45 protein-coding genes (2 of these 45 only partly in view) are annotated in these 57671 nt (G+C 54.1%); 37 read left to right on the top strand and 8 right to left on the bottom strand.

Going from position 1 to position 57671, the window contains the following annotated elements; translation table 11 throughout:
* Together LBW89_RS16170 and LBW89_RS16165 are read right to left on the bottom strand one after the other, a co-directional pair.
* Positions 1-681 carry the 5' portion of a DMT family transporter gene (locus LBW89_RS16170; protein WP_148457911.1) on the bottom strand. It extends 210 nt beyond the left edge of the window, so only the first 681 of its 891 coding nucleotides appear in the window; its start codon is at positions 679-681; its stop codon lies beyond the left edge, outside the window.
* Positions 682-1470: 789 nt separating this feature from the next.
* The gene (locus LBW89_RS16165; protein ID WP_148457910.1) at positions 1471-2406 is read right to left on the bottom strand and encodes an ArsR/SmtB family transcription factor; all 936 of its coding nucleotides are present in this window, start codon (positions 2404-2406) and stop codon (positions 1471-1473) included.
* Between the two features lie 148 nt (positions 2407-2554).
* Here LBW89_RS16165 and LBW89_RS16160 point away from each other — a divergent pair, with 148 nt between their 5' ends.
* From LBW89_RS16160 to hflX, 10 genes are all read left to right on the top strand, one after another.
* Positions 2555-5308 (top strand): glycoside hydrolase family 2 protein, encoded by a 2754-nt coding sequence (locus LBW89_RS16160; protein WP_225039540.1) that lies wholly within the window; start codon positions 2555-2557, stop codon positions 5306-5308.
* A gap of 36 nt (positions 5309-5344) precedes the next feature.
* Positions 5345-6313, top strand: coding sequence for a family 43 glycosylhydrolase (locus LBW89_RS16155; protein WP_225039539.1), 969 nt, complete (start codon positions 5345-5347; stop codon positions 6311-6313).
* Positions 6314-6883: 570 nt separating this feature from the next.
* Complete coding sequence (locus tag LBW89_RS16150; protein WP_148457907.1) at positions 6884-7822, top strand: ArsR/SmtB family transcription factor; 939 nt, start codon at positions 6884-6886, stop codon at positions 7820-7822.
* Between the two features lie 286 nt (positions 7823-8108).
* The gene (locus LBW89_RS16145) at positions 8109-9449 is read left to right on the top strand and encodes an ABC transporter substrate-binding protein (RefSeq protein ID WP_148457906.1); all 1341 of its coding nucleotides are present in this window, start codon (positions 8109-8111) and stop codon (positions 9447-9449) included.
* A gap of 79 nt (positions 9450-9528) precedes the next feature.
* Entirely contained in the window at positions 9529-10416 is an 888-nt protein-coding gene (locus LBW89_RS16140; protein ID WP_148457905.1) for a carbohydrate ABC transporter permease, read from the top strand.
* Between the two features lie 2 nt (positions 10417-10418).
* Positions 10419-11225 (top strand): carbohydrate ABC transporter permease, encoded by an 807-nt coding sequence (locus tag LBW89_RS16135; RefSeq protein WP_148457904.1) that lies wholly within the window; start codon positions 10419-10421, stop codon positions 11223-11225.
* 65 nt (positions 11226-11290) lie between these two features.
* Positions 11291-13051: a glycoside hydrolase family 2 protein gene (locus tag LBW89_RS16130; RefSeq protein ID WP_148457903.1), complete on the top strand. Its 1761-nt coding sequence runs from the start codon at positions 11291-11293 to the stop codon at positions 13049-13051.
* 103 nt (positions 13052-13154) lie between these two features.
* Complete coding sequence (locus tag LBW89_RS16125; protein ID WP_225039538.1) at positions 13155-14942, top strand: glycoside hydrolase family 43 protein; 1788 nt, start codon at positions 13155-13157, stop codon at positions 14940-14942.
* On the top strand, positions 14939-15760 hold the full coding sequence (locus LBW89_RS16120; protein ID WP_148457901.1) for a family 16 glycoside hydrolase: 822 nt from the start codon (positions 14939-14941) through the stop codon (positions 15758-15760). The genes LBW89_RS16125 and LBW89_RS16120 overlap by 4 nt, the downstream gene beginning before the upstream one ends.
* A 368-nt stretch (positions 15761-16128) precedes the next feature.
* Complete coding sequence (gene hflX / locus LBW89_RS16115; protein ID WP_148457900.1) at positions 16129-17412, top strand: GTPase HflX; 1284 nt, start codon at positions 16129-16131, stop codon at positions 17410-17412.
* 626 nt (positions 17413-18038) lie between these two features.
* On the opposite strand, the gene LBW89_RS16110 is transcribed toward hflX, so the two are convergent.
* Complete coding sequence (locus tag LBW89_RS16110; RefSeq protein WP_148457899.1) at positions 18039-19559, bottom strand: sensor histidine kinase; 1521 nt, start codon at positions 19557-19559, stop codon at positions 18039-18041.
* Positions 19556-20242, bottom strand: a complete 687-nt coding sequence (locus LBW89_RS16105; protein ID WP_148457898.1) for a response regulator transcription factor — start codon at positions 20240-20242, stop codon at positions 19556-19558. Before LBW89_RS16105 ends, LBW89_RS16110 begins: the two co-directional genes overlap by 4 nt.
* A gap of 191 nt (positions 20243-20433) precedes the next feature.
* Here LBW89_RS16105 and LBW89_RS16100 point away from each other — a divergent pair, with 191 nt between their 5' ends.
* A complete protein-coding gene (locus tag LBW89_RS16100; protein WP_148457897.1) occupies positions 20434-21366 on the top strand; it encodes a manganese-dependent inorganic pyrophosphatase in 933 nt (310 codons plus the stop codon).
* Between the two features lie 92 nt (positions 21367-21458).
* On the opposite strand, the gene LBW89_RS16095 is transcribed toward LBW89_RS16100, so the two are convergent.
* Positions 21459-22733 carry an MFS transporter gene (locus LBW89_RS16095; protein WP_148457896.1) on the bottom strand — a complete coding sequence of 425 codons (1275 nt, stop codon included), beginning with the start codon at positions 22731-22733 and terminating at the stop codon, positions 21459-21461.
* 261 nt (positions 22734-22994) lie between these two features.
* Between LBW89_RS16095 and LBW89_RS16090 the strand changes: the two genes are divergently transcribed.
* On the top strand, positions 22995-25289 hold the full coding sequence (locus tag LBW89_RS16090; protein ID WP_148457895.1) for a PAS domain S-box protein: 2295 nt from the start codon (positions 22995-22997) through the stop codon (positions 25287-25289).
* 168 nt (positions 25290-25457) lie between these two features.
* Positions 25458-26894: a SulP family inorganic anion transporter gene (locus LBW89_RS16085; RefSeq protein ID WP_211373377.1), complete on the top strand. Its 1437-nt coding sequence runs from the start codon at positions 25458-25460 to the stop codon at positions 26892-26894.
* Between the two features lie 80 nt (positions 26895-26974).
* Here LBW89_RS16085 and LBW89_RS16080 read toward each other — a convergent pair whose 3' ends face one another.
* Entirely contained in the window at positions 26975-27277 is a 303-nt protein-coding gene (locus tag LBW89_RS16080; RefSeq protein ID WP_148457894.1) for a hypothetical protein, read from the bottom strand.
* Positions 27278-27564: 287 nt separating this feature from the next.
* Between LBW89_RS16080 and LBW89_RS16075 the strand changes: the two genes are divergently transcribed.
* Positions 27565-28950 carry an amino acid permease gene (locus tag LBW89_RS16075; protein WP_148457893.1) on the top strand — a complete coding sequence of 462 codons (1386 nt, stop codon included), beginning with the start codon at positions 27565-27567 and terminating at the stop codon, positions 28948-28950.
* Positions 28951-28963: 13 nt separating this feature from the next.
* Here LBW89_RS16075 and LBW89_RS16070 read toward each other — a convergent pair whose 3' ends face one another.
* On the bottom strand, positions 28964-29596 hold the full coding sequence (locus LBW89_RS16070; RefSeq protein ID WP_148457892.1) for a LysE family translocator: 633 nt from the start codon (positions 29594-29596) through the stop codon (positions 28964-28966).
* A 152-nt stretch (positions 29597-29748) separates the two neighbouring features.
* Between LBW89_RS16070 and LBW89_RS16065 the strand changes: the two genes are divergently transcribed.
* Both LBW89_RS16065 and LBW89_RS16060 read left to right on the top strand, forming a co-directional pair.
* The gene (locus LBW89_RS16065) at positions 29749-30504 is read left to right on the top strand and encodes an MBL fold metallo-hydrolase (protein ID WP_148457891.1); all 756 of its coding nucleotides are present in this window, start codon (positions 29749-29751) and stop codon (positions 30502-30504) included.
* The gene (locus LBW89_RS16060; RefSeq protein ID WP_148457890.1) at positions 30482-31051 is read left to right on the top strand and encodes a TetR/AcrR family transcriptional regulator; all 570 of its coding nucleotides are present in this window, start codon (positions 30482-30484) and stop codon (positions 31049-31051) included. Before LBW89_RS16065 ends, LBW89_RS16060 begins: the two co-directional genes overlap by 23 nt.
* A gap of 346 nt (positions 31052-31397) precedes the next feature.
* Here the strand turns inward: LBW89_RS16060 and LBW89_RS16055 are convergent, their stop codons facing one another.
* Positions 31398-31967 carry a type II toxin-antitoxin system PemK/MazF family toxin gene (locus LBW89_RS16055; protein ID WP_148457889.1) on the bottom strand — a complete coding sequence of 190 codons (570 nt, stop codon included), beginning with the start codon at positions 31965-31967 and terminating at the stop codon, positions 31398-31400.
* 134 nt (positions 31968-32101) lie between these two features.
* Here LBW89_RS16055 and LBW89_RS16050 point away from each other — a divergent pair, with 134 nt between their 5' ends.
* From LBW89_RS16050 to LBW89_RS15950, 21 genes are all read left to right on the top strand, one after another.
* Positions 32102-32359: a YqkE family protein gene (locus tag LBW89_RS16050; protein WP_148457888.1), complete on the top strand. Its 258-nt coding sequence runs from the start codon at positions 32102-32104 to the stop codon at positions 32357-32359.
* A 129-nt stretch (positions 32360-32488) separates the two neighbouring features.
* Positions 32489-34219, top strand: coding sequence for a sensor histidine kinase (locus LBW89_RS16045; RefSeq protein ID WP_148457887.1), 1731 nt, complete (start codon positions 32489-32491; stop codon positions 34217-34219).
* Positions 34220-34318: 99 nt separating this feature from the next.
* Complete coding sequence (locus tag LBW89_RS16040) at positions 34319-35908, top strand: response regulator (protein ID WP_148457886.1); 1590 nt, start codon at positions 34319-34321, stop codon at positions 35906-35908.
* A 132-nt stretch (positions 35909-36040) separates the two neighbouring features.
* Complete coding sequence (locus tag LBW89_RS16035; RefSeq protein WP_148457885.1) at positions 36041-36961, top strand: ABC transporter permease; 921 nt, start codon at positions 36041-36043, stop codon at positions 36959-36961.
* 18 nt (positions 36962-36979) lie between these two features.
* Complete coding sequence (locus tag LBW89_RS16030) at positions 36980-37924, top strand: carbohydrate ABC transporter permease (protein ID WP_225039537.1); 945 nt, start codon at positions 36980-36982, stop codon at positions 37922-37924.
* Between the two features lie 73 nt (positions 37925-37997).
* On the top strand, positions 37998-39569 hold the full coding sequence (locus tag LBW89_RS16025; protein WP_225039536.1) for an extracellular solute-binding protein: 1572 nt from the start codon (positions 37998-38000) through the stop codon (positions 39567-39569).
* A gap of 466 nt (positions 39570-40035) precedes the next feature.
* Positions 40036-42108 (top strand): beta-galactosidase, encoded by a 2073-nt coding sequence (locus tag LBW89_RS16020; protein ID WP_225039535.1) that lies wholly within the window; start codon positions 40036-40038, stop codon positions 42106-42108.
* 559 nt (positions 42109-42667) lie between these two features.
* Positions 42668-42973, top strand: a complete 306-nt coding sequence (locus LBW89_RS16015; protein WP_170287205.1) for a TSUP family transporter — start codon at positions 42668-42670, stop codon at positions 42971-42973.
* Between the two features lie 144 nt (positions 42974-43117).
* Entirely contained in the window at positions 43118-43477 is a 360-nt protein-coding gene (locus LBW89_RS16010) for a hypothetical protein (protein ID WP_148457880.1), read from the top strand.
* 91 nt (positions 43478-43568) lie between these two features.
* Positions 43569-44150, top strand: coding sequence for a peptide deformylase (gene def, locus LBW89_RS16005; RefSeq protein WP_148457879.1), 582 nt, complete (start codon positions 43569-43571; stop codon positions 44148-44150).
* Positions 44151-44168: 18 nt separating this feature from the next.
* Positions 44169-44846: a deoxyribose-phosphate aldolase gene (deoC, locus tag LBW89_RS16000; protein WP_148457878.1), complete on the top strand. Its 678-nt coding sequence runs from the start codon at positions 44169-44171 to the stop codon at positions 44844-44846.
* Between the two features lie 835 nt (positions 44847-45681).
* Complete coding sequence (locus LBW89_RS15995; RefSeq protein WP_148457877.1) at positions 45682-46572, top strand: ABC transporter ATP-binding protein; 891 nt, start codon at positions 45682-45684, stop codon at positions 46570-46572.
* Positions 46565-48721: an ABC transporter permease gene (locus tag LBW89_RS15990; RefSeq protein ID WP_148457876.1), complete on the top strand. Its 2157-nt coding sequence runs from the start codon at positions 46565-46567 to the stop codon at positions 48719-48721. Before LBW89_RS15995 ends, LBW89_RS15990 begins: the two co-directional genes overlap by 8 nt.
* On the top strand, positions 48718-49440 hold the full coding sequence (locus tag LBW89_RS15985; protein ID WP_148457875.1) for a hypothetical protein: 723 nt from the start codon (positions 48718-48720) through the stop codon (positions 49438-49440). Before LBW89_RS15990 ends, LBW89_RS15985 begins: the two co-directional genes overlap by 4 nt.
* A gap of 66 nt (positions 49441-49506) precedes the next feature.
* The gene (locus tag LBW89_RS15980) at positions 49507-50127 is read left to right on the top strand and encodes an RNA polymerase sigma factor (protein WP_148457874.1); all 621 of its coding nucleotides are present in this window, start codon (positions 49507-49509) and stop codon (positions 50125-50127) included.
* Positions 50111-50965 (top strand): hypothetical protein, encoded by an 855-nt coding sequence (locus LBW89_RS15975; RefSeq protein ID WP_148457873.1) that lies wholly within the window; start codon positions 50111-50113, stop codon positions 50963-50965. The genes LBW89_RS15980 and LBW89_RS15975 overlap by 17 nt, the downstream gene beginning before the upstream one ends.
* Positions 50962-51822, top strand: coding sequence for an ATP-binding cassette domain-containing protein (locus LBW89_RS15970; protein ID WP_148457872.1), 861 nt, complete (start codon positions 50962-50964; stop codon positions 51820-51822). The genes LBW89_RS15975 and LBW89_RS15970 overlap by 4 nt, the downstream gene beginning before the upstream one ends.
* A 735-nt stretch (positions 51823-52557) precedes the next feature.
* Positions 52558-53370 (top strand): MerR family transcriptional regulator, encoded by an 813-nt coding sequence (locus LBW89_RS15965; RefSeq protein WP_225039534.1) that lies wholly within the window; start codon positions 52558-52560, stop codon positions 53368-53370.
* A 175-nt stretch (positions 53371-53545) separates the two neighbouring features.
* On the top strand, positions 53546-55468 hold the full coding sequence (locus LBW89_RS15960; protein ID WP_148457871.1) for an FAD-binding protein: 1923 nt from the start codon (positions 53546-53548) through the stop codon (positions 55466-55468).
* A gap of 280 nt (positions 55469-55748) precedes the next feature.
* Entirely contained in the window at positions 55749-57041 is a 1293-nt protein-coding gene (locus LBW89_RS15955) for a homocysteine synthase (RefSeq protein ID WP_148457870.1), read from the top strand.
* A 198-nt stretch (positions 57042-57239) separates the two neighbouring features.
* Positions 57240-57671 carry the 5' end (the start) of a hypothetical protein gene (locus tag LBW89_RS15950; protein ID WP_225039533.1) on the top strand. 945 nt of this gene lie beyond the right edge of the window, so 432 of the gene's 1377 nt are visible here — the first part of the coding sequence; its start codon is at positions 57240-57242; its stop codon lies off the right edge, out of view.

Below are 57671 nucleotides of genomic sequence, written 5' to 3'. Positions count from 1 at the left end.
GATAACGAAGATCGAGATAAACAGCGTGTCGTAAATAAACGCTCCGGTCCACCGAATCTTCGACCAGTCTTCGACGGCCGAGCCGTACGCCGTCATGACCGTGCCGCCGATCAGGATCTGCATGGCGGTCATCCACAACGAATCGACCTTGGCCGCCTGCCGCTTGATATAGACGGTTCCGAGCGCCCAACTGAGCGCGGAAGCCAAGGCAAGCAGGATGCCGATCAGGGAGATCCCGCCTTCCAAGCCGCCTACGCTCATGACGGCCACCCCGGCAAAGCCGAGCAGCAGGCCGATCATTTTCCGGGCGTACATCCGCTCTCCGAGCCACATCCAGGCAAATAAGCCGAGCAGCACCGGCTGCAGGAACACGATGGCCGAGAACAAGCCGGCGGGCATATATTGAAGGCCTACGGTCTGGAAGCCGTAGTAGAAGACGATGCTCAAGAAGGCCGAGAACAAATAGTAAGGCCAGGTCTCCCGCAGCCGAAGCTTCCTCCAGCGCGGCAGCGCGACGACGATAAGCAGAGCCCCGCCGATCAGCGTCCGAAGGCCCGCGAACAATAGCGGCGGCGTGAATTCCAGGGCATATTTGGATAAAGGCCAGTTGATCCCCCACATCAGAATGAGGAAGGATAAATAAAATAGAGTTTGCTTGCGCGTTAGTGCGGTTTCCGACATAAGAGGTCTCTCCTTGTTCAAAAAGGGTCAACCCGAATGATACACTATTTTTTAATATGATGAAAATGAATGATTAATATAAAATGGGAATTCTTGCTTTATTTGAGAAATGAGCACCGGCGTGCTTCAAACCTGACATGGGCGCTAACCTTGCCGGCCTTAATAAGACTTATTCGCCGATTTTAGCGGCGGTGCGTGGCGAACGAGGGCTGGTACCCGCAGCCTTTCTTGTCGCCCACCGAATAACGGCCTTTTGGGCTGTTATTTTGGCCCGATTCGGCTCAACGGGCATACTAATGTCTCTTCAGACATCGGACCCTTCCTATTCCAAAAAGATGCAAATCTGCAGGTATTTTAAGCTAATCCCCGATGGATTTCGAAAAAAGATGCAAATCTGCAGGTATTTCTAACGGTTTTAGAGAAAGGAGCCAGTTTCGTCGGAAATTCCTGCAGATTTGCAGGAATTTTGAAATTTGGGGTCAGAACAAGAAAAAAACATGCAGATATGCAGGAATTTTATGTTATCAAGGTTGCCGGATGGGGCACAAGAGGTCAAACAGCCCCAAAGACCTCTATTTCACACCAAACAGCCAAATTCGACAAAATCGCGCCGCAAACGACCCTTATTTGTCTATCCCTTATTCGCCCATCCCTAATTTATCCCCTCTTAAAAACTTACGGATGAAGGAGCGTACCAGTACGAATCGCAAAGGCACACCGCCTGCGATAACGCTTGTGGCGATAACGCTTGTATTGATTCGTTTCACAATAATAAGACTCCTCCGGAATTTACGAATCCCCGCCACGCCGTATGAACTCCAGAACGATATCCTGCGGGTGATCCCCAAAATGGGAACCGAACAAATTAAGTCCCCGTTTGTTGACCGCATCCTCTTTAACTTCAAACCGGACGGAAATAGGTTGATTATACGCCAGCTGAAGCATTTCGATCGAGGTCCCGCCGGCAGGGACTCCGTTCACGAAACTCCCTTGATGACCGATGCGCCATTCCGTCAGCATGCCGTATTCGGTTCCGCTTTTCCAGCGTTCGGGGGTCAGCTTGCCTTTCCGGTCTCCGAAATCGGACGGACAAGTCCAGGTGCCGGCGTCCAGCCCGTTTACCGTGACCGTGATATCCGAAGCCCAATCCGATCGGAAGGAAGGAGCCTCGGAACACAGCTCGGCGCGAATGCGCAATTCATCGAGTTCGACGCCGGGAGGCAGCGGATTGGCGAAATAGTATTCGATATAACCGGCCTCGGCAAACCATAGCAGCGAAGCGTCGATTCGTTCGGGCATATAGAATACCCGGGGATCGTCCTGCGAGCCGATCAAGGTTCCGTCTTTGCCGGCCATGCCGCAGGAGGGCTTCACGGAACAATGCGAGTACATCCCGATTGGCATATGAATGCTCTCGACGGGATGAAGGCCGTCGCCAGGCTTGGACGGAAGCTCCAACTGGATGGAACGGCAGGTGACGGAGCATATTTTTTCCCGGTTGGCTCCCTGGGTGGAGACGATCAGTTCGGCTTGCTCGAGGGTCTGCACATTGATAGAAATCGTCGGCTGTGCCACGCCAAGAGCTTCGGCCAGCTGGCTGACGCTCATAGGCTTCTCCCCAAGCGCTTCCAGAATGCGGACGCGAAGATCTCCGGACAACGCCTTGGCCACGTCAAGAATTCGGGAAGCCGGGTAGCGGATCATTTCTTGCAAAGGTTCATTCATCTCAAAGTTCCTCTTCTTATACAAAGATTGAATTGAGCTAATTGTACACTGAAGCAGGTGTATTGTAAAACTATAATAAACATTGTAAAAATTATATACTGGTGCTAAAATGGGCGCATAAACCTCTTGCGAAAGGTCGTGCATACTCATGAGTACCTCTTTATTGAACGCGGAGAACTTGTACATTCCTCGCCCGGAGTTTCCTCATCCGCATTGGCAGCGGCAGCATTGGCTGAATTTGAACGGTCCATGGTCGTTTCGTTTTGACCCGGACGATGAGGGCGTCCAGAATCACTGGAGCACGGACCAGGCAGTTCCTTTTGACGAGGAGATTCAGGTGCCCTTTTCCTGGGCCAGTCCCTTGTCCGGAATCGGTAAGGATGTCAAAGGAATCGGGTGGTACCGGCGCGTGGTAACCTGGAGTCCCGCCGTCAGCGGGTCACGCCTGTTTTTACGCTTTGGAGCGGTGGATTATGTATGCGATGTCTGGATTAACGGCTGCCATGTCGGCTCCCATCAAGGCGGCTATGGTTCGTTTGAGTTTGAGGTAACCGGGGTCTGGCAAATGGACGGGAGCAATACGATCCTGGTGAGGGCGGAAGATCAGGATCACAGCTACCAGGCGCGCGGAAAGCAGGGGTACGGCGAAATTCGCGGCATCTGGCAGCCGGTTTGGCTGGAAGCCCGCCCGCAGACGTATATTAAGGACGCCAAGTTCAGGACCTATATGGATGGGCGGATCGAGGTGTCCGCAACGATCATGGCGGACCAAGCCGGAACAGCCGAGTTTACTATGGATTTCGCGGATCATACGGTTCGGCATACCTTAACGGCTGAACTTTCGGCCGGCGAGAATCAACTGAACACCTGCTTTATCGTGAACGATCCTCAACTATGGAGTCCGGATACCCCTCATTTGTATGAGGGGGTTCTAAAGCTTGGCGGTTCCTTTGGCCTGGATCAAGTCGCCACTTATTTCGGCATCCGGGAAGTCGGGACGGCCGCTTTCGGCGACCGCGGTTACCGCTGGATTACGCTGAACGGCAAGCCGGTTTATTTGAACGGAACACTGGATCAGTCGTATCACAAGACCGGTTACTTTACCTATCCGTCCGATGAGGAAATGCATGATGAAATTTATCTGATGAAGCGGCTGGGACTCAACTTCGTACGGATTCACATAAAGCCGGAAGAGCCGCGCAAGCTGTACTGGGCCGATAAGCTGGGGATTCTCGTGATGGAGGATATGCCTTGTTTCTGGGGGAACCCGGACGAAAAGGCGCGCCAAGCTTACGAGCAAGAGGCGCTTGAGGTGATCGAGCGGGATTACAATCATCCGTCGATTTTCTCCTGGGTGATGTTCAATGAGACATGGGGGCTCAAGACAGATCCCAAAGAGGCGGGGGTGACCGGAGATATCGGACGGCAGAGCAGCTATTTGCCGGAAACCCAGGAATGGGTGCGCGAAAAATACCGCTGGGCCAAGCGGCTCGATCCGACCCGGATCGTCGAGGATAATTCGCCTTGCAATTATGACCATGTCGAGACCGATATCAATACATGGCATTTCTATATCAACGGTTATGAACAGGTCCGCGCCCATTTGGACGACGTCGTCAGCAAAACCTATCCGGGCTCGCCCTTCAATTGCATCGGCGGAAACGTCCAATCCGATGCTCCGCTGATGAACAGTGAGTGCGGCAATGTATGGGGCATCGAAGGCGGTGCGGGCGACAGCGACCTGGCCTGGCATTACCGCTACATGATGAATGAGTTCCGCAAGCACGACAAGCTGTGCGGGTTCGTGTTCACCGAGTTCCGCGACGTAATCAATGAATTCAACGGGTATTATCGTTTGGACGGAACGGGAAAAGACTTTGGCTACGATGCTTTTGTACCCGGCATGACGTTGGCCGATCTGCATTCTCCGGATTTCATCGTGCTCGACGCGCCTCCGTGCCGAACGATTTCCGCAGGTGAACAGGCCGTTGTTCCCATGCTGCGTTCGAGCTTCAGCGACCGGTATCATGGACAAAGGCTGACGTTGAAATGGGAGTTGTGGCAAGATGATTTGGGTGTTCGCACCGTGGGCGACAGCGGTCTTTTACAGGTCGATTGGGCGGGTTACGGCGTTGCGCCGCTTTCCGCGCTGTCTCTGACCATGCCCGACCGGGATGCGGTAGCCGTGCTTGCGGTGTCTCTGATAGATGCGGCGGGACAAACGATTACGCGGAACTTTATTACGTTCGATGTAAGAAGCGGCGAGTCTGGCAGATCTGCAGCGGAAGGCGGAGGGATGCAAATTCCGGTAAGCTCTTACGCGGAGCAGACATTTGAGCATCACTGGACTTCGATTCAAGGCGCGAAAGTAAGCGGTGCGGGGAAGGGCCGTTTTATTTATGACGTAGCATTGCCCGGTATAGCGGAGCAGAACGCCGTTTACGATATCGAAATTTTGTTCGAAGCCGGCGCGAAGCGGGTGTTGGCCCGGAATATCGAAGGCTCGATAGACACCGACATGGGAATCGGCGCGATGCATGGCGCCGACGCAAAGGTGGAATATAACCCCAACACCTATTACATGACCGACGAGGAAAAGCATCCTTCCCGCCTAAACGTGCTGATCGACGGCGAAAAGATCGGCTCCTTCGTTCTGCCGGACGATCCGGCGGACAGCCGCGGCGTATTGTCCTGGCATTATCAGCCGGTCGCGAACAAACTGGATGAAGCAGGATCGTACGGTTATTTGTGCAGACTGAGCGTACCCGTACAAATGACGGCGAGACTGAACCGCAGCCGTACTTTCCGCTTGGAACTGGAGGCGGAGGAGGGCGGCCTGGCCTTATACGGGCGCAATGCCGGACGTTATCCGCTCGATCTGCTGATCCGGTACAACTGGTAGGAAGGTTCATCGCATGGGGGAAAAAGGAGGCTGGACATGAGCCGAAATTCATTCAGGAACGCGATTTTGCCGAACGGGGCCGATCCATGGATTATTAAGCGGGAAGACGGTATTTATTATATGACGGTTACCTTGGGGGACCGTATCGCGCTTTGGCATGGAACCACCATGACGGAATTGGGAAACTCAGCTCCAAAAACCATTTGGATGCCTGAGGCCCCGGGGCCTTATTCCCATCACTTGTGGGCGCCGGAATTACATTGTATCGAAGGCAACTGGTATATCTACTATACGGCGAACGACGGCGGCGGGGGAGACGAGACCAGAAGAGTATGCGTGCTTCAGCTTATAGGCGACGATCCTCTGAACGACGAGTGGGTGTTTAAAGGAGCCGTCAATACGGAATATCCGGGCCTGGATGGAACGGTATTGCCGCATCGGGGCGAGTTGTATTTCTTTTATTCCGGCTATGGCCATTTTCCGGATTACGGATCGGCCATTTATGCCGCCCGCATGGCCAATCCCTGGACTTTAACGGGACCTAACGTGCTTATAACGGCACCGACGGAACCGTGGGAGAAGCAAGGCGGGATGGCCATTAACGAAGGGCCGTCGTTTTTGCGGAGAAACGGGCGGATCTATCTCGTGTTTTCGGCAAGCGCCACCTGGTCCGACGATTACTGTCTGGGTATGGCGATGATTCCGGAGTCCGAGGATCTTATGGATCCCCGGGCCTGGACCAAGCATAACGGCCCGGTCTTCGCCAAGAACCCGGAGGCGCGGGTTTACGCACCCGGTCACAACAGTTTTACCGTCTCGCCGGATGGTTCGGAAGATTGGCTGGTTTACCATGCCTATTCCTATTCGGAGGCGGAACGGGATCGTTCGGCGGGCAGCACGCGCAGTACGCGGATCCAAAAAATCGGCTGGAAAGAAAACGGGGAGCCCGATTTTGGCGTTCCGCTGGCGACGGAGACGCCCCAGCCGTTGCCCTCGGGGGAATGAATACAATTTCCTTAAAAAAACCGGCATATGACTATGCCGGTTTTGTGCTTCCAAGCTTCCAACTCCAAAAAGATGCAAATCTGCAGGTATTTAAGCCGATTCCCGAGGGACTGCGAAGAAAGATGCAAATCTGCAGGCATTTCCAGTGATTTTAGAGAAACGAGCCGGTTTCGTCGAAAATTCCTGCAGAATTGCAGGGATTTTGAAATTTTTGGCCCCAAACAAGAAAAAACATGCACATATGGCAGGAATTCTAGGTTATCACAAGGTTTGTCTGAAGGAGTACGAGTAATAATTGCCCCCCTTCCGGGGTAGGCAAAAGCGGCAACGGCATAGTAGCTTGAACATAGTGAAAGCTAGCGCCTTTAGACGCGAGCCGGTAATAATGGTTTATAGCCTTAGAGCAAACCACCCGTTCACACGGGTGGTTTTGATTTTCCATGGTTAGAGCGCGCATGCCGCGGATTCTTCATAATAATTAATATTATTGCTTTAATACAGCTTTTTGTAGTAAAGTACATTAGAGATTGTTTATTGTAAAATTCTTGGAAAAGCTGCGGGAGGATTCTTATGTTGGAAGTCGGTATCCACGAACCGGATAAATTGGTTCAGGTCGCTCATGCCTTGTCTACGCGGTCCCGGGTCGACATTCTTCGCCTGCTGAATACGCGGAGCATGAATGTGATTGAACTTGCCGAGGCGCTGCAACTCCCGGTTTCCACGGTCGCCAACAATGTGAAGGTGCTCGAAGCGGCCAAGCTGATCAATACGGAACTGCTTCCGGCCGTACGCGGGGCGATGAAGGTGTGCAGCCGGAATTATGATGATATTCTGATATCGCTTAACTCAAGCGTCCGTTCCACCAAGGACGGAATGAAGTTTTATGAGGTGGAGATGCCGATCGGGCATTATAGCGATTGTGAAGTCCACCCGACATGCGGCATGGCTACCCATGAGGGAATGCTGGTCAGAGAGGACGAACCGGCCAGCTTTTATCATCCGAAGCATGTGGCCGCGCAAATTATCTGGTTCCGCAAAGGGTATGTGGAATACCTGCTCCCCTTGGAAATTCCCCAAAATGCGACGATTCAATCGATCGAGCTTTCTATGGAGATGTGTTCGGAAGCGCCGAATTATGACAACGATTGGCCTTCGGACATTTCGGTATGGGTCAACGGAGTCGAAATCGGCATGTGGACCAGTCCCGGCGATTTCGGTGACCGGCGGGGCCTGCTGAATCCGGCATGGTGGCTGGATTGGACCACGCAATACGGACTGTTGAAAACCTGGCGTATCGACCATGAACGAACGACGCTGGATATGCAGAAAGTGTCCGATGTGAAGCTCAAGGATCTGCAGTTGAATCAGCGCCCCAACCTGCGGTTGAGGATCGGAGTTCATCCGGACGCGGTTCATAAGGGCGGCGTCAATCTCTTCGGCAAACAATTCGGTGATCACGCTCAGGATATCGTCATGCGGGTAACCTATACGCAGGAAGAGGCTGAATAATAGGAACCATCATTTCGAGACGGAATGGTGGTTTTTATTTTTGCGGCGAATGAGAAACTTGGGGGAGCAATTTGTCCAAATAGGACATGAAGAGGTAACGAGACAAGTTTATTGTTACAATAAATATGTAACAAAGGCCATAATCGATAAAATATTACAATAAATTAGTTTGAAACCGTTGACAATTGGGGAAACGAGCATTATATTAACTTCAAAGGTACAAAAAATGTGTAATAAAACAATAATAATGCCTTGTACCTCATTAATCGTTAAAGGGGAGGTCAACATGAAAAAAAGTTTTGGAATGGTGCTTGCCTTCATGCTCTCATTGTCTTTGGTGTTAAGCGCATGCGGCGGCGGCAATTCGGGCAGTAACGCAGGGGCGGGAACCACGAATGAGGGATCTGCCGATCAAGGTAATGGAAGCGCTTCAAACGGAGGTGAGAAAGTCACGTTATCGTTCTGGACGCTATTCTCCGGCGGCGATGGTGACAATATGCAGGCGATGATCGACGCCTTCAACAAGGAGCATCCGGACATTCAAGTCAAGAATACGAAACTGGAATGGGCGGAGTATTACACGAAGCTGATTACCGCCGTCGGCAACGGGAACGGTCCCGACATCGGCATTTCGCATATTTCCCGCTTGCCCGACCTGATTAACCAGGGGGTGGTATCGGAGCTGGACGATGTGGCCGAAGAGGCCGGCGTGGACTGGGCAAGCTTTAACCAGAACATTCTGAATGCTTCGGTTGTGGACGGCGTGCATTACGCGGTGCCGATCGATACGCATCCGTTCATCATGTACTACAACAAGAAACTGCTGAAGGATGCGGGACTGCTCGACGACGAAGGTAAGCCGAAGCTGGAACAGTCGGCCGAAGGGTTTATCACTTTCCTGACTACGCTTAAAGAGAAGCTGCCGCCAAAGGTGACGCCTTTTGCCCTTTCGAACACGAATGACGATCCGTTCCGCTTATGGTGGGCGCTCTATTCCCAACTGGGCGGCAATGACGTGGTCTCGGATGATCTGAATTCGGCGCAGATCGATACGGACAAAGCGGTTCAAGCCGCCCAGTATATCCAGGACTTGTATCATAAATATAAAGTGATTAAATTGAACGACCCCGACTTCTACAAGAACTTCCAAAGCGGCACGGCAGCGATTATGATGACCGGGGTTTGGGCGACAGGAACCTGGGAGTCGACGCAAGGTCTTGAATTCGGTGCGATGCCGATTCCGAAAGTGTTCGATCAAGAAGCCACCTGGGGCGATTCGCACACCGTAATCCTCCCGGTCACGAAGCAGGAAGATCCGGCGAAGCGGAAGGCGGCGATCACCTTCGCCAACTGGCTGGCCGACAACGGTCAAGTATGGGCGAAGGCGGGACATATCCCATCCAAGCCGTCCGTTTTTGAAAAACAGGAATTCAAAGATCTTCCTTATCGCAGCGACTATGTCTCCGTAGCTTCCACCGTCAAATTCAGCAAGCCGTCTACGAAGAACTGGCAAATCCGCGACTTGGCCATGTTTAAATATTTGAACGAGGTATGGGCGAATAAACTAAGCCCGGCGGACGGTATCGCCAAAATGTCGGATGAAGTGCAGAAGGTGTTAAACGAATAGGAGATCAAAGCGATGAAATCGGCGGACTTTGCGGCATGGGCCGTAGAGTCTGCCGGTCCTACGGGGAGGTAAGGCGCTTATGAAAATGAATAAATTGAGAGCAGACGTGCAGGCACTCCTGTTCCTGCTCCCCTTCTTGGTCGTTTATTTCCTGTTTACCATCTGGCCGATGATCAAAGGCGTGGAGATGAGCTTCTATAAATGGACGCTGATCAAGAAGATGAAACACGTTGGATTCGGCAACTACGAGCGGATGTTTCAAGATCACGATTTTTGGGCATCCATTTGGCACTCCACGATTTTCGTAATCATCACAACACCGTTAATGATCGTTTTGGCCATCATTCTGGCGCTCATCGCCAACCGTAATTCCAGGCTGCAAAGGTTTTACCGCAGCGTGTTTTTTATCCCGAGCATTCTTTCCGTGGCGGTCGCCTCCTTTCTGGGATTGTTCTTGTTTCAGCCTTATACGGGGCTTGTCAACTCTTTGCTCCATTTAGTGAAGCTGCTTCCCGAAGGTTCGGAGATCTTTTGGCTGACGGAAACGAATTTGGCCTGGATCGCCATCTCGCTCTTAACGTTATGGTGGACGGTCGGCTTTAACTTTATTTTGTATTTATCGGCGATGCAGGATGTGCCGGACGAGGTCTATGAAGCGGCCCGTTTGGACGGAGCGACCGATGCCCAGCTGTTCTGGAAGATCACGCTGCCGCTGCTGAGCCCGATTACGAAAACGATCACGATGCTGCAAATCATCGCTTCATTTAAAGTGTTCATGCAAATCTATGTTATGACCGGCGGGGGGCCGTTGGATCAGACGCGTCCCGTCATCCAGCTGATCTGGCAAACGGGCTTCCGCAAAAACGATCTGGGGTACGCGGCCGCCATGTCCTATATGCTGTTCGCTATTCTTCTTGTGCTGTCCGGGCTGCAATACTGGGTCAATAACCGGAAGGAGGCGAACTGATCGTGAAATGGTTCTACCGGATTTTTTCCTTGTTCATGGCCGTGTTGTTTGCTTTTCCGCTCGTCTGGATGCTTGTGGTTTCGGTGAAAAAAGAAGGCATGAAAATCACCTCCGTCGTGGATTGGTTTACGCCCCCTTATTCCTTCGCGGTCTATCATGAAATTATCACCGGCACCAAACTGATCCACTGGTCCTGGAACAGTTTTTTTATCGCCGTATGCGTGACTTTGTTGACGCTGGTCATCGCCGCGATGGCGGGGTTTGCGATGTCTAAGGTTCCGTTCCGCTACAGGACGTTTATGTTTTTCTTTATTTTGGCCGGGCTGCTTATTCCGGGGGAAGCGATTCTTATTCCGTTGTATCAGGTCGCCAAAGAGATGGGGATTTTGAATTCATACCTGGGCTTGATCTTCCCGGTTCTGGCATCGCCCTTCGCGATCATCGTGTTGAAGAGCTTTTTCGACGGAATCCCGAACGACCTGCTGGAAAGCGTTCAGATCGACGGCGGGGGCATTTGGCGGATTTTCGTAAACATTATGCTTCCGCTCACCCGTCCCGCGCTGGTTTCGATCGCGATTCTGACATTTATCGGCTCATGGAACAATTTCCTCTGGCCGTTCCTGTCGGTGACCGACGACAACCTGTTCACGCTGCCGATGGGGATCCCTACTTTAATGAATCAGTACACGGAAGATTACGTGAAGCCGATGGTTATTAACACCGTAGCTTCGCTGCCGATCATGCTGTTGTTCCTGATTTTCGAGCGTCAAATTATTAAGGGAGTCAGCCTTTCGGGAATTAAAGGATAAGGAACAGCGCTAGGATACGGAACAACACTGAGATATAACTACTGGATAAAGAAGGAGTAGAAACAATGGCTGATCAATGGGTACGCAATGAATATCCCCGGCCGCAATTTGTGCGCGAGGCTTGGATGAGTCTGAACGGGGAATGGGAATTCGACTTCGACGATAAAGGAATGGGCGAGCGGGAAAAGTGGTACGAAAATCATGATTTCGGCGGTAAAATCATCGTGCCGTTCTGTTACCAAAGCCGGTTAAGCGGGATAGGGGATACCGGGTTCCATGATACCGTCTGGTATCGGAAGGTGTTTTCCCTACCCGATGCTTACAGGAAAGGCAGACTTCTTCTTCATTTCGGCGCCGTCGATTATGAGGCGAAGGTCTGGGTGAACGGAAAACTGGTAGCGCTGCATGAGGGCGGGCATACTCCGTTTCACGCCGACATTACGGATGTTCTTGCCGAGGGCGACAACACCGTCGTTGTGAAAGCGACCGATTACAGTCGGGATGTAACGCTGCCGCGGGGCAAACAGTTCTGGGAAGAACAATCCGCGGGGATTTTCTATACGCGCACGACCGGCATCTGGCAAACCGTATGGCTTGAACCGGTGCCGGAAACGTATATCCGGCGAATTCGCCTGACTCCCGACATCGACGGGAACAACATAGCGCTGGACGTCTTTCTGTCCGGCTATCGTCCGGGCGCGCTGGTAAACGTGAAAGCCACGATTACGTTCAAAGGCGAATTTGTGGCGGAAGATGTATTCTCGCTGAAGCATGAGTCGGCGAGCCGGTATATCCATTTGGAGGATTTCAATGACCATGGGCTGGGGCGCTGGTGGACGCCGGAAAAACCGAATCTATACGATTTGGAATTGTCCTTAAGCGTGGACGGAGTGGTTGCCGATCAGGTGAAAAGCTATTTTGGCATGCGGAAAATATCCATTGAGGACGGGAAGCTGCTCCTGAATAACCGCTCTTATTTCATGAAAATGGTGCTGGACCAAGGTTATTTCCCGGAAGGCCTATTGACCGCCCCGAGTGACGACGATCTGCGCAGGGACGTGGAATTGACGAAGGCCATGGGCTTTAACGGCGCGCGCAAGCATCAAAAAATCGAAGATCCGCGCTATTTGTATTGGGCGGATCGGCTGGGTCTGCTGGTTTGGGGGGAAATGGCGAACGCGTACCAGTTCTCCGAGACCTATGTGGCACGGATGACGCAGGAGTGGATGCAGGCTGTAGAGCGGGATTACAACCATCCGTGCATCGTAGCCTGGGTACCGCTCAATGAGAGCTGGGGCGTGCCCAATATTCTGGTCGACAAGCAACAGCAGCAGCACGCATTGTCAATCTATCATTTGACGAAATCCCTTGATCCGACGCGCCCCGTTATCTCGAATGACGGCTGGGAGCTGGTCCATACGGATTTGGTGACCATCCATGATTACGAATGGCGCCGCGAGGTGCTGACGGAGCGATATGCAGCCAAGGAAGCGACGTTGAGTGCGCAGCCGGGGAACCGTTGGATTCTGGTCCCCGGGTTCCCTTATGCGGGACAGCCGATTCTTGTCACGGAGTTTGGCGGGATTTCCTTCAAGAAAAATGAGTGGGAAGGATGGGGATATTCCGGAGCGGAGAATGAAGAGGACTTCACGGAGCGGTTGAGAAATGTCGTGGAGCCGATGCGGCGATCCCCGATCATCCAAGGATTCTGTTACACGCAATTCAGCGATGTCGAGCAGGAGATCAACGGCTTGCTGACGTATGACCGGAAGCCGAAGCTTCCGCTGGAGACGATCCGCGAGATCGTCGAGGGAACCCGAAAATAATGGGAAAACGGCAGATGACGCGATCCGACGATTCTGCCGTTTTTTCTTGAAAAAATAAGGTTTATCGGATTTACCGGATGATTTCCGAAAGGGGAGAGGGGTCGTGCGTTTTGGAAAATGGCTGGCGATCGCTATGCTGCTGTTGTCGGCGGGGGCTTGCTCGTCCGCGGAGCCGAAGCCGGAGTCGGTCCGGACATGGAGCAATCCCGTGACCTTACCGGATGAATGGGAAGAGTACGGATTGGGGGATCCCTTTATTTTTGCGTTCAACGGGTATTATTACTTGTACGTAAGCACGCGGGATACGGACGCGGGCATCAAAGTGTGGAGTTCGCCGGATTTGGTGGACTGGACTTACCGCGGGCTATGCACGGAGGACCCGGTTACAACCGCCGCGTATGCGCCCGAAGTCCGGTACTGGAACGGCAGATTTTATATGTACACCTCTCCCGCAGGAAACGGCCACTATGTGCTGGAGAGCGAGTCGCCTGTCGGGCCTTTCCGTGTGGCGACGGACAATTTCGGAAGGACGATCGATGCTTCGACTTTTGTGGACGATGACGGGACCTGGTACTTCTATTACGCCGGAACCGGCGGTATCGAAGCCGCCCGGATGAATTCCCCGCTGTCCGTAACGGCTCCCGGCTCGCCCACCGGAGCTTACATGGACGGCTGGACCGAAGGGCCGACGGTATTTAAAAGGAACGAACGGTACTATATGACCTATACCGGAAATCACGTTTTCAGCAACGGTTACCGGATCGATGCGGCGGTCAGCGAATCGCCTCTGGGTCCATTCGAGCCGTTCGAAGGGAACCCCGTGCTGATTCGAACGGAAGGAGAGACGGTCGGTTTGGGCCATAACTCGCTCGTTACCGGCCCGGATCTCGATTCCATGTACATGATCTACCACAACCTGGAGGGGCCGGGCATAGTCGGGCCACTGCGCCATATGAACATGGACCGGCTCTTCTGGAATGGGGAGACCTTCACGGTAGCCGGACCGACAGACACGCCGCAACCGGCGCCAGCCTTGCCCGTGTTTGCGGACCGCTTTGAGCGGGATAGCCTCGGAAAGTCGTGGATTACATCCGGGACAGGCGAATGGTCGGTCGATCCCGGAAAAGGCGCCGGCGTCCGCGCACCGGATTCGCCGGACATAGCCCTGCTGCGGACGAAGTCCAAGACGGAGCCAGGGTATACGGCCGAGTTTTACGTCCGCTCGGAGAGCGAAGCGCAGGCGGAATCCCGGGTCGGAGCCGTCTTCTCGTATCGGGATGAACAAAACTACGGAACGGTATGGTTGATTCCCGAGTCGGGACGTATGGAGCTTACTGAACGTTCGGACGGGAGGGAGCGTCTGCTCGGCTCGGCGGCTTTGCCCGCCGACTTCGATTACAGTCAGTGGCATAAAATCCGGATCGAGCATACCGCCGCCGGGAGCACTGGGAATGCCAGGGGTGTCGGGAATGCGGGGAATGACGGGAGAGCCGGGAAAGCTGGGGAAGCCGAGAAAGCCGGGGATGCAGGGAGTGCAGGGAGTGCAGGGAGTGCCGAAATCCGGGTGTACATTGACGAGATGCGGAAGTTCGCCGGTCCGGCTTCCACAGGCGGGGGTGCCATTGGGTACGCTGCTGCGGGTCTGGATGGGCGGTTCGGTTATATCGCATACAGCAATGATGTCAACGGAAGCAGTGACGGGCGTGTTTATCGGCCGCTCCCGGGGCAGGTACAGGCTGTCCACTATGAGAACGGCAAGGAGGGGAAAGCCTACCATGCCGTGAGCAAAGCGACGGCCGACGGGAAGCTCCCTTACCGTCCCGGAGCATTGAGCCTGAAGAGCAGGGAGGACGGCGGCTATGTATTATCCGTGCAAGAGGGGATTTGGTGAACCCCGGCGAATCCGGGCGATATTCGATTCACTTCCGCATCCGGCCTCTGTCGGAGAACGCAAGCTTTAGATTACGCGATCAGAAAAAACGGAAAGTCGCGGAGTTCTCCGCAGTTCAAGAGTCTGCCGGAGAATGGCAGACGGCCTCCGCACAAGGCATAGAATTGCCGGTCGGCCCGCAGCGCTGGAAACTGGAGGTAATGTCAGGGATTTTGGAAGTTGACCGGTTTTGGGTGGAGCGATACCAGCCTGTAGAGAAATGGGAGGATGACTTTGATGACGGTAACGATTTCGGATGGACCCGGTTTGAAGGGATGTGGTCCGTGAAGGACGGAGAATTGCGGGCTTCTTCGGTGTCACCGGCCAAATCGTTGACCGGCGAGCACGATTGGTCCGACTATAGGGTGGAGGCCGATCTGCAGCGGATGGACAACACGGGCCGCGCCGGGATACTCGTTCGTGCCTCGGAGCCCGCCAACGGCTTGGAACAGCATCAAAACCGGAATGACTTTGTCCGCGGTTACTACATTTATGCCGATTCTGAAGGATTGCACCTCGACAAGATCAATTACGGAACAACGCGCTTGAAAAGCGTCCCGTTCCCGGCAGAGGCCGATTCCGTTTCCGCGGACGGCAAGCTTCAACTTAAGGTGTCCGTGCGAGGCGCGACCATTGAGGTATACACGGGGAGTTCAAGTGATCCCGTTCTTTCTTATACCGATCGCAGCGCTAACCCGCTTCTTCGGGGAAGGATCGGAGTGCAAAGTGCGGATGTTGCGGTCCGTTTTGACCGGGTGAAGGTTCAGCCGATACAGTAATAGGAGGGCGGGGCGTCATTTTATTTTTGATTAACCCCTGAGCAAATTGTTTTACGAATAATAATATGTTAAAATATAGATAATCTTAAACGAACGGAGGGTTCCCTGTGATTAATATCAAATTCCGTTTTACCACTTTGCGCGGCTAATTGAATAGTGCCAAAGGCTCTGCCCCTGTGCAGGGCAAACGGAATGGGTATGCTAGGATAAAGGGAACCTACTTTTGAATAGAATATGCCGGCTTTACGTGCGCCAATTTTCGGGAGACGTTTATTTCCCCGTATAGGTGCGTGCGTTCTCGTTTGAACATGACACAGGGGATGCCTGTGTCTTTTTTTGTTTAAGTTTTAGATAAGGGAGGAATTTACATGACGGAACCGTTGCAGCAAAAAGCAATCCTCGTCGGGGTTAATTTGAACCAGCAGGAGGATTTTGAGTATTCCATGGAGGAATTGGCCAATTTGGCGGAGGCGTGCGACATTGAAGTCGTGGCCGTGGTGACGCAAAATTTGCCGAAAGTCAACACTTCTCACTATATCGGCACCGGCAAACTGCAGGAGGTGACGGCCTTGCTGGAGGCGAACGACGGCAACCTCGTCATCTTCAACGACGAGCTGTCCCCGTCGCAAATCCGCAATCTGGAGGCCGACCTGCAATGCAAAGTGATCGACCGGACCGTGCTGATTCTCGACATTTTTGACCAGCGGGCCAAGACGAGGGAAGCGCAGCTTCAGGTGGAAATCGCCCAACTGAAATACATGCTTCCCCGTTTGATCGGTCTCCGTGAATCGCTCGGCCGCCAAAGCGGCGGGGTCGGCACAAAGAACCGCGGCGCCGGGGAAACCCGGCTGGAGCTGGACCGCCGCCGGATTGAAGAGAAGATCAACGCGCTGAGCAAGGAGCTCGACACCCTGGTGGCCCACCGCCAGACCCAGCGGAAACAGCGGAAGAAGAACGACGTTCCCGTTGTCTCGCTCGTCGGCTATACCAACGCCGGCAAATCGACGATCATGAACGCGATGATGGAACTTTTTCATCCCGAACAAGAGAAGCAGGTCTTCGAGAAAGATATGCTGTTCGCCACCCTGGAAACCTCGGTGCGCAGCATCCCTCTGGAAGACAACAAAACCTTCCTGCTCACGGACACGGTCGGCTTTGTCAGCAAACTTCCGCATCACCTGATCAAGGCGTTCCGCTCCACTTTAGAGGAAGTCGCGGAAGCCGATCTGCTCATCCACGTGGTAGATTACTCCAACCCGGAGTACGAGCGTTTGATCGAGATCACCAACCAAACGTTGAAAGAGATCGGCATTACGGATATCCCGGTCATTTACGCCTACAACAAATCCGATTTGGCGGAGCGCCCGATTCCCGAAATTCAGGGAGACAAAGTGTTTATGGCGGCCAAACCGCGCATCGGGCTGCAGGAGCTCGTCCAAATGATCCGGGAGCGGGTGTTCAAGGATTATATCCGCTGCGAAATGCTGATCCCTTACGATCAAGGTGCGGTCGTGTCCTATTTTAATGAGCGCGCCAACATTTTCGCGACCAGCTATGAAGAGGACGGCACCCGGCTTTCGATGGAATGCAGGCTGAGCGACTACGGCAAGTATAAGCAGTACGCTGTAGAGAGTGCCGGGGAGCAAGAGTAGGGAATAGGGGAAAGGTGAAATAGGTGAAAAAGGCGAAAAAACCTGCGATTATGCAGGTTTTTTTGCTTATGTTTAATTGTGGGCTGCCAATAAGGCTAATAACGGCCTTTTGAGCCGCTATTTTGTCGAATTTGCGGCAATGGCAAGAAATAGCGGCCTTTTGGGCACTTATTTTTGGAAAAACGGGCCCGAAACCTAATTTTGGGACCCGCATCAGTGAAATAAGGCCTTTTTTGGCCGCTATTTTCCCCAAAAACGCGAATCGGGGCGAAATAACGGCCCAAAACGCCGCTATTATAACAGGCGGCAAAAAAGATTGCGGATAGGCAGCACCATGTCAGGTTAAATGCAACGCCAGTGTCTTTTGGACCGCTATTTACCCCGCGAAGCCGATTCGGGCCGAAATAGCTCCCCAAAAGGCCGTTAACCCGAGCGGCTAAGGAAATCATAGGGCCGCCAGTCCTGGTGCCAAAGGCCGCCGCCTGCGCCTGGCCGCTACCCGCGCGTGGCGCTGCCTGCGCGACGGCTGCCCGCCCGCGCCTGCCCGCTGCCCGCGCGTAGCCGCTCGCCCGCGCCTGCCCGCTGCCCGCGCGTAGCCGCTCGCCCGCGCACAGCCGCCCGCGCTCCTAGCGCGCGGCCGCGTCTGCTGCGGCGGCGGGCAGCCGCACCTCAAAGGCGGCGCCGCCCCCCGGCGCGCTGTGCGCCGAGATGCGGCCGCCGTGGGCCGCGACGATCGCCTGCGAGATCGCCAGGCCCAGGCCGGCGCCTCCCTGCTTGCGCGTGCGCGAGGCGTCGCTGCGGTAGAAGCGCTCGAACACGTGCGGCAGATGCTCGGCCGGAATACCCGGGCCGTTGTCCTGTACGCACAGCAGCGCTTCGTGCTCCGTCACCCTGGACAAGGTGACGGTGATGCGGCCCTTGGCCGGGTCGGTGTGCTGGACGGCGTTGTGGAACAAATTCAGCACGACCTGCTTGATTTTGTCGCTGTCCGCCGTCACCGTCATCTCCGGTGCCAAGCGGAACACCACGGACCGGCCATCCGCCAGCATGCGCAGATGGGGCTCCATTTCCGCCACCAGCGCGTCGAGCCTGATCTCGCTCCGGCTCAAGACCGGGGCCCGGTCCAGCTTGGCGAGCGTAAGCAGGTCCTCGACCAGCTTCTTCATCCGCCGGGCTTCGCCCAGCATGCTGCTTAGCGCCGCGTTCAGCTGCTCCGGCTTGTCGGCGGCCCCGCGAAGCAGCACCTCGAGAAAGCCGTGGATCGAGGTCAGCGGCGTCCGCAGCTCGTGCGAAGCGTCGGCGATGAAGCGGCGCATCTGTTCCTTCGCCTCGCGCTCCGTCGCGAAGGAGGTTTGCAGCCGCTCGAGCATGCCGTTGAAGGAAACGGCGAGGCGGTCGATTTCGCTTTGGCCGAGGGAAGCCGGGAAGCGCCGGTCAAGGTTGCCGGCGTCAAGCTCCCGCACGGTGCCGATCATTTGATGGAGCGGCTTCAGCGTTTTGCGCAGCACCGACAAATACAGCATCAGGCCGCCCCCCAGGGCGATCAGGGACAAGACCATGAAGATGGTCAACTGGCGGAGCGCAATAGCCTTCAAATGGGCGGTGGCGATACCCATTTGGATCAAGGTGCCGCGTCTTTGGGGCCCATCCGCCGGCCGAAACACCACCAGTTGCTCCATCCCGTTCGGATCCCGAACCACTTTATACGCGTCTTTACGCAGATTGCGGGGTTGGTTGCGAACGGCGGCATACTCCGCTTCCGAAAGGCGGGGGGCGGGAAGGCCGGACCCGTCGGACCGGCTGATCACTTCGGACGAGCTGCTGATCAGCGCCAGGGAAGTATCCGGCAGAAACAGCACCGGCCTCCGTTCGCCCTCCTTCGGGGAGGCGGGGACGCCGCCGATCCGTTCCGCCCAGGCAGGCAGTTCCCCGCCGAACAAAAAGAAGTCGGGGATCCCGCGGATTTGCGACATTAAGGTTTCCGCCTGATTGCGGTACAGAAAATTTTTGACCACCACGTACTGAACGCTGCCGATGAGCGCCAGCAGCAGAGCCAGAACAAGCAAAGACCTGGACAGGAGCTGGGAGCGGAGAGAACGGGGGGATAACGTCCCGCGGCCAACCGGGAAGAACCGATTCCGCCTCATGGCAGATCGACGCGGTACCCCGCGCCCCGCAGCGTCCGGATGAGACGGTGCTCTTTGTCGTTCAGCTTTTCGCGCAGAAACCGGATGTACACCTCGACGATATTTTCGTCGCCGCCGAAGTCGTATCCCCAGACTTGATCGAGAATCGTGCTTTTGCTGAGAACAATCCCGTGATTGATGACCAGATATTTCAGCAGCTCATATTCCGTGGGAGACAGTTCCAGAACTTCGTCCCGATACCGGATCTCTTTCCTGCGGTCATCGAGCCGGAACGGGCCGAAAGAGACCTCGCCGTATAAGGCGGGGAACTGGTTCCGCAAGCGGGCGCCGATCCGGGCGAGCAGTTCCTCGAAGCTGAAGGGCTTGACCACATAATCGTCCGCCCCCGTCGTCAAGCCCTTCACCCGGTCTTCGACTTCATCTTTGGCGGTCAGCATAATAATCGCCACATTGCTCAGGTTCTTTTTCAGCAGCCGGCACACTTCCCAACCGTCCATACCAGGCATCATGACGTCCAGGATGACGACATGCGGCTGAAATTCCAACGCCAGGTTGACGGCGGTCATGCCGTCCGGCGCCGTACGGGTGTCGAACCCTTCGTTGAGCAGGCCGAACTCCAGAAACTGGGTGATATGAGGCTCGTCGTCCACCAGCATCACTCTGACCCCTTTTAGATTTTTCATGATGCGAAGACCTCCAATTATGTCTTAATGGTTCTATTATCGGAAACTTACCTGAGAATTTGCTGAATTTTCCCTGAGAGGGACCTTAATACGAAGCTGAAAATTGCCGGTCCGGCCCCGGTCCGCCCTTGATTGTGGTTCCGGTTCGGGATATACTTTTCTAAGCGAATAACGAAAAGGAGAGTAAACGAATGGACAAAGTATTGATTTTCGGACACAAAAATCCGGACACAGATACCATCTGCTCCGCGATCGCTTATGCCGATTTGAAAACCAAGCTGGGCTGGAACGTGGAACCCGTCGCCTTGGGCGAAGTTAACGGGGAAACGAAGTTTGCCCTCGACCGTTTCGGATTTCAGGCTCCACGCGTGATCGAAAGCGCGGCGGGGGAAGTGAAGGACGTTATTTTGGTCGACCATAACGAACGTCAGCAAAGCGTCTCCGACATCGATCAGGTTCGTGTCGCCGAGGTCATCGACCATCACCGGATCGCGAATTTTGAAACGAGCGGCCCGCTTTACTATCGTGCCGAGCCTGTAGGGTGTACCGCTACGATCCTTAACAAGATGTACAAAGAGAACGGCATCGCGGTACCCGCCAACATCGCCGGGTTGATGCTGTCCGCAATCATTTCGGATTCCCTTCTGTTTAAATCTCCGACCTGTACGGAGCAGGATGTGGCCGCGGCCCGCGAGCTTGCGGACATCGCCGGCGTGAACCCGGAAGAATACGGGCTGGACATGCTTAAGGCGGGGGCCGACCTTAGCGATAAATCGATCGAGCAGTTGATCTCCCTGGACGCCAAGGAGTTCTCCATGGGCAGCGCGAAGGTGGAAATCGCTCAGGTGAACGCGGTCGACGTTAATGATGTGCTCGTACGCCAGGCTGAACTGGAAGCCGCGCTGAACGGCATTGTGGACCGCAAAGGACTGGACTTGTTCCTGTTCGTGGTGACCGACATTCTGAACAACGATTCCATCGGGCTCGCGTTGGGCAAAGCCGCCGACGCGGTGGAAGCGGCTTACGGCGTGAAGCTGGAGAACAACAAGGCGCTGCTGAAAGGCGTAGTCTCCCGCAAATCGCAAATCGTTCCGGTATTGACCGACATCTTTAACAGCCGGTAAAACCGAACCGTCATCAACTTTACATCAAAGCAAAAGGGTCCCGAAACCGCCATTCAACGCGGCTGGGACCCTTTTTTATGTTATGGTTAAAGCTAGGTTGTTCCGGTTCCGGGTTCTTTCATGTTCACGTCGGGTACCGGAATCGGCGCCGGTTTGACCTTGAAGATCGGGATGAGAATCAGCGCGCCGATCAGCATGGCGATGCCGGAAAACGTGTAGATGCCGACCAGCGGGAACACTTTCTTGAGCAATCCGGACACCGACATCATAATGACCATCATCCCCATAAACATCGGGCTCAGCACGCCGTTGACCCTGCCGACGTAAGATTGCTCGGTGGACTGAAGGATCATGGTGTTGATCCCGATCTGGATGCAAGGGAAGGTAAGCCCGTTAATAAACTGCAGGACCAGCGTCAGCGGAACGCTTGTCGAGAATCCCATGCCGGCGATACAAACCGCGCTGACGGCCATCCCGAAGGCAAGCAGCATTTGCGGCGGGATTTTTTTGGACAGCGTCATGATGATACCGCCTCCGATCAGCATCGCCACGCCGTTAACCATCAGAAGGAACTGCAGGAATTCCTTGGTTTTCCCTAAGTTCTCGATTACAACATACAGGCCAAGCGTCTGGATGGTCCCAACGGCAAAACCGGCGATGGCGAAGGTGGCGCCAAGAACTTTCAGAATCGGACTGCGCCATACATAGCGGAAGCCGTCCGCCAGCTCGCGGGTCAGCTTCGTGGTCCGTTCGGCTTTTTCCTCCGTGTGCTCATCGGCCGGAAGCCGGAACAGAACGAGAGCGGAAATCAAGAAGGCGACCCCCATCACTCCGATCGAAATATAAATGCCGAATTGATGGTACGAGAAAATCCCGAGCGTCGGCCCCAGCACCATAAAGATCGCGACCAGGGATTGAAACAAGGCCATGCCTTGCTGCAGCTTATCCGGATGAACATGCTGCTTGAACAGCTTCATAACGGACGGCTGTGAAAATTGGGAGAGGATCGCCGAAATAAATGTGGCGAAATAGACGGCTTCCCAAGAGCCGTACATCAGCGTGAACAGCACCGCGAACACGGAAGCGGCGGACAAAAAGTCGCACCAGATCATCGTTCGCTTGGGTTTCCAACGGTCGGCGAAAGCTCCGCCGATGAAGGAGAACACGAAGATCGGAGCGAATTCGACCACGGAGATGAGCGAAACCGCCACCGGGTCGTTGTTCGTCATATCGGTAACGAACATAAGGATCGCGAAGTTGCGAACCCAAATCCCGATTTGCAGAAAGATGTTGGAAATCAGGATCGTCTGGTAAAACCGGTTCCGAAACAAACTGGTGTTCGGAGGTAAAGCGGATTGCGTTGTCATAGGACCACCTCAATATAATTTCTCTCCACAGCGAGTATTTTCCACCCTATACAATAAGGGATCGGCTTAGCAATGAAAAGGGAAATTTTGAATATACTTAATTTTTCTTTTGGGCCGGACAGTCGTTTAGTTGCTTTGTAAATTGACATTTAAATTAATGTCTGATATTTAAGAAGAAAACAAGTCATAGTCAAACCAATAGATCAAAAGATCCTTCCGGTTACTTGCCGATATGAACGATCCTGGAACGGAGGCTTGGTAATGAACGGGCACGAAGGACAGCAGTCTCTTGGGATAGACGAAACGAGAGAACTTTGGAGTCGCCAAGAGGTGGAAGCGGAGGAATGGAGCCGTTATATTCTTACCAATATGAATGATCTTGTGTATTGCTGTGATTTGAATGGGATCGGATTGTTTTGCTCCCCATCCGTCACGGAATGGCTCGGTTATCGTCCCGAAGAAGTGGTTGGCGTAAAGTACACGGCCTGGTGTCAACCGGATCCGGAGGAGCTCGGGAAGCTGAGCCGTCAATTGCTAAGACATCGGCGGGCGACCGTGGAATGGAGGCTCCGAAGCAAAGCGGGCGAGGAAGTATGGTTTGAATTTGCGGTTCGTTTGAACAAGGATGCTCCGAAAGGCCCTATGCTTTTGGCGGTCGGCAGGGAGACGACCAAGCGGAGGCAGGAGGCCTCCATTCTGGCCGAGACGATGCGGATGACCCGGGTCGGCAGTTGGGAATGGAATGTGCGAGAAGGAGACATCGAGCTGTTCGATCAGCTCTATGCGATATTTGGACTTGAGAAGCAGACGGACCCGCCTTCCGGTGCGGACATCCTGTCCAAAGTGCATCCGGTAGATCGGAAACGTATGGTGGAAGCCGTAAATGCCGCTTTGCGCTCGGGGCAATTTGATTTTGAATGCCGGTTCGAAATCAGGAGGGAGGAGTACCTGTACCTTCATTTGCGCGGAATCGTTACCTATGACGAAGAAATGAATCCGGTCAAAATGAGCGGCACGGTACAGGATATCACGGACCGAAAGCGGGTGGAACGCGAACTGCAGGAGACGGTCGAACGTTATAACTCGCTCAAAAAATACAATCATGACGCCGTATTTTCCCTGGATTTGGACGGACGGATTATCAATGCCAATGCGGTAGCTGAGAGGTTGACCGGGTATAAAATTTCCGATATGGCGGGAAAGCCCTTTTCCGAGTTTATCGGAGAACAGCCCTTGTCCCAGATCCTGTCCGAATCGATGCAAGACGCCTCCGTCGCCAAAGGCATCGACAAGATCCATACCAAGTACGGCCATACGTCCGAGGTGCTGACTACGGTGGCGCCGATCATGATCAACAAGAAGAATGTAGGCTTCTACATTATTGCCAAAGACATCACCGAGCAGAAGCAGCTATTGATCGCCAAAGAAGCGGCGGAGAGCACCAACCGGGCGAAGAGCGAATTTCTGGCGATGATGAGTCATGAGATCCGCACGCCCATGAACGGAGTCATCGGGATGACGGATTTGATGCTGGAGACGACCGAATTGACGGAAACCCAAACAGAGTATCTGGAGATTATCCGCAAGAGCGGAGATACGCTGCTGGCCATCATTAACGACATTCTGGATTTCGCAAAAATCGAATCGGGCAAGTCCGAGCTGCATGAGGAGATGTTCGACCTGCGGAAACTGATTTCCGAAACGCTGGACATCGTTATGGTCCGTGCCATGGAAAAAGGGTTGTCCATGGACTTCAACGTTTCCCCGGACGTTCCCGACCGGTTGTTCGGCGATGCGGACCGCCTCAGGCAAGTCCTGCTCAATCTGATCGGAAACGCCGTAAAGTTCACCTATACCGGCGGCGTTACGGTAACCGTCCGGCGTATGGAGCAAGGGCCGGACGTGAAGCTTTGCTTCACCGTTCAAGATACGGGAATCGGGATTCCGAAAGAAAAAATCCCGCTATTGTTCCAGCCCTTTTCCCAGTTGGATCATTTCATGACGCGCCGGTTCGAAGGAACGGGGCTGGGTCTGGCAATTACCAAAAAACTGGTGGATCTTATGGGCGGGGATATTTGGGTCGAACCTCACGATGGACCCGGAGCGACCTTTGTTTTTTGCTTAGCCCTCAAGCAAACCGAAGATCAAGCCGGAGGGGTCACGGGGACCTTGGAGGAAGTACCCTCCGGCAAGAAGCTGAATATTCTTATTGCCGAGGATAATGAAATCAACCGCATTGTCTTGAAGAAAATGCTGGAGCGGCTGGGGCATGCCACCCGAGAGGCCGCAAACGGCCTGGAAGTGCTTCAGGCGGTAGCTTATGAATCTTTCGATATGATTTTTATGGACGTACATATGCCGGAAATGAACGGGCTGGAGGCGACCCGGGTCATCAAGAGCAAGCTTCTTCCGGAGAAGTGCCCCGTCATTGTGGCGGTGACGGCGAATGCGCTCGCCGGGGATCGCGAGAATTGCCTTAGCGCCGGAATGGACGATTATATGAGCAAGCCGATTAAACCCGCGGTCGTGGCGAAAATCATCCGCAAATTTTTTTAAATTTGAAAGAATAGAAGAGCATTCCGCCGCCAACGGCTGAATGGTTTGGATAAAAGCGCTTTATCGGGCCGGTGACCTTTTTGAGAGGGAGCGGCCTTTTTTCATATAATCGAAAGCGTTGGCGTTGCATCGGACCTATTCTGTAATCCTAAGGGGGATTTTTTCGATTTGGAAAAAACAATAAAATACGGCGGTTGGTTCTCGAACGCGAAAAACGATATCCTTTCGGGATTAACGGTGGCCTTTGCGTTGATTCCGGAAGCGATCGCGTTTTCCATCCTGGCGGGCGTAAGTCCGATGGTCGGGCTGTACGCCTCGTTTTGTATCGCGGTTGTTATCTCCTTTGCCGGCGGGCGTCCGGGGATGATTTCCGCGGCCACAGGGGCGATGGCGCTGCTGATGGGGGGCCTGGTACGGGATCACGGGATAGAGTATCTGTTCGCCGCAACGATTCTGGCCGGGGTGCTGCAAATCATCATGGGCCAACTGAAGCTCGGGAAGTGGATTAGCTTTCTGCCGCATTCCGTGATGACCGGCTTTGTCAATGCGCTCGCCATTCTGATTTTTATGGCGCAGCTCACCCATTTTTCGGGTCAGGGATGGTTGATGTACGCGCTCGTAGCCTTGACGCTGGCGATCATTTATCTGTTCCCGCGGTTGACCAAAGCGGTTCCGTCCGCCCTGGTGGCGATTATCGTCGTATCCGTGCTCAGCATCTCGCTGAAGCTGGACGTTAAAACGGTCGGCGATATGGGGGAAATCACGAGCGCCTTGCCGGTCTTTCACCTGCCCGATGTCGTCATCTCCTGGGAGTTGATCAAGACGATCTTCCCGGTTTCCTTATCTCTTGCCGTAGTGGGCCTGCTTGAGTCGTTAATGACGGCGACGTTGATCGATGACATCACCGATACGGCCAGCGACAAGAATCGGGAGATGAAAGGCCAGGGGCTGGCCAACATCGTTACCGGATTTTTCGGCGGCATGGCCGGCTGCGCCATGATCGGACAGTCGATGGTCAACATGAAATCGGGAGGGCGTACCCGGCTGTCCACGCTGGTTTCGGGGGTGGGGCTGCTGTTTCTGATCCTCGTCCTTGGCGGGGTGGTCAAACAAATCCCGATGGCCGCATTGGTCGGCGTTATGTTTATGGTGTCGATCGGGACGTTTGAATGGGCTTCCTTACGGTCGCTCCACAAAATCCCCAAATCCGACGCCATCGTTATGATCGTCACGGTGGTAACCGTGGTGGCTACGGACAACTTGTCCATCGGCGTAGGCATCGGGGTTCTGATCAGCGCGCTGGTGTTTGCCCGGAAAATCGCCCAAATCCGCACGGTCACGGAGATGCGGGATGGCGTAAAAACCTACAGGGTCGCCGGGCAGATGTTCTTCGGCACCGTCACGCATTTTCTTCAGGAGTTTGACCCGGCGGGCGATCCCGACCGGATCGTCATCGACTTTTCAAAATCCCATGTGTGGGATCAATCGGCGGCGAATGCCATCTCCAAAGTGATGGGTAAATACCGGCAATTGAATAAAGAGGTGTCCATAACCGGAATGAATGAGGAAAGTATACGGCTTGTGGAACGCATCGGTCTGTCATAATAAAGGGAAAAAATATAGGGGCTGTCCATAAGATCCGTGGGATCTTCGGGCAGCCCCTTTTTCTGTAAAGATGTTCTGCGCTATAACATATGGAACCGCTCCAGTTGATCCCACAGTTGTTCCTGGAGCAGAATTTCACGCTGCTTCGGGCCGATCAGATCAAAATGGGGGAAGACGGACCGGCGATGGATATAATCCGGGTTCAACTCATGTTTCAGGCACCAGTCGCGCAATCGGGCGAGATCGGCACAGCCGACTTTGGTGACGGTTTTGGAACCGGGAAAGCGGGGGTCCAGCCAATAATGCGTCAAATAGGCGATTTCTCCCCGGGAGACGGCCTCCTTCCAAGCATTCAGTTCCTCTTTGTTCACTCCGAAAGCCATCGGCTCGTCTCCTTTCCAGCCTGGAGTGGTGGTAGCCTCTCCGGCTTTTAATCTAGGTTGGTCAAATTAAAGGGAATCTTCCCGTTAGTTTGTAGAATACGAAGATAAACTAGTTCTGACGAATTATTATACCATAAAGAGTTTGATTCCCGTTATTCTGGGCGTAGGGGAAAAAGCCCTTTTTTTCCTCGCATAATAATTGGCTGGCGATAGAAGCTAAGGAATGGTTTGAAAGGCCGAGGATTTGTTTTTACATGGATCAGGCTAACGAATAGGAGGCGTTTACATTGGCCGAGAGCCGGAAAGAGAAGCATAAGGGCGGAAATTTGAAGTGGTGGCAGCTTTCCCTGTTGGGCGTCGCTTCGACCATCGGAACGGGGTATTTCCTGGGGTCGGGGCTGGGGATCAGCATAGCGGGGCCCGCGATATTGATCGCCTTCGCGCTGGCCGCTCTGGGAACGTACACCGTGTTTGAGTCCCTGGCGAAGATGACGGCCAAGCATCCGGAAAAAGGGTCCTTCCGCTCCTATGCGAAACAGGCTTTCGGGCGGTGGGCCGGGTTTAGCAGCGGCTGGGTATACTGGTCGTCCGAATTGTTGATCATGGGCAGCCAGTTGACCGCGCTATCCCTTTTCTCCCGATTTTGGTTTCCGGGGGTGCCGATGTGGTTGTTCGCAACGGGATATGCGCTGCTCGGATTGCTGGTCATTTTTCTGGGGAACAAAGGCTTCGACTCGATCGAAAATGTGCTGTCCGTCATTAAAATTGCCGCCATTCTCCTGTTTCTGGGGATTGCCGGAGCCGCCTTGTTCGGCTGGATACCCGGCGGCGGAAACCCTGCTTTCCCGCGGACGCTCCGCGAATTTTTTCCCGCCGGAGCGATGGGGCTTTGGTCCGGATTTATTTTTGCTTTTTACGCCTTCGGGGGCATCGAGGTCATGGGGATGATGGCGTTTCGGTTGAAAGATCCGTCGGATGCCCCCAAAGCGGGGAAAATCATGCTGCTTCTGCTCATGACGGTCTATATCCTCTCTTTGTCCCTGGTGGTTACGCTGGTCTCCTGGAAAAGCATCGTGCCCAAAAAGAGCCCGTTCATCACGGCGCTCGGCGGGGTAGAGATGCCGTTCATCCCTCATTTGTTCAACGGCGTGCTGATCGTGGCCGGCTTTTCCACGATGGTAGCCTCGCTCTACGCCGTAACGACGATGCTGGTTACGCTGGCCGAGGACCGGGACGCTCCGCCGCTGTTCGCCAGAAAGGCCTTGAAAAAACGGCCGATGTACGCGATTGGCTTGACGGCGGTGGGACTCGCCGCGTCCATTGCCCTGTCGCTGGCGATGCCGGGGCGAATTTACGAGTATATCACAACCGCGGCAGGCCTGCTTTTGCTGTATAACTGGATGTTTATCCTGATTACCTCGGGCAAGTTGTTGAAGCTGACGGCCTTCGGCCAGGTCAAACGCTTTGGCGGTTTGGCGCTGATTCTGATCGCCGTTTCCGGAACACTGGCCCATGGCACAAGCAGCCCGGGATTTTGGGGAAGTCTGGGATTTATTTTGGTCATCGGGTCCGTCACGCTGTGGATGCAGTTTAAAGTTTGGAAGCGCAAGAAAACCTCGGTTCGCCGCCATCGGCGCAAGGCGATTTTAATCAGACGGCCCCGGCTTGAATAGACGGGAACGCGGGCTATAACCGCTCCAGCAGCAGAAGAAGAGCCTTATAACCGAAATAAAGCCCGAATCCGATCAGGGAGAGCCCCGAAAGGAACGAAATCCCCCGGATCATACGGTCGCTCAAGATTTTGCGGAAGACGCTTGCGAATCCGGCCATCGTCACATCCCAGAGCAGCACCCCCGCGATAATGGCGCAGCTGTTGACGATCAGATCGCGCGGTTCGGAGGTTGCGGCGGTCTGTGCCAGTACGGATCCGTAGATGCCGAGCCAAAACAGGATCGACAGGGGGTTGGAAATGGACATCATAAACCCCGACATGAAGGATTTCGTCAGCGGTTCGGTCCCCCGCGTTTCGTTTAAGCTAAGGGTTGACGCCTGCTTAATACTGTCGATCCCGGTGTACACAAGGATGAAGAAACCGAATAACCAGAGAAACGACTGCATAAAAGGAGTGTTCAAAAAGTGAATCACTCCGAAATAGACCAACAGCATGTAGATCATATCCGCGGCGATGGCGCCGAGCCCGACAAACCACGCGGGCAGGAAGCCGCCGCGGATGCCTTTGTCCAGTTGGGCTGCGTTCACCGGGCCAATCGGGGCGGACAGGGATAGGCCGAGAAAGATAAAACCAAGAATACTGTTCATGCCGCATACCTCCGAACTCGGAATATTTGTAACTTGTACATCTTATTCACGGACGCCCGCTTGTACGACTAAAAAAGCGGGCTTGATAAACTAATGGGTTTAGTTTAAAATAAAACTAAACCCATTAGTTTTCGTGAAAGGTGTTGATCATCATGAAATTAACGCGCCACGGCCATCTGGTTCAAGTGTCGTTTATGCCCCGGTTGTTTCCGGTTAACTGTTATCTTATCGAAGAAGGAGAGAGCTGCACGCTGATAGACGCGGCGCTCCCGTATAGCGCCGACGGCATTCTTCGCGCCGTCGCGGCCACAACGGGGAAACCGTTGACGAGGATCGTCCTGACCCATGCGCATGACGATCACGTCGGAGCGCTCGATGCGCTAAAAGCGAAACATCCCGAAATTCAGGTGTATATTTCGGCAAGGGATGCCCGGCTGCTGGAAGGCGATATCTCGCTGGATCCGGAGGAAGCGCAGACCCCGATTCGGGGCGGCGTTCCGAAGAAGATCAAGACCCGCGCGGACGTGCTGCTGAAGGACGGTGACCGGGTCGGGTCCCTGCAGGTGATCTCATCGCCGGGGCACACCCCCGGCTCGATTTCCCTGCTGGATACCCGCAGCGGCGCCCTGGTCGCGGGGGACGCCTTTCAAACGCGCGGCGGTATCGCGGTCAGCGGCATGCTTCGCCCCCTGTTTCCGTTTCCGGCGCTGGCGACGTGGAGCGCGGAAACGGCGCTGGCGAGCGCGCGGAAGCTGGCGGCTTTGAAGCCGGCGCTGCTGGCGGCCGGGCATGGGCGCATGATCGGCCATCCGGCGGACGCGATGCGGCGGGCGATCGAGCAAGCGGAGCGGAAGCTGGAAACGGCCGGAAAGGGGGCGGGACGCCATGTCGCCAAGAGCGGGGATTGATCCGGGCGCCGTTCTGCAGGCGGCCGTTGCGATTGCGGACAGCGAGGGGGCGGAGGCGGTGACCATCTCTTCCGTCGCCCAGCGCCTCGGCATCCGGCCGCCGTCCCTTTACAACCATGTGAGCGGGCTGGGCGAGCTGCGGGAGAGGATTGCCGTTTATGCGCTCGGCGAGCTGTACGATAGGATCGTCCGGGCCGCCTCGGGACTGACGGGAGAACGGGCGATCCGATCTTTTGCCGATGCCTATATTGGTTTTGCTCGGGAGCATCCCGGCTTGTACGACGTAGCCCAATTGGCGAAGGACCCAACCAACCGGGAGCTGGCCGAAGCCAGCGGCAAGGTTGTCGATTTCATCGTCGGCCTCCTTGGGGGATATTCCTTGACCAAGGAGGAGGCGCTGCATACGGTGCGCGGACTTCGGAGTCTGATCCACGGCTTCGCCTCCCTCGAACGGCAGCAAGGGTTCGGCTTGCCTTTGGATGTCCGCGAGAGCCTGCAATTCAGCCTTGCGCTTTTTTTGCAAGGTCTCTCGCAGAGAACTGGTTAAGATTTTGCAGATCGGGTAATTGGTAACCAAGAGGGAATTTAAGGCGGAAGAATAAACCCCGACGGGAGAGTTCCCGGCGGGGTGAATTTGCCCACGACCACGGTGGGCGACATTATGGTATACTTAAATTTTTTGTTTAGGAGAAAGGAAAAAAGGAGCACTAGGCTCCTTCAGACTCAATAACACGCGGGCACGTGTGAGTTTATCCACGACAGGGTGGATGACGTAATATTTAACGGTTCAAATCATTTGATACTATAGTAACCTGCCGTTAAAGTGATGTCAACCCCCTATAAGAAAAACTTCTATCGACTTACCTTCAATGGAAGGCAGAGCATCGTCCGTCTTAAATTCCAAAGGACCATTTCAGCCGGTTCTCCAACCGGTTGATATCTTCCTCATCCAAATTCCCCAGATGTTCTTTCAGGCGGACCTTGCTGACGGAGGTCGTTTCCTCCGTTTTGGCCGCGGAATCAAAAGCGAGGAAATCATATTTACTTTTAAAAAGAAAATAATGGCTCTGGAAGCGGGGGATCGGCTTTCCGTCCTTCGTGAGTACGGCTTCCCCCGTTTTGGGGACCGTGCGGACCTTCAGATTTTTGGTGAGCGGCACGACCAGGACATTGCCCGACGTGGAGTTGACCGTATTGTTCGATACGATGACCACCGGCCGTTCCTCGTTTTGTTCGCATCCGATGTTCTCCCCGAAATGACAAAAATGGACCGCTCCCCGAGTCATGTTCCGTTTCATCTGCGTCTTCTCGTGCTCGATCCAGTAGTGGGCCATTTCGATTTTGACGGGGAACCAATCGGTGAGCTGCTTTGTTTTTAGCCTTTTTGCCTGTTCAATCCGCGGATTGCGCGATTTGGGTTGTGGGGTATGTTCTCTGTATTCTTGTTCCCGTTCTCTGTTCATGGTTTTTCCTCCAAGCTGGCGGTAGTAAACATATATACCTTAGAATTACACGTTTTTACATAAAGATTAAACAGTGAGTTGACATTTTTTTTCACTCTGTGATACTTTAGGCTTGAAATCGAGGTGAAGCACTTATGGCCAAAAAGAAGAATAACACCAGTATGCCTTCGTCCGCGGCGGATAAACCGGCCACGCTGAAGGATTTGCTGGGGGCGGAGACGATTGCCAAGCTTAAGGAGCAGGCCGCGGAATTGAAGCAGAATGAAGATCGGAAGAAGGAAGAAGCCCGTGCGAAAGCCGAGGCGGCGCGCAAGGCGGAACAGAAACGTCTGGAGAACGATTTCGAGCATTTGCTGAACACGAGCAAGATGGATTGGCAAAAGTTTAAATAAAGCTTGAGTACCGGGAGAGGCCATGGTTGAAGCCCAGGCTCCTCCCGGTTTTTTGTAGTTCGAAATTACGGAAAAATGAAAGCGTTAACTCGTAAACTCTATCTTACGAAGTATAGAGAGGGCGCCAAAATGAAGAAATACATTCCTTTTACTTATAAAATGCTCGTGCCGTATCTGCTGCTTGTGTTAATCACGGACATGATTATCGGCTATATCGCCTTTACCATGCTGGTCCAGTCCCGGACCGAGATGGCGGAGACGAATATCCGAACGGGCATGGAGCAGGCCAGAAACAACATCCGGTACCAGATGGACGAAATCCAGCGGATGTCGGACACCCTCTTCGGTAGCCTTTCTTTTCAGCGGGCTCTGCAGGCCAAAGGGGAACCCTACGAGATTTATCTGGTCATGCTCGATGAAATCGTTCCGCAAATCACGGCTCCCCTTCAATTGTTCGGCAACGACATCCGGCTGATGCTGTACACGATGAACCGGGATCTCAACCTGGTGCCGGGCGACGATTTGGAGAAACCGATCAAGGGCAGCGATTATTATATCCTGCCGCTTGAAGAAGTGGAGGATAGCCCGTGGTATTCAGCCTACCGGGATTCCGGGGAGGACAATATCTGGCTGCAGATCGACACGGACCAACGCCTCGGCAATATATCCCATATCCGCCGGCTGGTGTCCTTCAGCGATTATAAGACCGTGATCGGCTATATTCGCATTACGGCCTCTCTTGACGATCTGTTCGGCAATTTCGCCACATTCCCGGTAGAGGAGGGAATTACGCTGCGGCTTGTCGATACCGCTCAGGGTGGCGGCGTCTTGTATCAACGCGGAGAAGCGGGGACCGACGGCGGGGGCGAGTTTTACTTGAGTCTTCAAGAGCCGATCCCGGGCACTTCCTTCAACATCGAAACCCTTGTCCCCAAAGCCTATCTGACCAAAGACACCAGCAAGCTGCAGCGATCGATCATCGCGGTTTGCGTATTGAGTTTCGCGGGGATGTCCGTCATCGGATCGGTGGTGGCGAGGATTTCGGGAAGACGAATGGCCCGGATCGTCCGGCTGGTCCGTTCGTTCCAGGAAGGGAACTTCCGTAAACGGATCGCTTTTTCGGGCAACGATGAATTCGTCCATATCGCCGACGCGTTTAACGTGATGGCCGGAAATATCCAGGAGCTGATCGATCGTGTCTATGTGCAGGGTCTGCAGCGGAAGCAGGCGGAGCTCGAAGCGCTCCAGGCGCAAATCCATCCGCATTTTTTGTACAATACGCTGTCGACGATCAGCAGCCTGGCCAATTTGGGCGAGACCCGGAAAGTGACCGACATGGTGCAGGGGTTGTCCCGGTTTTACAGGCTGACGCTGAATCAGGGCAAGGTGCTGACGCTGCTGAAGAACGAAGTGACCCAAGTGGAAACCTATCTCGATATTCAACGGGTAAAATATGCGAACCGGTTCGAGGTTTACGTGGACATAGAGGAAGATATTCTTACCGTGCCGGTGATCAAACTCATTCTTCAGCCGTTCGTGGAAAACGTCTTTAAGCATGCGTGGTTCGGGGAACATCTCTCCATTCGAATTACCGGCCGCAGGATCGCGGAGGGGATTGAGCTCAGAGTCATCGACAACGGGATCGGGATGCGGCCGGAGACGGTCAAGCGGTTGATGAGCTCCCCGTCCCAGAGCGGGGGATATGGCATCAAAAACGTGGACGAGCGGATCAAGCTCAGGTATGGCGGGGAATACGGCATCGCTATCGCGAGTATTTTCGGAGCCGGAACGACCGTGAGAATCCTTCTCCCGGACGACGAGCAGGGTGGAGAGCCCGAAGAAGGGGAAGGCGATCGGTGAAAAAGTATAGGTTTTCATTGAAAACGTTTATGTTCAGTTTGTCGGCCTTAAGCTATTCTCAAAAGCAACAGGCTATTTCGACCGGAGGGACGCTGACCTATGGATATTAATGTGTTGCTGGTGGATGACGAAGCGGTGGACCTGGAGTGGCTGCGCCGGCGGATCGCGGGAAGCGGGCTCCCGTTTCCCTTGCGCGTGGTCGGTACGGCAAACAGCGGATTCAACGCCCTTAAAATTCTGGAACAGGAGCGGGTGGACATCATCCTGTCCGATATTCGCATGCCGATTATGTCCGGCATGGAATTTGCCCGTCGCGCCAAGGAGATGAACGCGCTGGCCAAAATCGTGTTCATCAGCGGCCATGAGGATTTCGAGTACGCCCGGAAGGCGATCCAGCTGGGTGCCTCCGGCTATTTGTTGAAGCCCGTGGAAGACCGCGAGCTGTACGAAATGCTGCACTCGCTTTGCGAGGCGGTCGAGCGGGAGAGGGAGCAGAACCGGTCGGCCTCGGCCGTCTGGTCCGCCGTCGGGGAGGAATTGCTCCTGCGCTGGCTTAACGACCTGGCCTCCGGCTCGGTGGAGTCCCACGTCCTGGAGAACCTCCGTCCCTTGCTGCGGTTTGGAACGGTGGCCGCCCTGGCCGAGATTGACGACGTGGAATGGAAGACCAGCCAGTTGGACGACAAGGAGCGGCATGACCAAATCTATCGGTTGACCTCATTTATCCGCAATTATGTGGAAGACAACATGCTGGGGACGTTTTTTCGCAGCGAGCAGACGCGATGCCTGATTTTGTCGTCGATTCCGGAAGGGGAATTCACCGAACAATTGAACGGTTTGCTGGCCGCGGTCAACGCCCATTTTCCGTTAACGGTGACGGTCGGGGTCGGCAAGTCCGCGAGGGACGAGGTACAGCTGCGGGAATCCTACCGCCAGGCCGAAGCCGCGCTCCGCATCAAATGGCTGTTGGGCAAAAACCGCGTGATCGCCTGGAACGTCGTGGAATGGACTCCGGACGGTGAGCCGCAGCCCTTGCCAAATGTGGACGGTATTTTGGACAACATGCTGCGGGCCATTCTGGATTACGATCTGGTGGCCGTGGATGATTGTCTGGAGGAAGTCTTCGATCGGCGGCACGCGTCGCTTACGCGCAAAAACGAAGTGTACGACCTGATTTTGCGCCTTACGACGAAGCTGCATTCGGACCTGCGGCAGATGGGGGAGAACCTCTATGCAATTTTGAAGTGGGACGCCCATCAACCGGTCATTCTGTTTCAGTTCGAAACCGTTCAGGATATCAAATCCTGGCTGCGGCGGAGATTTTATGAGCTGTCCGAGCTGCTCTACGTGAAAAAGCAGCGGCAAAAACGCAAGCTGATCGAAGAGATCGTGCAGTATGTCGAGCGCCATATCGAGCAGAAGATCACGCTTAAAGAGGTGGCGGCTCACTTCGATTTTACGCCGAATTATCTCGGCTTCCTGTTCAAGGAAGAGACGGGGACCCATTTCAGCGATTTCTTGAACGAGCGGAGAATGGGGCGGACTTGCGAGCTTCTTAACGATCCCACTTTGCGGATCTATGAGATCGCCGAGCGCATGGGGTACAAGAACATTATTTATTTCAACAGGCAGTTCAAACAAATCATGCAGATGACGCCCGGAGAATACCGGAAAAAGAACAGGATTTAACCCGGAATCCATCCTTTTAATTTCCTGATCGTGGTAAAAGTATTAGTTTTAGTTGAGCCGCTGAATTATCGGTTGCGGACCCGCCCCCCTATAATTTAGACAGACACAACGAGAGGGGAGTCGAGGAGCCTGATGAAAGGACACGGCTTTTGGGGAGATGTAAAAAAATATAAAATACTGCTTCTCATGTTGGTTCCGGCCGTTCTGTTTTTCCTGCTGTTCGCCTATATCCCGATGGCGGGCATCGTGCTGGCCTTCAAGCAGTACAATTATGCCGGCGGAATTTTCGGCAGTCCCTGGAACGGACTGGACAATTTCCGCTTTTTTTTCGATTCGGGAGACGCCTGGCGGGTGACCCGGAATACGGCGCTCTACAATATCGCTTTTATCGTCGTCAACAACCTGCTGCAAATTTTCGCGGCGATCCTGCTTTTTGAAGTGGCGGGGAAATGGTTCCGGAAAATTACGCAAACCGTCATGTTTTTACCTTACTTTATCTCCTGGGTGGTCGTCGGCGCCATCGCCTACAACTTGTTTAACTTCGATGTGGGCACGGTCAATGTGCTGTTGAACAAGCTCGGCATGGAGTCGGTCGATATCTACAATACCGCGGCTTATTGGCCGGTGATTCTGGTGCTCGTGTCGGCCTGGAAGACGCTGGGCTACGGCACGATCATGTATTTGGCGGCGATTACAAGCATTGATACGGAGATGTATGAGGCCGCCGAAATCGACGGAGCCAACATCTTTCAGCGGATCCGGAAGATTACGATTCCGAATCTGATGCCGACGGTGATCATCCTAGTGCTGCTGGCGATCGGCAACATTTTCCGCGGCGATTTCGGGATGTTCTACAACATGGTTGGCAACAACGGACTTTTGTTCTCCTCCACCGATGTCATCGATACCTTCGTGTTCCGTTCCTTGATTACATCGAATGAAATCGGCATGTCGGCCGCCGCGGGCTTCTACCAGTCCATTCTCGGTTTTGCCACCATCATGCTGGCCAACTATGCCGTGCGCAAATACGACAGGGATCACGCCTTATTTTAAGCCATGGAGGTAGAGAACATGAACGCAACCGTATCGACAGCAGGCGGAACGGGGACGGATCTCCGGCCGGCCGCACGCAAAAACAGATCCAAAGACCGGCTGATTCTGGCCGTCATCGGTTATACCGCCTTGACCCTATTGGCGTTGTTTTGCATCTTTCCCTTTCTGCTGGTCGTATCATCTTCGCTGACCGAAGAAAGCGGCATTATCGAGAACGGATTTCAGTTGATACCGACCTCCTTTTCGACGGAGGCTTACCGTATTCTGTTCGAGTACCCGGCGGATATGCTGAAAGCGTATGCCGTGACCTTCACGGTAACGGTGCTGGGCACGTTTTTCGGACTGTTCTTGACCTCGATGACGGCCTATGTGCTGTCCCGAAAAGATTTCAAATGGCGAAATACGTTCTCTTTCTTCTTTTTCTTCACCACTTTGTTCAGCGGTGGGCTAGTCCCCTGGTACCTGCTGATCGTCAATTATTTGGAGCTTAAGGATACGCTGATCGTATTGATCCTGCCAATGTTGATGAACGTGTTTTACATCATCGTGATGAAATCGTTCATGGGCAACATTCCCGAAGCGATCGTCGAATCCGCCAAAATCGACGGGGCGGGGGATTTCCAAATTTATGTCCGGTTTATTCTGCCGCTGTCCAAGCCCGCACTCGCCACGATCGGCCTGTTTATCGCATTGGCCTATTGGAACGACTGGTATAACGCGCTGCTCTTTATCTCCAACGAGGATCTGATGCCGCTGCAGTACTATTTGTACCGCCTGCTCGGCAATATGGACGGGATGCGCAAGGCGATGATGGCATCGGGGGCGGTGATCACCACGAATCTGCCGACGGAGTCTTTGAAAATGGCCATGACCATCGTTGCGACCGGGCCGATTTTGCTGGCTTATCCGTTTATCCAGCGCTATTTCGTCCAAGGGCTCACCATCGGTGCGGTAAAAGGATAAGGATGACCACAGGGAAACCTGGTTGTCGATAGATTTCTGACTTTCTGACTTTATATTAGGGGGAACTTTAGTCATGAAACTAAAAAACAAGAGATTTACGTTTCTGCTGGCGATGGTTTTGGTCATATCTACCTTCCTGAGCGCATGCGGCGGGGATAAGGGGGGCGGCGGCGCCGCTTCGGGCAATGCCAACGGCGCGACGGGCGCGAACTCCCAAGCTTCGGACGGGGCCGATTTATCCAAGGAAGTGAAGCTCAAGATGCTTCTCGTAGGCGGCAAGCCGGCCGATTATGACGAAGTGTCCGGCGAGCTGAACAAGCTGCTGAAAGAGAAGATCAACGCCACGGTCGAAACGGAGTTTCTGGACTGGGCCGACTGGACGCAGAAATATCCGTTGAAGTTTGCCGCCAATGAAGACTTTGATCTTGTCTACACGGCCAACTGGGCTTTTTACAACGATCAGGCGCGTAAAGGCGGATTCCTGGAATTGACGGAGGATATGCTCAAAACCTACATGCCGAAAACATGGGAAGCCATGCCGCAAGTGTCCTGGGAGCAGGCCAAGGTGGACGGGAAACTGTACATGGTGCCCAACAACAACCAGGAAGTGACCGACAAAGTCGTGTTCATCCGCGAGGACCTGCGCAAGAAATACAACCTGGAGCCGATCAACAGCCCGGAAACCTACGCGGCTTACGTAAAAACGGTCGGGGCCAACGAGAAGGGATTCAACGCGTTCGGCGCAAAGCCGGCCGACGGCTGGAAATGGCACGAGCTCGATCAGATTTTGCTGGAGCAGCAGAACGAGTGGAATCTGGTGGACTACAGCATCCCGCTCGCCTACAAGCTTGCGGACGAGAAGGGACAGGTCTTCAATGTCTACGACACGCCGGAGTTCAAACAGCTGATCGCTTACTATAAAGATCTTGCCGACAACAAGGCGTGGTCCAAAAATATCGTGAGCAATAAAAACGATGTATGGCAGGATATCAAAGCCGGCAAAACCGGTTCTTACGCCCACACCCTCGGAACGTTGGGGGCCAACCTCGCCGAGATGCGCCGCGATAAGCCGGAATTTGAAGGCGCTATCGTGGATTTGACGCCCGACAAGAAAAAGATCGGGGCTATTTCAACCCAAAACGGGATGGCGATCCATGCCACGTCCAAAAACGTGGAGCGCTCTTTGATGCTGCTGGATCTGCTGCAGAACGATAAGGAGATCCATGACCTCACCATGTACGGCATCGTCGGCAAGCATTACGAGCCGGTGGGCGACGACAAATATAAGGCGGGACCGAGCGCGGCCAACTATACCGGGTTCTCCAACTGGGGCTGGAACTCGCTGCTGAACCGGACGGATGCTTCTTATCCGGAGGAAGCGGACGAAATTTTGGAGGCGTGGCAGGAGAAGGTGTACCACTTCCCGCTCGAAACCTTTGTGTTTGACGACTCGAAGGTGAAGAATGAAGTCGCCAATGTGGGCAACGTTATGCTCCGCTACGCGATTCCGTTGGAATACGGACTCATCAACGATCTGGACAAAGGCCACGCGGAACTGATCAAGCAGTTGAAATCTGCCGGCATCGACAAAATTCAACAGGAACTGCAAAGCCAGATCGACGTCTTCCTGGCGGCACAGAAGTAGACAGCCGGGGAGAGGGCGGACCAAGGACCGCTGGGGCCGCGGGCTCCAGCGGTTTTTCCGCATTCCGGTTCGGACCGTGCCGGGGACGACTTCGGGCGGGACAGGGGAGGAACGCTTCCGGCGAACGGATTTTTTTGGAAGATGGGCGGGAGAACGGAGGCCTGATTTCAGGCAGCCTTGGGCCCCCCCTGACCGTGCCGGGTCTGCGGTTGCGTGAAATTCCTGCAAATCTGCAGGAAATTAGCTGCTTGCGGTAGAGTATGAGCAAAAAAGATGCAAATCTGCAGGAAATTCTTGCTTTTTCCCTCAGTAGGGGGCCGTTTGAGCGCAAAGCCTGCAGATTTGCAGGAATTCCGGTTTTTCGGAACTTTCCGTCGGAAAAGCCTGCAGATTTGCAGGAATTTGATGCGCTCTTCGAAATTTTGAGATTGAAGATAACTAGAAATCATGAACGGAGGATTATTCCATGACACATAAGTTCCCGCCCATTAGCGGCAAGCTCCCCGTCTTTATGCACGGGGCCGACTACAACCCCGAGCAGTGGCTGCACGATCCCGCGGTTCTGGAGGAAGATATCCGGCTGATGAAGCAGGCGGGCTGCAATGTCATGTCCGTCGGCATCTTTTCCTGGGCTGCCCTGGAGCCGGAGGAGGGAACCTTCAACTTCGGCTGGCTGGATCAAGTGTTGGACCGGCTGGCCGCGAACGGTATCTATGCTTGGCTCGCTACGCCGAGCGGGGCGCGTCCCGCTTGGATGTCCGAGAAGTACCCGGAAGTGCTGCGGGTAGAAGCCAACCGTCGCCGCAATTTGCACGGGATGCGGCATAACCACTGCTTCACCTCTCCCGTTTATCGCGAGAAGGTGATTATTATGAACGGGAAGCTCGCGGAGCGGTATTCTTCGCATCCCGCCGTCGTCGGCTGGCACGTCTCCAACGAATACGGCGGCGAGTGTCACTGCGATTATTGCCAGGAGGCGTTCCGCTCTTGGCTGAAGCGTAAATACGGTTCACTGGATGCGCTGAATCGGGCATGGTGGACGACGTTCTGGAGCCATACGTACACGTCCTGGTCCCAGGTCGAATCGCCCGCCCCGCATGGGGAAATGATGGTCCATGGCCACAACCTGGATTGGCGGCGTTTCGTTTCCGATCAGACGATCGATTTCTACAAGCATGAGATCAAGCCGCTCAATGCGGTTAATCCGGATTTGCCTTGCACCGCCAACATGATGGATTTGTTTTACGGCCTGGATTACCGCGAGTTCGCCAAGGCGGTGGACGTCGTTTCCTGGGACGCCTACCCGACCTGGCACGAGGCGGAGTCGGAGGTGGGGATCGCCTCCTGGTTTGCCTTTAACCACGATATCTTCCGCACGATCAAAAAGAAACCGTTCATGCTGATGGAGAGCACGCCGAGCCAGACCAACTGGCAGCCGGTCAGCAAGCTGAAGCGGCCGGGGATGCACCGCTTATCCTCGCTGCAGGCGGTGGCGCACGGATCCGATACCGTCCAGTATTTCCAGTGGCGGAAGAGCCGCGGATCCAGCGAGAAATTTCACGGCGCGGTCGTGGATCATGTCGGGCACGCGCATACCCGCGTATTCCGGGACGTCGCGGAACTCGGCCGCACCTTGTCGCAAATCACCGAGGTGCTGGGCACGAATGTACCGGCGGAAGCGGCCGTCTTGTTCGACTGGGACAACCGCTGGGCGATCAATGACGCCCAGGGGCCCCGCAACGGCGGCTTGGGTTATGAGCAAACCGTTGTCCAGCATTACCGGGCGTTGTGGAAGCAGGGGGTTCCGACGGATGTTATCGGCTCCGGCGATGATTTTTCGCCATATAAACTAATCGTGCTTCCCATGGCATACCTGCTTCGCGAAGAAACCGGGAAGCGCCTGGACAAATTCGTTGAGGACGGAGGCACCTTGCTTGCCACGTATTGGACGGGCGTAGTCGATGAGCATGACCTTTGCTATCTGAATGGATTTCCGGGACCGCTTCGGCGGACGCTCGGCATTTGGGCGGAGGAGATCGACGGCCTTCACGACCATGATCGCAACGCCTTGGTGATGAATCCCGCAAATCGCCTGGAGTTTGAGGGAAGCTTTGAAATCCGTGAGCTCTGCGAAGTGATTCATACAGAGGGATCGGAGATACTGGCGACGTACCGGGATGATTTTTACGCCGGAATGCCGGTGCTTACGGTAAATCAAAAGGGAGCGGGGAAGGGTTATTATTTGGCGGCACGCGTCCGGGAGGAAGGGTTCTACGATTCGCTGTACGGCCGGCTCATCCGCGAAGCCGGGGTTCGCCGGGCTTTGGATGCCGAGCTGCCGGAGGGCGTAACCGCGCAGCTCCGTTCGGACGGAGAGAGCGACTACGTGTTTCTTTTGAACTTTTCCGGCAAACCGGCTCAGGTCCGCCTGGATGACCGGGCATACACCGACTTGGAGACCGGGGAAGTTAAGACGGGCAGGGTCGAGCTCCCGCTTCACGGTTCGATCATTCTGAAACGGAGCTCGCAGTATAAGTAATATTCTTAATGAAGAGTCGGCATAGTGTCGGCTCTTTACTATAATTAGGCTGGGGCGGCGAGCTCTGCCATTTTCCCTAGCAGCCCAGGTTAGCGGCCATTTGAGGCGCTATTTTGTCGAAATCGTCCTTTCCGTGTGAAATAGCGGTCCTTTGGGGCCTTATTTTTGGGAAAAGCGGGCCGCAACCTGATTTTGGGAGCCCAACCAGATAAATAAGGCCCCTTTTGGCCGCTATTTTACCCGCGAAAGCGAATTTGGCCGAAATAACGGCCCAAAACGCCGCTATTATGACGGGCGGCAAGAGAGATTGCGGATCGGCAGCACCATGTCGGGTTTAATGCAACGCCAGTGCGCTTTTTCCCAAAATAAGTCCTTAAAACGCCGCTACTGTTGGCCGATGAGCTTAATTCGACAAAATCGCGCCTTAAAACACCCTTATTCCCCTGTACGGATCGCAAGCGAGCTACGTAGCCGGCTTTCCAGAGAGGCTGGCCGCACAGAATTACTTAAATCATCTTTCATTCAAGGAAGAAGATCGTATGCTTACGGAAATAAACCTTTGATCACGCTCGGAATGCTTGTCATTCTGTTGGCGGCCTGCTATAAACACCTCGCCGTACGTAAAGTGCTGCTCCTGATCCTGACCGGGATGGTCGCGGCGCCGTTCGGAACCTACTTGCTCCTATACATATCGGAGACTTGGTTAAAAATCATTGCCGGGGCGCTGATCCTCCTGTTCGCCGCGATCATGCTGCTGGGGCGCTCGTTTCCCGTCCGCAGCGAGAAGCTGCGGTTCGTAACGGCCGACCTGGCCAGCGGGCTGCTGAACGGAAGCGTCTCGATGAGCGGGCCGCCGAATGAATGAGCTTTTTTTCAGGAAAACGGTGCTGATTCTAATCATCATTTTCGGGCTGTGGACCATACTAACGGGGATCGTTTTAAGCGTCGGTTGACATGGTTTTTCCCGCTGTGATACTTTAGGCATGAATCGAACAACCGGGGTGAAGATTTGAAAGATATCTTATTATGGGTTGGGCTTTTTCTGATTATCGTCATATTGGGTTGGCTCAATCAGAAGCAGAGGCTGTCCGGTAAAGTAAAGGCCGCGTATGCGCAGCTTCGGGCTTTAAACGCGCGAACCCGGGAAGATTGTTCCTCGGATGAGGATCTCGCCTTATGGGAAGCGAATCTTCAGGAACTCGAGAAGCACCCTAACGAGTATAATAAGCTTGACGAGGAGATCCGGCTCCGGGAGGCTTTCGTCTTGTATCTGGAGCGGCATTATCCGGAAGATATCCGTTTGGAGAAGCTCCGGGAGGCGGCGGCTTTTCAAAAGGATTCGGTCTGGGGGATGAAGATCAAACGCTGACTTTGACACGGGGCTCGCCCCATGCTAAGCTGGGGGCTGATCTGAATGGACGGGAAAATTTAGTATGCGAAGGTGGATGAAGGGCTCACTCATGAGTAAATTTAAAAGCGATTATATGATTACTATGGATGATATCGTTCGGGAGGGCGACCCGATTTTGCGCGTGGTGACGGAGCCGGTAAGCGTTCCGCCGACGGAGGAGGATCGGGAGGAAATGGCGGCGATGCTGCTTTTCCTCAAAAACAGCCAGGACCCGGAAATCAGCAAGAAATACAAGCTCCGGGCCGGGGTTGGCCTCTCGGCTAACCAAATCGGCTTAAACAAGCGGATGTTTGCCGCCTTGCTCACGGACGATCAGGGGAATGACCGGGAGATCGCCTTGTATAACCCCAAAATCGTCAGCCACTCGGCGGCGATGATCTATCTGCCGGAGAGCGAAGGCTGCCTGTCGGTGGACCGGGTGGTCCAGGGCTTCGTGCCCCGTTACGAGAAGGTGCAGATTAAAGCCTACGACGGCGAAGGCAAGGAGTTAAAGCTTCGGTTCAAAGGCTTCGACGCCATCGTCATGCAGCATGAAATCGATCACCTGAACGGAATTATGTTCTACGATCGGATTAACAAGGAGCACCCTTTCAAGCTTCCCGAGGGCGTACAAATCACCAGCCTATATTAAAAGCGGAGGTACTATTTTATGACGACACAATCAGTATTAAGCCGGATCGACCATACGCTGCTCAAAGCCGATGCGGGCAAAGAAGCGATCCTCAAGCTGGCCGCCGAAGCGAAGGAGCACCGTTTTGCTTCCGTATGCGTCAATCCGTACTGGGTGAAGACGGCCGCGGAGGCGTTGAAGGACACTCCGGAGGTTAAGGTGTGCACGGTGATCGGATTTCCGCTGGGCGCGTCGGCTTCCGAGGTCAAGGCTTTTGAAACGGCTCAAGCGATTCGCGACGGAGCGACGGAAGTGGACATGGTCATCAATATCGGAGCGCTGAAAGACGGGGACGACGAAGCCGTGGTCCGCGACATGGTTGCGGTGGTGGAGAGCGCTGCCGGCAAGGCGCTGGTGAAGGTGATTCTGGAAACCTGTCTGCTCACGGAAAAAGAGATCGAACGGGCTTGCAAGCTGGCCGTGTCGGCCGGCGCGGATTTCGTGAAGACCTCGACGGGCTTCTCCACCGGCGGAGCTACCATTGAGGCGGTCGAGCTGATGGCGAAGACGGTAGGCCCCGGCATCGGCGTCAAGGCCTCGGGCGGCGTGCGAAGCTTGGCCGATGCGGAGGCGATGCTCGCGGCGGGAGCGACCCGGCTCGGAACGAGCGCGGGCGTTGCGATCGCGCAGGGGCTGAGCAGCCGCACGGATTATTAAAAATACGATGTAAACAGGCTGTCCTTAACGGGCAGCCTGTTTTATTTGGGGCTTTAGCCAGTTGAGCTCGCGAAGCGTGCGAAACAAAAAACCACGTGCTATGCGGGTGGTGCAGTGATGCTTATATTCCAAAAACCATCTGATTGGGGTCGTTATCATAAGAGTGTTCAAGCTACGATGTATAACGAAAGGAAAAGGGTGGCTTAATAGCTAATCGAAGTGATATGTCACATCCAAAGAGGCGCCTAGAGTGCTTCCAAGCTTCCAACTCCAAAAAGATGCAAATCTGCAGGTATTTAAGCCGATTCCCGAGGGAATGCGAAAAAAGATGCAAATCTGCAGGCATTTCCAGCGATTTTAGAGAAACGAGCCGGTTTCGTCGAAAATTCCTGCAGATTTGCAGGTATTTAGAAATTTTGAGTCCAAACAGGAAAAAAGCATGCAGATATGCAGGAATTTTATGTTATCAAGGTTGTCTGACGGGGTACTAGTAATAATCGCACCCCTTCAGGGGTAGGCAAAAGCGGCAGCGGCATAATAGCTTGAACGTAGTGAAAGCTAGCGCCTTTAGATGCAAGCCGGTAATAAAGGCTTATAGCCTTAGAGCACCACCCGTTCAAACGGGTCGTTTTGATTTTGGCGGGTAATGCCATCCTTCGGAACCTTAACGCTTGATGCATAATGCATAATGCAGCCGTTGCCGGGGGATGGTTTTTTGTAATATTTCCAGTTTGATTTTTTAATCGTCGCACGAACTTTTTTGTCAGCCTTCCCGTTACAGGTACAGATACGATCCGCGCGGAGTATTGAATTTGGTTGGAAATGAGGATTTTTTATGATAGAAATTAAACACTTATCCAAAAAATACCGGAGAGGCGGCTTGGCCCTAAACGATGTCACGCTGACGCTTCACGAAGGGATGGTGGGCTTGCTCGGCCCGAACGGAGCGGGAAAATCGTCGCTGATGCGGATTCTGGCCACGCTGGTGGAGCCCACCTCGGGCGAGGCGTCAATCAACGGGATCCCGCTGCGGAAAGCGGAAGATATCCGCAAAATCATCGGCTACTTGCCCCAACAGTTTCAGGTCTACCCGCAGTTGACGGGTAGCGAGTATCTGGACTACGTGGGCGCGATGAAAGGGATGAACGACCCGAAACAGCGTAAACGGGAGATCGGGCGTCTGCTGGAGGAGGTCAATCTTCAGGATAAAGCCGGGAAACGGGTAAAGACTTACTCAGGGGGCATGAAGCGCCGTCTCGGCATCGCCCAAGCCTTGCTCGGATCGCCGCAGGTGCTCATCGTCGACGAACCTACGGCCGGGCTCGACCCGGAGGAGCGTGTCCGTTTCCGCAATCTGTTGACCCGGTTCAGCTTGGGGCGGATCGTGCTGCTCTCTACCCACATCGTAGCCGATATCGAGAGCAACTGCCGGCAGATCGCCGTCCTTGACCGGGGGCGGGTCAGAATGTCCGGGGAGTTGACGGAGCTTCAGGAATTCGGCCGGGGCAAGGTTTGGGAGGAAGTGGTCAGCGAGGAGCAATTCGCAAGACTCGACCCCATGTCGATCGTCTCCACCCGCCGGACAGAGAATGGACTGCGCTGCCGGATCATCGGGGAGACCCCTCCGGCGGGGTCCGGCGCCGTTCAGGTTCGCCCGTCCCTGGAGGATGGTTACCTGGCGCTGCTGCGGAGCGGTCGAAAGGAAGGGGCTTACAGCTATGAGTAAGTGGTGGAGGCAATTTGTTTTTGAATTGGCCATGCTCTTCCGCAATCCCTGGCTGCTTGCTCTTCCTGTGTTTTTCGCCCTGTTTAACGGATTGGCGCTCGGTCGGGTTTCTCCTGAGCAAAATTTGTTTCAAGAAGCTTACAACATGCACGCGTTAATTCAAACCATGACGTTGGGACTGGTCGTGTTTCTCGGCATATTGAGTGTCCGCAGGGATATCCGCCGGCCCTCTTATGAATGGAGCTCCGCGCTTCCGGTTTCCTACGGAACTAAAGTTTCCGCCAAATATTTAGCCGGCGTGCTCTATTGCTCCCTTTTTACGCTCGTGGCCGCGGGCCTATACGCCTGGTTTTCGGGAAGTCAGGGCGTGCTTCCGGAAATTACCCGCGAGTATACAGTCTTTTTTGCCATGACCTATGAGGTGTCCTACCTGGTTACCTTCGCCTTGGCCATGCTGCTGGCGATTGCGATTCCGAATCGGGTCGTCTATCTCATCGGCTTTTGTGCCTGGATGTTCGGCACCTTCTTTATGGATATCTTTCTGATCGATAAAGCCGGCCTAAATCTGTTGCGGACTTTTCATTTGAACCGACTGCTTACTATGGAGGGAGCGCCGCATGACGCTTGGGGGTTTGATGTCCTTGGGAATGAGCTGTTTTATTCCCGTATGTTTGTGTTCTCCTTTACGCTCCTGCTGCTGGCGGTCGGCGTAACGGTGCTGGACCGGATACGCCCGACCAAACACAAGCTGGCGGTATGGACGGCCGGAGGGCTCGCTCTGCTGCTGGCGGTCGGCGCGTTTGTCCCTTACGGGCTGATCTGGAAAGAACGGTACGACGGTTACCGGGCGAAACTGGCCGATCCGGGACTGGAAATGATGGGAGAGGACTCTCCAGAAGGGAAAAAGACGGATATGTTTGTCATCGAAGACTACGATATCACCCTGAAAAAACGGAAGGGGGATTTTCTGGATCTACGGGCAGTCCTCAATATTCCGGCTGGGGAGTTGAGCGGACGGAACGAGATACATCTGACGTTAAACCGGAGCTTTCAGGTCAAGGAGGCCAAGATAAACGGCGACCCCGCCTCTTTCACCCATAATGGCGAGCGGCTGGCGATTCAGCTCCCCAAGGCCGGGGATGTCGCGCTTAAAGTTGAGGTCGCCTACGGCGGAACCTTGTTCGATTATGCCCCGGGCTTCCAGGGGCAAGGCTCCGTCTATGCTTTTAGCAAAGGAATGAGCTTGTTTCTTCCGGGTTATATCGCCTGGTATCCGCTGCCCGGCTATCAATCCATTTACGTAAAGACACAGCACGACTCCGGCATTGAATTGGGCTCTCGATTGCTGGTTCAGGGAAACACCTCTTTGAAACTGAAGGCGGAAGGCTTTGCTTATCCGTTATATACGAGCATTCCGGAAACGAAACGGCAGGAAGGGACACAGATATTTGAGGGACAAATCAGGGATGGGCTAAGCCTGTTTGGCGGGACTTTTACAGAACTGACCAAACCGGGTTTTCCGGGGAAGGTGATGACATCCCCCTATGATCAGCGTTTCGGGAATCTAGTGCTGCAACGCTGGCAGGACATGTACGGGTATTTCGCCGGCTGGGTGGACCATTTTAATCCCCGCTTGACTCAACTGCTGTATCTGCCGAATTACAGTTATATTACTTACAGCGTGGAGAACCAGGCCTATATTATGTCGAACAATTCCTATCCCGAATATTTGGCCAAAATCGTGATGAACGAAATGCTGCTGGGCAGTCGGCGGGACGAGGATCCGAACCTCCAGGTTGAAGAGGACATCCGGCTCCAGCTTCGCGCTCTGATGTGGTATGTTTACTTTTACGAAGAGGAGGGTTACAGCACTCAGGATTTGACCCTAGGCCAAGCGGACAGCAATCTGCTTTACGAACTTTATTCCAATGAGAAGGAGCGCGATCCGAATAGGTTGAATTTGCGCATGATGAATCAGGTGGGCAAGGCTTTGGACGAAGGGAAGCTCGAGCAGGTGAAGCGAGTGCTGAATATTTTTTATGACCGGGGGCTGGAAATCCGGAATTCGGACGGCAAAGACAGCAGTGAGGATCGCAAAATTCCTTATTCCGAGTGGGAACAGGTATGGAAGCGGGTGATGGGCCAATGAAGACGGCTTTGGAACAACTCCGCCGGGGCCTTTCTTTTGACTTCAAGCTGCAAAAGCAGCCTGTTGCCGGACTGGTCGTCCTGATATTTCTGCTGTACCTGATCGGCATTCTGAGCGGCGATCCGAACCGGCCAAGAATGGTATATTACTTTTCCGAGATGGGCATGTTTCCCCTCGTTATCATGATGACCCTCGTGATGTTCCAACGGGAACTCGGAGGAGGGGGGATGGAAATGATAGCCACTTATCCGGTATCTCTTCACTTGATCGCCTTGCGGAAGTGGCTGCTCGCCTTAGGGTACGCCTCCGTATTGAATGTAGGGTGGATGCTCGTTTACTTGGCGAAGTTCGGAGAAATCAAGACTTTGATGTATCCCTGGTCCGGGGGAGAAGGGGTCAAGGTGAGCACGGGAATTCCCGCACTTATGCTGCAGAATTTGCCTGCGTTCATGCTGCTGTCTTCCCTGACCCTGGCTGGCATGCTTATTTTCCGAAAAACTTATGGCGGACTTGTATCCGGTTTTTCGATCTGGGTTTTAGATACGATCAGCAGGGGCGATCTATTGAAGGGATTCACGCTATATGCCGAGTTTCTTCCCGTGGACGGCACCTTTGTGGCCAATCGTCTTGTTCTGCTGGCGGGTGCCGGGGGATTGCTGGGATTCTCGCTATGGCTGATCGGGAAAAGGGATCGCTGGATTGTTGAGGAAGAAGAATAAACGGAAGAAGACGGGAATTCAAAAATATAAATTGAGAACGACCAGGAACGAGAGAGGAGGAGAGGCATGATTTCCGATCAACAATTGGCGGAGCGCATGGCCCAAGGGGAACAGGAGGCCTTCGAGCTGCTGGTGACCCGATATCACGGGCCTCTGCTCAGCTACATTACGCAGCAGTTGGGGGACCGGGCGAAAGCGGAGGATTTGGTGCAGGAGACGTTTATCAGGCTCATTCGGCATCTGGATAGGCACGGGGCGCTGGATCAGCTCAGGCCCTGGCTATACAAGGTTGCGCTGAATTTGTGCCGCGATTACTGGAGGAGCGCCTCTTACCGCTCCGAGCATGCGGCCGCGGACGAAATGCCGGAGGATGCGGACCCCTCGCCGGGGGCCGAAGAGCTGCTGGAGAGGCAGGAAACGGTGGAGCAAATCGCCGAATCGCTGGAATGGCTGCCCGAGGTCCAGCAGAACATCGTAAGAATGCGGTTCTTTCACGAACTGAAGCTGCAGGAGATCGCGGAGATGCTGGAAATACCGCTAAGCTCGGTCAAATCCCATTTGTACGGGGCGCTGCGCAAGCTGAAGCGGGCGCTGTCCAAATCATCGGAATTTGCCTCTTCCGACTATGGCAGGCGAATCAAGCAAAAACAAGAAAGCGAGGTGTACCCTCATGAACCCCTCCATTGATAGAGAATTGGCCCAGTTGGAAAAGGAGCTGGCCGAGCCCCTGCGCCAAGCCGTCCTGCCGCCGCCGTCGCCCTCGGAAACCGCGGCATTGATAGCGGCCCTGCAGCCGGACTTCGACAAGCTCAAAGCCAAAGCGGTATCCCCATCGCTGGATTTTAATCCACAGGTGGAGACGCCTTCCCTGCGCAGGCTGCTGTGGAGCCAATTCCGTTTAAACCGGAAATCGCTAATATTGACCGGGTCGGCGGTGTTCCTTATGTTGATTTTATTGATCGATCCGGAGCGGCCCTACAGGATCATGCTATTCGGGGATACAATTCCCGGCGGATTGTTCCCGATTATAACGCCGCTGATGCTCCTGGCGTCCATGCTGTTCAGTTACCGCTCCTGGGACCGCGGTATGCGTGCCATAGAAAGCATTACCCCTTACCCGCCGGCGCTGGTGGTCTACAGCCGAATGCTTATGGTCATCGCCTTGATGTTGAGTTGGGCGTTGATCAGTTCGGTGGTGGTCGGGCTGCGCGTTTCGTGGGCCGGGGAAACGACGCTGCCGTTTATCCCCTTTTTACTCGAATGGCTGGGGATCTCCATGTTGACCGCGGGAGCGGCCATGTACGTTTTGTTTCGCAAAGGCATGAGCCTGGCTTGTGCGGTCGCTGCGGCAGCCTATGTGCTCTGGTTCGTGCTGGAGGAATATACCCGGACGCACGAATGGACAATGAACGCTAATGCGGCCGTGGACGGGGGAATGCTGCTTGCCGGCGGCATATTGCTTCTGCGTTCCTACTACCGCAGCCTGCGTATGAGCGGGGGGCCGGACGGAGGAGAGCGGCCATGATTATGCTGGAAAATATACGCCACCCTATGGGGGAGCTGACCCTGGAAATCGGGAAGCTCCGCATCCCCCCGGGGCTGACGCTGTTGGTCGGGGCGAACGGAGCCGGGAAAACAACGCTGCTGGAGCTGCTGGCGACCCTTCAACTGCCCCGGAGGGGGGAAATCCTGTACCGCCAGCGGTCCGCCGCCGAAGATCTGCCGCTGCTCAGGAGCCAAATCGGCTATGTGCCGGCCGAGATCGAACTCTACGAGGAGATGAAGGTATACCGTCTGCTCGCTTATTTGGCGGAGTTGAAGGGGGTGTATCATCGAGAACGGATCGATGCGCTATTGTCCGATTTTCGCCTGATTCCATACCGAAACCACAAGATCAAGCTGCTTTCGCTTGGGATTCGCCGCCGCATCGCCCTGGCTCAGGCTCTTTTGGCCGCACCTTATTTTCTGTTCCTGGATGAGCCGCTTAATGCGATGGATACAGCCGAGCGGAAAATGGCAATCAGTTACTTGTCCCGTTATGCTGGAGGGAGGACCGTCATCGCCGCCGTGCACGAAATGAACGAATGGGATGAAGCGGCGGATCATGTCATTTGGCTCAACCGGGGAAAGATCGGTTTCGAAGGGGGGACGCGCCGCTGGAACGACGAATTGCCCTTGGAAGTTTGGGAGGGCCTTATAACCCGGGAGCAGTTCGAGAACTGCTCCCAACGGAATATGATTCACTTTCGTGAGATGGCGGAGGGCATTTATGTTCGCCTGATCGGGGGAAATCGCCCTTTCCCGGGGCTGACTTTGGCGGAGCCGACCTTGGAGGACGCCTACTTTGTCCGCCAGTACGGACGGGATAGCGTGGTGCGTTAAAGAACATACGGCTGACTCCGCGGACGAAGCCGGTTCGCGATACGCGGTACAGCTTAAACAGTACGAAGTACAATCCGACGCTAATTAGGGAAAAGGCCAGAATGAACGTATATTCCTAAATCTAGATATGATAGACGCTTCCGGGGGAAGTGTCTTTTTTGGGCTTTAGCCAGTTGAGCTGGCAAGCGTGCGAAACAAAAAACACCTGCTATGCGGGTGGTGTAGTGATGCTTATAGCCAAAAGCCATCTGAATGGGGGCGTAACTCCAAAAGGATGCAAATCTGCAGGTATTTCTGGCCGGTCCCGTGGGAATTCGAAAAAAGATGCAAATCTGCAGGCATTTCCAGCGATTTTAGAGAAACGAGCCGGTTTCGTCGAAAATTCCTGCAGATTTGCAGGAATTTAGAAATTTTGAGTCCAAACAGGAAAAAAGCATGCAGATATGCAGGAATTTTATGTTAGCAAGATTGTCTGACGGGTACTAGCTAGTAATAATCGCATCCCTTCAAGGGTAGGCAAAAGCGGCAAAGGCACATAGTAGCTTGAACGTAGTGAAAGCTAGCGCTTTTAGACGCGAGCCGGTAATAAAGGCTTATAGCTTTAGAGCAAACCACCCATTTGACGGGTGATTATGGTTAGCGCTTGAGCCCGGTTTGTGAACACGGTTATATTATCTCACGAGTCCCTCTTGTATGATGAGAGTCGTCCATGATTAAGAGGAATGGAGGACGTGAATGATGGAATACAATATTGGCGAATTCTCGGCTCTGCTCGGGATCACGCGGGACACGTTACGGTTATATGAGAAGCACAATATTGTCCAGCCCAGCAAAAATGAGAAGAACCGCTACCGGTATTTTGATGATTTTGACGCGAGGGATCTTTTGATGAGCCGCTGGTATCGGAGCCTGCAGCTGCCCCTGCAAAGCGTGGCGGATATGATGCAGCAATCGACGCTGGACCAAATTAGGGAAGAAGTGGGCGACAGCCGTCATAATTTGCAGGCTCAGATTCGCAGAAGCACCATGCTCCTGGGAAAGATCGACGAAATTTACCGGGAGCTTGAATCTCTGGAGGCAACGATGAATCAATGCCATATTAAAACGAGACCCGGCATGTATCGGTTAAAGCAAACGAAGAAGAACCGCTTATTGAGAAACGATGCCCTGAAATGGGATGTAACGACCTGGATGGAGCTGCTTCCGTTTACGTTCTACTCCTTCCGGATCGAGTCGGGAGAGACGGACGCGGACGAGCAGGATGACTGGGATTACAGCTGGGGATTATCCTTGATGGAAGACGATGTGCGAAGCTTGGAAGTTACCGTGCCGGAACAAGCGGAGTATTTGCCTCCGGCCATCGGCATCTCGGCGACGATCCGGGTGCATCAGAAAGAGAATATATCGAGATCATCTCTAAGCTTTATGTTCGATTACTTGCGGAACAACGGATATAGTTTGCGGGGCGACATCGTCGGGCGGATCATTGTGAATGAAAAACGGGAGAAACAAACCTGGTATTACCTGGAGGTATATATGGCGATTTGACGCGGAACTTTACCGGCGATTTCGCTTGACCTTGGTGCTGCACCAAGGTTTAAACTTCAGGGGGAGCCTGTGGGTGAAGCAACTTTAGTATATCTTTATAAGTGAAAAAAATCACATTATCAGGCTGTTTAAAGATGCTAAATCAGAACGAGTAAAAAAGAGAGGGAAGAATGAAATGAAACAGGGATGGATGAAAGTCTTTATACTCAGCTGCTGTTTTTTTCTGATTACAGCTGTGCTGGGCGGTTGTCAAGGGGATAAGGTGAATGAAGCCTCCGGCGGATTTAAAGCGGGCAAGTATACGGGACAGGCCGAAGGAAAAGACGGAACTATCAAGGTAGAAGTGACCATGGAGCAGGCGGACCGCATCAAGGATATTCAGGTTATCAGTCAAACGGAAACTGCGGGTTTGGGAGATAACGCGATCGAGCAGGTAAAAAAACAAATTCTTGAAGGACAGACCCTGTCCGTCGACGCGGTCAGCGGAGCGAGCCTTTCCAGTCAGGCCTTGGTAGCCGCGGTTGAAGACGCGGTGAAACAGGCCGGGGGAGATCTGGAGACGCTGAAAGCCGCTAAGATCAAAAAGGCCGGCGAAGGCAAAACGGAAAAACTAGTGGCGGACGTCGTAATTGTCGGTGCCGGAGCCTCAGGGGTGTCGGCGGCCGTAACGGCGGCGGACAAAGGAGCGAAGGTCATCATTCTCGAGAAGACCGGCGTTATCGGCGGGGCGAGCAACCTCTCCTGGGCAGGGAAGTTCTACAACTCCTCGGTCGCCGTTGAAAACGGCGTGAAAGTAAACGTGGAAAAAGAAATCGCCGATTGGATTGTCAATAACCACTGGAGAGTGGATGCGGCGGCGATCCGACAGTACGTCACAAAATCCGGTGAAACTTACGACTGGCTAAAGAGCAAAGGCTACGAGACTACGTTTATCAATTTTGCGGGGGAGCAGTTGCATATGCTGCCGGCTTACGACACCCGGGAGAAGCTGCTGCGTAATATGTTGGCCGAATCCGTAGAACAGCATGGAGGACAAGTTTTGACGGAAACAACGGCCAAAGAACTTATGACTGGGCAGCACGGAGAGGTGACCGGCGTCAAAGCGGTAAAAACCGACGGTACCACCTTGGAGATCACGGCAAAAAGCGTAGTGATGGCGACCGGCGGTTATGCCGGGAATAAGGAAATGGTCAAGGAGAGCTTCGGTTTTGAAGGCGTCAACGGAGGTTTGGGTCAAAATGTGGGCGAGGGGCTGAAAATGGCCTGGGCGGCCGGAGCGAAGGTTCCGGACAACTTCGGCGGTCAGATGCTTCACCAGACCTTGGCTCGAGCGACGGCGAAGTTGAAGAAAGAGTACTCTTCCTTTGAAGCCAGTTATCCGCTGATGGTGTCCTATCTGCCTAATTTCATGAACGTCGGCCCATCAGGGGCAAGATTCCGGGATGAGGCGGCCACGCTCACTTCGGTAGCGGCCGCTAATACGAGTGCGTTTAACGGACCTTACCATTTGGTGATCGTATCTAAGTCGCAATTGGACGCCCTTGCCTCTAAAGGGATGAAGGGGGTTAAAGCGCCGGAGCTTCCCGGCATGCCACCGGAGTTCTATGCCGATTTCAAGGATCGGTTTACGCTGGAGCAGCCGTGGGACAACGCGGAGAAGGTGTTTGAATCGATGGTGAAGAACGGGGACGGTTACAAAGGCGAGACGGTTGAAGAACTGGCCCAAAACGCCGGCATGGATGTTGAGGTCTTCAGAGCGGCGTTCAACAACTATGCGGAAGCCACCAAAACGGGGATCGATACGGAATTCGGGAAGGCCGGGGAATACCTGCTACCGATGGGAACCGAAGGTCCTTATTATGCAGTGATCGCCGAGGTCAACAACTTGGGGTCGGTCGGCGGGCTGCTGGTCAACACAAAGTTTCAAGTGCTGAATGACAAGCGGGTACCGGTCAAAGGCTTGTATGCGGTCGGCTTGGAATCCGAGGGCGTATTGTTCAACGATACATACGTGGGCAACGGAGTTGGGCTCGGCTACTCCTTTACGTCCGGTCGTCTAGGTGGGGAAAGCGCTGCGGCGGAAGCGTTAGGTCTATAGACAGCGAGGGATGGATGGTTTTTTCATAAAGTAAAATTGTACGGCGGCAGCCGGCTCCACTTTTCCGCGGAGCTTGATCTGCCGTCGTTTTGTTTATGCCGCCAAACATCAGGCGATAAAGCACTCTGTAGGGGAGTTTCGGGGGCTATTCCTGCATGCTATTTTAATTCTCAGTTTTTTTATCGGATTTCCTATTTTCAAATAACATTTTATGTGAGAGAATAGTGAACAATATATGATGAACAATCTTCATAATGCCCACTTAAAGGAGGAATCACCCATGTCAGAAGAACGCCAATTTGCACCGGAAACCCTCGCGATTCATGCGGGTCAGGAAATCGATCCGACTACATATTCCCGCGCGGTTCCGCTTTACCAAACGACTTCCTACGGTTTCCGCGATACCGAGCATGCGGCTAACCTGTTCGGCCTCAAGGAGTTCGGCAATATTTACTCGCGGATCATGAATCCGACAAACGATGTGTTTGAAAAACGCGTCGCCGCCCTGGAGGGGGGCGTAGGTGCCCTTTCAACGGCGTCGGGACAGGCGGCGATTACCTTCTCGATTTTAAATATTGCTGGTGCGGGGGACGAGATCGTCTCCTCGTCCACCTTGTACGGCGGAACTTATAACTTATTTGCGAACACGCTGGCGAAGCTCGGCATTAAAGTGACATTTGTGGATGCTTCCAATCCGGAAAACTTCCGCGCGGCGATTACGGAGAAGACCAAAGCTTTGTATGCCGAATCGATCGGCAATCCCAAGGGCGATGTGCTCGACATCGAGGCTGTAGCCGCGATCGCGCATGAGAACGGCGTTCCGCTGATCGTCGACAATACTTTCCCGAGCCCGTATCTCTTGCGTCCGATTGAATTCGGAGCGGATATCGTGGTTCACTCGGCGACCAAATTTATCGGCGGACACGGCACATCGATCGGCGGCATTATCGTGGACGGCGGCAAGTTCGACTGGACCTCGAACGACAAATTCCCGGGGCTGACGCAGCCGGATCCGAGTTATCACGGGGTCGTGTATACGGAAGCGGTGGGGCCGCTCGCGTACATCATCAAGGCTCGCGTTCAATTGCAGCGCGATTTGGGCGCTTCGCTGTCGCCGTTCAACGCCTGGTTGCTGCTGCAAGGCCTGGAGACGCTGCACCTGCGGGTCGAGCGTCACAGCCAGAACGCGCTCAAAGTGGCGCAGTACCTGGAGCAGCATGAGCATGTGGAATGGGTCAGCTATGCGGGACTCCCGAGCCATGCATCCTATGAGCTCGCCAAGAAATATCTGCCCAAAGGGCAAGGGGCCATCCTGACCTTCGGCATTAAGGGCGGGGTTGAAGCCGGCCGCAAGCTGATCGAGAACGTGAAGCTGTTCTCGCACCTGGCCAATGTCGGCGATTCCAAGTCGCTGATCATTCATCCGGCCAGCACGACGCATCAGCAGTTGAGCGAGGAGGACCAACTCGCGGCGGGCGTCAATCCCGAGTTGATCCGTTTGTCCGTAGGCACGGAATCCATCGACGATATTATTTATGACCTGGAGCAGGCGATTGCCGCCAGCCAGGCCTAATTCCAGTCAATCAAGCGAAAGCCGCTGTCCCGGGATCACGGTGAGGTCCGTCCCGGGCGGCGGCTTTTTTTATAGGAGAGCAAATAGCGGGTAAATAAATAGCTAAGGTGAAACGAACGGGAGCACAACATCGTTTATGTTATAGGCAGCGTATATTAACGGTCCATCATGATCGTATAGGATGGAGGAGGTTATATTTTGAAGAGAATGGATTGGCTGCTCCCGACGATGGTCGCCGCCGGACTGCTGCTGGCGAGCTGCTCTCCGACGAGTGGTCCGGGGAAAGGCCTTGAAGGAGCCAGGGAGAATACATCTTTGTCGATGAAGAGGAGTGCGCAGCAAGCGGAAGCTCAAATAACGAATGCTCAAAAGGCGGATGCACACGTCAAGCAAGAAGCGCAAGGCGGAGCATCGGAGACCCCGCCAGCGGCGCAGCAGGACAAACGGACGCCGGGCGCTTTCAACGCAAGCCGCAATGCGGACGGAGCGCTAGTCGCGGTACCGGCCGGTCTGAAAGAGGATTACTTCATCGATAACGGAGCTATTGTTGAGCTGGAGGGAGAGACGCTGGTGATGGCCAACGTGTTTTCCGGGGACGAGGGGGCCGTTAAAGTGATGTTGTCCCATAAA

It is taken from the genome of Paenibacillus sp. alder61 (genome assembly GCF_020179875.1).
GTDB lineage: Bacteria > Bacillota > Bacilli > Paenibacillales > Paenibacillaceae > Fontibacillus > Fontibacillus faecis.
Note: the sequence above shows the minus strand (reverse complement) of the source record. Positions and strands in the feature narration are given on the sequence as shown.

Coding starts and splice junctions, on each gene's coding strand:
- LBW89_RS15970 (WP_148457872.1), top strand. CDS start 50,962: ATGATTATGCTGGAAAATATACGCCACCCTATGGGGGAGCTGACCCTG.
- LBW89_RS16105 (WP_148457898.1), bottom strand. CDS start 20,242: ATGAAAAATCTAAAAGGGGTCAGAGTGATGCTGGTGGACGACGAGCCT.
- LBW89_RS16030 (WP_225039537.1), top strand. CDS start 36,980: ATGAACGCAACCGTATCGACAGCAGGCGGAACGGGGACGGATCTCCGG.
- LBW89_RS16155 (WP_225039539.1), top strand. CDS start 5,345: ATGAGCCGAAATTCATTCAGGAACGCGATTTTGCCGAACGGGGCCGAT.
- LBW89_RS16060 (WP_148457890.1), top strand. CDS start 30,482: ATGTCGCCAAGAGCGGGGATTGATCCGGGCGCCGTTCTGCAGGCGGCC.
- def (WP_148457879.1), top strand. CDS start 43,569: ATGAGTAAATTTAAAAGCGATTATATGATTACTATGGATGATATCGTT.
- LBW89_RS16080 (WP_148457894.1), bottom strand. CDS start 27,277: ATGGCTTTCGGAGTGAACAAAGAGGAACTGAATGCTTGGAAGGAGGCC.
- LBW89_RS16095 (WP_148457896.1), bottom strand. CDS start 22,733: ATGACAACGCAATCCGCTTTACCTCCGAACACCAGTTTGTTTCGGAAC.
- LBW89_RS16090 (WP_148457895.1), top strand. CDS start 22,995: ATGAACGGGCACGAAGGACAGCAGTCTCTTGGGATAGACGAAACGAGA.
- LBW89_RS15975 (WP_148457873.1), top strand. CDS start 50,111: ATGAACCCCTCCATTGATAGAGAATTGGCCCAGTTGGAAAAGGAGCTG.
- LBW89_RS16035 (WP_148457885.1), top strand. CDS start 36,041: ATGAAAGGACACGGCTTTTGGGGAGATGTAAAAAAATATAAAATACTG.
- LBW89_RS15965 (WP_225039534.1), top strand. CDS start 52,558: ATGATGGAATACAATATTGGCGAATTCTCGGCTCTGCTCGGGATCACG.
- LBW89_RS16070 (WP_148457892.1), bottom strand. CDS start 29,596: ATGAACAGTATTCTTGGTTTTATCTTTCTCGGCCTATCCCTGTCCGCC.
- LBW89_RS16050 (WP_148457888.1), top strand. CDS start 32,102: ATGGCCAAAAAGAAGAATAACACCAGTATGCCTTCGTCCGCGGCGGAT.
- LBW89_RS16140 (WP_148457905.1), top strand. CDS start 9,529: ATGAAAATGAATAAATTGAGAGCAGACGTGCAGGCACTCCTGTTCCTG.
- LBW89_RS16055 (WP_148457889.1), bottom strand. CDS start 31,967: ATGAACAGAGAACGGGAACAAGAATACAGAGAACATACCCCACAACCC.
- hflX (WP_148457900.1), top strand. CDS start 16,129: ATGACGGAACCGTTGCAGCAAAAAGCAATCCTCGTCGGGGTTAATTTG.
- LBW89_RS15980 (WP_148457874.1), top strand. CDS start 49,507: ATGATTTCCGATCAACAATTGGCGGAGCGCATGGCCCAAGGGGAACAG.
- LBW89_RS15985 (WP_148457875.1), top strand. CDS start 48,718: ATGAAGACGGCTTTGGAACAACTCCGCCGGGGCCTTTCTTTTGACTTC.
- LBW89_RS16025 (WP_225039536.1), top strand. CDS start 37,998: ATGAAACTAAAAAACAAGAGATTTACGTTTCTGCTGGCGATGGTTTTG.
- LBW89_RS16020 (WP_225039535.1), top strand. CDS start 40,036: ATGACACATAAGTTCCCGCCCATTAGCGGCAAGCTCCCCGTCTTTATG.
- LBW89_RS16110 (WP_148457899.1), bottom strand. CDS start 19,559: ATGAGGCGGAATCGGTTCTTCCCGGTTGGCCGCGGGACGTTATCCCCC.
- LBW89_RS15955 (WP_148457870.1), top strand. CDS start 55,749: ATGTCAGAAGAACGCCAATTTGCACCGGAAACCCTCGCGATTCATGCG.
- LBW89_RS16065 (WP_148457891.1), top strand. CDS start 29,749: ATGAAATTAACGCGCCACGGCCATCTGGTTCAAGTGTCGTTTATGCCC.
- LBW89_RS16045 (WP_148457887.1), top strand. CDS start 32,489: ATGAAGAAATACATTCCTTTTACTTATAAAATGCTCGTGCCGTATCTG.
- LBW89_RS16130 (WP_148457903.1), top strand. CDS start 11,291: ATGGCTGATCAATGGGTACGCAATGAATATCCCCGGCCGCAATTTGTG.
- LBW89_RS16040 (WP_148457886.1), top strand. CDS start 34,319: ATGGATATTAATGTGTTGCTGGTGGATGACGAAGCGGTGGACCTGGAG.
- LBW89_RS15990 (WP_148457876.1), top strand. CDS start 46,565: ATGAGTAAGTGGTGGAGGCAATTTGTTTTTGAATTGGCCATGCTCTTC.
- LBW89_RS16150 (WP_148457907.1), top strand. CDS start 6,884: ATGTTGGAAGTCGGTATCCACGAACCGGATAAATTGGTTCAGGTCGCT.
- LBW89_RS15995 (WP_148457877.1), top strand. CDS start 45,682: ATGATAGAAATTAAACACTTATCCAAAAAATACCGGAGAGGCGGCTTG.
- LBW89_RS16165 (WP_148457910.1), bottom strand. CDS start 2,406: ATGAATGAACCTTTGCAAGAAATGATCCGCTACCCGGCTTCCCGAATT.
- LBW89_RS16145 (WP_148457906.1), top strand. CDS start 8,109: ATGAAAAAAAGTTTTGGAATGGTGCTTGCCTTCATGCTCTCATTGTCT.
- deoC (WP_148457878.1), top strand. CDS start 44,169: ATGACGACACAATCAGTATTAAGCCGGATCGACCATACGCTGCTCAAA.
- LBW89_RS16100 (WP_148457897.1), top strand. CDS start 20,434: ATGGACAAAGTATTGATTTTCGGACACAAAAATCCGGACACAGATACC.
- LBW89_RS15960 (WP_148457871.1), top strand. CDS start 53,546: ATGAAACAGGGATGGATGAAAGTCTTTATACTCAGCTGCTGTTTTTTT.
- LBW89_RS16160 (WP_225039540.1), top strand. CDS start 2,555: ATGAGTACCTCTTTATTGAACGCGGAGAACTTGTACATTCCTCGCCCG.